Origin of the sequence: Sphingomonas sp. LH128, assembly GCF_000293195.2 — a bacterium.
GTDB classification, from domain to species: domain Bacteria; phylum Pseudomonadota; class Alphaproteobacteria; order Sphingomonadales; family Sphingomonadaceae; genus Novosphingobium; species Novosphingobium resinovorum_A.
Genome location: NZ_ALVC01000338.1, coordinates 57,324 through 102,362, shown reverse-complemented (window position 1 = coordinate 102,362; position 45,039 = coordinate 57,324). Strand labels below are relative to the sequence as shown.

Sequence of the window (45,039 nt, the reverse complement as noted above, 5' to 3'; positions counted from 1 at the left end):
GGGTGCTGCTGCCGATCCTGACGGCACAGAGCCCTATGGCGGGCGATGTAGGCGCCTGGGCGGGGGCGATCTTCTCGCGCGATGTGCGCTTCTTCGGTGCGGGCGTGATCGGCGTGGCGGCGGTGTGGACCTTGCTGCGGATCGCCGGGCCGGTGATCGGCGGCGTGCGTTCGGCGATGGCCGCGAGCCGCGCGCGCCATGCCGGCGAGGCGCTGGCGATCGAGGAACAGGACCTTCCCATCACCGCCGTAGCGCTCGGCGCGCTGGCGATGCTGGTGCCGATCGCGGTGCTGCTGTGGAGCGTCATCGCCGGTGGTCCGCTGGCCGGGAGCGAACTGGTGCTGATCGCGGGCGCGGTCGTCTTCGTCGTCGTCTTCGGCCTGCTGATCGCGGCGGTCTGCGGCTACATGGCGGGCCTGATCGGTGCGTCGAACTCGCCGGTGTCGGGTATCGGTATTCTCTCCGTCGTCGCTGCATCGCTGATGCTGGTCGGCTTGTTCGGGCGCGATTCCGGCGCAGAGACGTCGTCGGCGCTGGTCGCCTATGCGCTGATCGTGACCGGCATCGTCTTCGGCGTCGCGACGATCTCCAACGACAACCTGCAGGACCTCAAGACCGGCCAGCTGGTCGGTGCGACGCCGTGGAAGCAGCAGGTCGCGCTGGTGATCGGCGTGGTGTTCGGATCGCTGGTGATCCCGCCGGTGCTCGATCTGCTCAACACCGCGTTCGGGTTCGCCGGGATGCCGGGCGCGGGGGCGAACGCCTTGCCCGCACCGCAGGCGGCGCTGATCTCGGCGCTGGCCAAGGGCGTGCTGGGCGGCAACCTCAACTGGACGATGATCGGCTGGGGCGCCGCTGCGGGCGTGGCGTTCATCGTGCTCGACGAAGTGCTCGGCAAGGCCGGACGCCTGCGCCTGCCGCCGCTCGCGGTGGGCATCGGCATCTACCTGCCGATGAGCGCGATCCTGCCGGTCGTGATCGGATCGGTCATCGGCAAGGTCTACGACGGCTGGGCGGAGAAGCGCGCCGATCCCGAATTCGCGCTGCGCATGGGTGTGCTGACCGCCACGGGCATGATCGTGGGCGAGAGCCTGTGGGGCGTCGCCTTCGCTGGCATCGTCGCCGCATCGGGCAGCGATGCGCCGCTTGCGCTTGTTGGCGACGGCTTCGAGGTTCCCGCTTTGGTTGGCGGCACCGCGCTGTTCTTCGCGCTGGTGGCGTTCCTCTACGGTCGCACGCGCAAGCTGGTGGGGTGATCGTCGTCCCGGGCTTGACCCGGGACCGCTGGGTGTCTTTAGCTATGCCCTCTGGCGCAGGGGGCTTCGACAAGCTCAGCCTGAGCGGGATTGAGAGCAGGTCTTCAAATCCCGCTCAGGCTGAGCTTGTCGAAGCCCCATCGGTTCAAACCGCCAGCGGTCGAACGGAGAGGCAGACTTGAAGCACATCCCCTGGATCATCCTCGCGATTGTCGGCGCGATCTGCCTTTCGGTGCTGGCCGTGTCGCGCGGGGAGGCGGTCAATGCGCTGTGGATCGTGGTCGCGGCGGTGAGCTGCTTCCTCGTCGCCTATCGCTACTATGCGCTGTATATTGCGCAGCATGTGATGCGGCTGGATCCGAACCGCGCGACCCCGGCGCTCACCCGCGCCGACGGGCTGGACTACGTCGCCACCGACCGGCGCGTGCTGTTCGGACACCACTTCGCGGCGATCGCGGGGGCGGGGCCGCTGGTAGGGCCGGTGCTTGCGGCGCAGATGGGCTATCTGCCGGGCACCTTGTGGATCATCTTCGGCGTCGTGCTGGCAGGCGCGGTGCAGGACTTCATGGTCCTGTTCATCTCGATGCGGCGGGACGGCAAGTCGCTGGGCGAACTCGTGCGCATGGAAATGGGCGCGGTTGCGGGGACCATCGCGCTGGCAGGCGCCTTCCTCATCATGGTCATCATCCTGGCAGTGCTCGCGCTGATCGTCGTGCGCGCGCTGGCGGAGAGCCCCTGGGGCATGTTCACCGTCGCCGCGACGATCCCGCTGGCGCTGGCGATGGGCATCTACACCCGCTGGATCAGGCCGGGGCGCATCGGCGAAGTCTCCGTGCTGGGCTTCGTCGGCCTGATCGCGGCGATCGTGTTCGGCCAGAACGTCGCGGCTTCCGAGATCTGGGGGCCGCTGTTCACCTTCACCCCGCAGACCTTGTGCTGGATTCTGATCGGCTACGGCGCGCTGGCCTCGCTGCTGCCGGTGTGGCTGCTGCTGGCGCCGCGTGATTATCTTTCGACCTTCCTCAAGATCGGGGCGATCACCGCGCTGGCCGTGGGCATCGTCGTCATGGCGCCGCCGCTGCGCATGCCCGCGCTGACGCAGTTCGTCGGTGGCGGCGGTCCGGCGTGGTCGGGCGCGCTGTTCCCGTTCTTGTTCATCACCATCGCCTGCGGAGCGGTGTCCGGCTTCCACGCGCTCATCGCCAGCGGCACCACGCCCAAGCTCATCGGCAGCGAGACCGACGCGCCGTTCATCGGTTACGGCGCGATGCTGATGGAGGCGTTCGTGGCGATCATGGCCCTCGTCGGCGCCTCGATCCTCGATCCGGGCATCTACTTCGCGATGAACAGCCCCGCCGCCGTGCTGGGCACCGACCCTGTGAGCGCCGCCCATGCGGTGACCGCGATGGGCTTCCCGGTCTCGGCCGACCTTCTGGTCCAGACCGCGCGCGACGTGGGCGAGCACACCATCGTATCACGCACCGGCGGCGCGCCGACGCTGGCGGTGGCGATGGCGGAGATCTTCAGCCATGTCGCGGGCGGCACGGCGATGAAGGCGTTCTGGTATCACTTCGCGATCCTGTTCGAGGCGCTGTTCATCCTCACCGCCGTCGATGCGGGCACGCGCGCCGGGCGCTTCATGCTGCAGGACCTGATCGGCCTTGCGCTGCCCTCGTTCCGGGCGGGGACTTCGTGGCTGCCGGGCGTGGTGGCGACGGCGCTGTGCGTGCTGAGCTGGGGGTTCTTCCTGTATCAAGGCGTCACCGATCCGCTGGGCGGGGTGAACACGCTGTGGCCGGTGTTCGGCATCTCCAACCAGATGCTCGCCGCCGTGGCGCTGATGCTGGCGACGACCGTGCTGTTCCGCATGAAGCAGCAGCGCTATGCCTGGGTGACGGTGATCCCGACCGTGTGGCTGCTGATCTGCACGCTCAGCGCCGGTTCGCTCAAGCTGCTGTCGAGCGATCCGACAGTCGGTTTCCTCGCCCACGCGGCGAAGTTCGGCGCGGCTGTAGAGGCTGGCACGGTGCTGGCTCCGGCCAAGTCGATGGAGCAGATGCAGGCCATCGTCTTCAACGACCGCGTCGATGCGGGGCTTTGCGCGGTGTTCCTCGCGGTGGTGGTGTCGCTGCTGTTCTTCACCGTGCGGACGTGCATGGCGGCCCTGCGTGAGGATCGGCCGACGGTGAACGAGAGCCCCGTGCAGATGGTCCCAGCGGAATGAGAATGCTGCGCCAGATGCTGCGCCTCATGGTAGGGCAGCCGCCTTACGAGGCTTACCTCGCTCACATGGTACGCGCGCATCCTGACGCTACGCCGATGACCCGCGTGGAGTTCTTCCGCAACCGGGAGCAGGCGCGCTTTGGCGGCGCGGGCGGGGGCAAGTGCTGCTAGCCAGCTTCGTCATTGCGAGCGAAGCGAAGCAATCCAGGGCAGCGTAAACCGCCCTGGATTGCTTCGCTTCGCTCGCAATGACGGAAATGGTGAGTCTAAGGCCGCATCACCCAGCCGCCGTCGATGTGGATCGTCTGCCCGGTGATCCACCGCCCGGCGTCCGAGCACAGCAGCAGCGCGGTGCCGACCAGTTCGTCCGGCTCCCCGCGCGAACGCAGCGCGCAGGTCATGTCGAGGAACTGGATGAACGGGGAATCGTCCGGCACCAGCAGCTTGCCCGCGTCCGACTTGACGTTGCCCGGCGCGATGGCGTTGCAAGTGATGCCGTCCTTGCCGAGTTGCTTGGCCAGTGTCGTCGTCAGCCCCACCAGCGCCAGCTTGGAGATGCCGTAGAGCCCGATCGCCGGAAACGCCCCGCCGCTGGTCTGGTTGACGATCCGCCCGCCGCCGCGCGCCCGCATCGAGGGGATCACCGCCCGCGCGCAGAGCAACGCGCCGTTGAGGTTCACCGCGAAGGCGCGGTTCCACGCCTCCAGGCTGACCGTCTCGCAATTGTCGTAGCTGATATCGACCATCAGCGCGGCATTGTTGACGAGGATGTCGATCCCGCCGAACGCCGCGCTCGCCGCCGCGCCCATCGCCAGTGTGGAGGCTTCGTCCGCCACGTCCACGCGCACGCCGATCGCCCGGCCGCCCGCCGCGACGATCTCCTGCGCGACGGCTTCGGCACCTTCGCCGTTAAGGTCGGCCACGACCACTGCCGCACCCGCTTCGGCCAGCCCGAGCGCATAGGCGCGCCCGATGGAATTGCCGCGTCCGCCCGCGCCGGTGACCACCGCCACTTTGCTGTCCAGGCGGAACTGATCGAGGGAAAATTTCATCGTATGGTCCTTCAGCCTGCGGTGATGCCCGCGTCGATGGAGAGGCACGCGCCATGGAAACCGCGCCCGGCGTCCGAGGCGAGGAGGACGATCATGTCCGCCACGTCCTCCACTTCGACGAGCCCGCGCATCCCCGAGAAGCGCTTGAGCAGTTCGAAGTCGCAGCCTTCCGGCGGCACGTAGTTCGCCGCGATGCCGGTCATCATGCCGCCGGGGGCGACGGCGTTGATGCGGATCGGTTGCTTCTGGAACTCCATCGCCAGCGCCTTGGTCATGCCGACGAGGCCCCACTTGCTCGCGCAATAAGCCGCGGCATAAGCCTCGCCGATGTAGGAGGCGCAGGAGGCGACGTTGACGATCGCACCCTTCGTTTCCAGCAAGTGCGGGATCGCCGCCTGCGAGAGGAAGAACGGCGCGTTGAGGTTGACGTCGATGGTCCGCTCGTACCGCTCGCGCGGCATCTCGGGCGTGTTGGCGAGGTATATCAGCCCGGCGACATTGCACAGCGCGTCGAGCCGCCCGAAGGCCGCGACCGCGTTCGCGACGGCGGCGTGGCAGGCGGCGGGGTCGGAAAGATCGGCGACTTCGCTGCGCGCCTCGGCCCCGCACAATGCGGCCGTTTCGGCGAGGCCCACAGCATCGACGTCGACCAGCCACAGCTTCGCACCTTCCGCGCTCAGTTTCAGCGCGGTCGCGCGGCCGAGGCCGGAAGCGGCGCCGGTCACCAGCGCGACTTTGCCGGTCAGATTGAGGTTCTCGAAAATCATGGTGACTCTCCGGTGGCGCCCGCGGCGTCGAGGAACGGCATCGCCGCCAGCGCGAGCGGGTTGCCCGGATGGGCAATCGCGCCGAGCAGGCTTACGTCCTTGAACAGCAGGCTCCCGCCGTGCGCGAAGGCGGGCGGGGCGGGCAGGCGGGCGTAGACCTCGAAGCCGAAGCTGCGCCCGCTCGACGCCTGGATGAGGTCGGCGAGCGCCGCGCGGTCCACGCCCAGCCCCTCGGCGATGGCGAGCGCGCTATGGGCGAGGCCCATGTTGGCAGCGAGCAGGGCGTTGTTGACGATCTTGGCCCGCTGCCCGGCGCCGGCCGGGCCGAGCAGCACGATCTTCGCGCCGAACGTCCGCAGCAAGGGGAGCGCCCTGGCGAAAGCTTCTTCGCTGCCGCCACACATCACGGTGAGGGTGCCTGCCTCGGCCGCCGGGCTGCCGCCGCTGACGGGGGCGTCGAGCAGCAGTACCCCGCGCTTCGCGGCCTGCGCGGCGAGCGCTTCGCAAGTCTGCGGCAGGATCGTCGAGTGGATCGCCAGCACGCTGCCGGAGCGCATGGCTGGCAGCAGCTGGTCGCAGACTTGCACCACGTCCGCGTCGTTGACCACGCAGATGCCGACATGATCGCAGGCCGCGCCGAGGTCCGCCACCGATGCCGCAGCCTTCGCGCCCTTTGCGGCGAACGGGGCGAGCGCCTCGGGCCGCCGGGCCCAGACGATCAGGGCATTGCCCGTCATCATCCGCATGGCGATCGGCGCGCCTTGCGAGCCGAGGCCGATGAAACCCACGTCAGCCATTCCAGGGGAGTCCTTTCTCCACTTTGGCGATCATCTCGATCACCACGGCGTTGATGCGCGAGGCCTTGGGCCAGCCCGCGTGGGTGCCGTACTGGAGGACGAACTCCAGCATTTCCTCGGGCTGGCAGTTGCCGCTCGCCATCGCGGCGTGGATGTGGCTGCGGATCGGGATATCGGCGCCGGATTCGCAGACGCCGACGAGGGTGATCCACCGCCGCGAGGGTTCGTCGAGGCCGCGCCGCCGCCACATCTCGCCGAAGACGAAGTTGTTGATGCCGACCAGATAGGGCGAGTTCGGCGGGCCGGGCGGGAAGGTCATGACCTTCGCGAATTCGGCATGGCCCTGGTCGTTGCGCTCCTGCGCGTCCCAGGGTTCGGCGCGGATCGGCGGCACTTCGGCGGGCGGCAGACCCAGCGCTTCGGCCACGCGGGTGACGGCCCGGTCGAGCCTGCCGCCGTTGCCCCAGCCCGAATAGACCGCGAGGTGGAGCGCCGCCTCGCGCAGTTCGGCGAGGGTCAGCGCGCCGGTGGCGAGCGCACCGCGCACGAAATCCTCGACCTGCCCGTCGGCCAGCCCGCAAGTCGCGGCCGAGGTCATGGCGACGAGGAAGCGGGCGCGGCGGGGCAGGCCGGGCCGGGTCCAGACCTCGGCGAAGACGAAGTCGCGCCAAGATTCCTCCAGCAGCGTGGTCGGGGCGGGGGCTTCGCGTCCGGTGACTTCGGCCTGGGCGGCGAGGCCGGCGGTGCTGCGCGCGGCGGGATCGAGCAGGGTCACTGGAGGTTGATCCACACGTTGCGCACCTGCTGGAATTCGCGCAGGCCCTCGATCCCGCCGAGGCGGCCGTGGCCGGAATGCTTCATGCCGCCGAACGGCACGCAGGGCGTCATCGCCTCGCCCGAGCCGTTGACCTGCACCTGTCCGGCCATCATCTGCCCGGCGACACGGTGCGCGCGGGCGAGGTCGGTGGTGTGGACATAGGCGCCGAGGCCGTAGTCGGTGTCGTTGGCCAGCGCGATCGCCTCCTCCTCGCTGTCGAACGGCGTGACGACGATGACCGGGCCGAACACTTCTGTGCGGGCGATCTCGCTGCCGTGTGCCACGTCGGCAAGCACGGTGACCGGGTAGAATGCGCCGCCCGCGTGATCACCGCCCATGCGCGCACCGCCGCAGACCACGCGCGCGCCCTCTGCGGTGCCGCGCGTCACCATGCCATGGATACGGTCCAGCGCGGCCTCGGAGATCACCGGGCCCATGATCGTGTCCATGGCGAAGGGATCGCCGACTTTCACATGGGCGGCCATGGCCTTGAGCATCTCGACGTAGGGTTCGTAGATCGCGCGCTCGACCAGCAGGCGGGTGCCGTTGACGCAGCCCTGTCCATTGGCGCTGACGGCGCCGGAAAGTCCGCGCTTGGCGGCGGCTTGCAGGTTCGTGTCGGCGAAGACCAGCACCGCCGACTTGCCGCCCAGTTCCAGCCCTACCGGCTTGAGCGATCGCGCGGCGCTGGCGAGGATTGTCTTCGCTGTCGCGCCGCTGCCGATGAACTCGATCTTGTCGATGCCGGGGTGCTCGACCATCGCCGCGCCGACGTCCGTGCCGCCGGTCACGAGGTTGACGACGCCCGGCGGAAAGCCCGCCTGCCGGATCAGTTCGACCAGTTTCATGATCGACCACGGCGCGGTTTCGGGCGCCTTCAGCACAATGCAGTTCCCGGCGGCCAGCGCCGGAGCCATCACCATCGTCGCCGCGAACAGAGGGCCGTTCCAGGGGACGATCACGCCGATGGTGCCGTAAGGTTCATAGGCTACGTAGTCATGCGCCGGGCCGCCCCATGTCGGCACGGTGCGGCCTTCCAGCTTGTCCGCCCAGCCGCCGAAGTAGCGGAACTTCTGCGCCGCATCCGCGCTCATGTGCGGGCCTGCGAGGAGGATCGAGCCGTTTTCCGCGCTCAGCAGCGGGGACATTTCCGCCGCGCGCTCCTCGATCACCGAAGCGAGGCGCAGCATCAGGTCGCGGCGCTTGTCGCCCGGCATCGCGCGCCATGCGGGCTGCGCGGCGCGGGCGGCGGCGACGGCGCGGTCGACGTCGTCGGCGCTCGCCAGGCGGATCTCGCGGGTGACTTCGCCGCTGGCGGGATAGACGTGGGCGAACGTCTCGCCGGTGCCGGCGGCCTCGGCGCTGTCGCCGATCAGGTGCGCGAATTCGGGCAGGGATACGTCAGGCAGGCGGAAGCCCATGGCTTTGCTCTCCTCTCCATCGGCGACTACGCACCGTTTGATGGAGAGGAGGCTATCGGGGTAAAAATAAGCGGTCAATTGACTTGAATTGTGCGATTATCCCAAGATAAGCAGCGTAAATTCCATATTATATGCCTATTATCTAGAAGGCCATGTCGGGGAAGAAAGCCAGCCTGATCGTCCGTACCACCGCGATCCTGCGGGAGAAGATCTACGCCGTGCCCGAGGGGGAGCGGATCGGTTCGCTGCATGAACTGGCGCGCTCGCTGGAGGTGGGGATCGTCACCCTGCAGCAGGTCGCGCGGGTGCTGGAGCATGAAGGGCTGCTCGAAGTTCGGCGCGGTCCGGGCGGCGGCTATTACGGCGCGCGGCCCGATGCGGCGGCGCTGGAGCGGGGGCTGCATGCTTACATGCGGATGAACCCGGCGTCCTACGAGGAGGCGCTGGACATGACCTCGCTGCTGTTCAACGAGCTGGCGAATGCCGCCGCGCGCTGCACCGACGCGGGCTTGCGGGCCCGGCTGGCGACGCTGGCGGAGACGCTTCCCGGCTGCACGACGATGGCGGACAGCGGGCGCTTCGAGATGGAGTTCCAGGAACTGCTGTTTCGCATGGTCCGCCGCCCGCTGTTCGAGATGCTGACGCGGGTGACGCTGCATTATTCCACCGCGCATACGGCCCCGGACCTCAAGGTCTTCGACGACGACGGCGCGGCATGGCGCGAGGGGCGCGGGCGGATCATCGCCGCGATCCTCGCCAACGATGCGGACCTCACGCGGTTCGAGGCCAACCGGCAGAACCGCGCGGTGGTGCGGGCCTATCTGGAGGCGAAGCCGCCGGTCAGAACCGGAAGCTGAGCCAGCCCGCGAGGAAATCCGAACTCTTGTACCCCGCGTCGGTCAGTGCCGCGCCGGCCTTCAGGTGCTCGTAGCGGCCGGTGAACGACAGGCGCGGCGTGATCGTCCACACCGCCTGCAGCCGCGCCAGTTCCGCGATCTTGCGCGCGGTGCCGTTCTGGGTGCCCGCGAAGGGCTGGCCGTTGGCGCGGTACACCGCGTCGTGGACATTGTCGCGTCAGGCGAACTCGTACTCCGCCAGCACGCGCACGTCCTTGACCGGCGAGAAGCTGACGTTCGGCGTCACCGCGCGCAAGTTCGAGGGCGTCAGGTAGAGCTGGTAGCTGTAGTAGATGTTGTTGCCGAAGGGCGAATAGGCGTTGCGCAGCTTGCCGTTCCCATATCCGCCGCCGCCGCTGGCATAGTCGAAGTGGACGCCGACGCGCGGTGCCGTCTTGCTCTTGCCCAGCCTGTAGGTCTGCGCGATGAACGCCTGCCAGGCGGAGATGTCCTGCGTCATGTAGTATCCCCACTGGCGGTTCACCGACCAGTCGAGGTTCACGCGGCCCACGTCTCCGCGCAACCACCCGCCCAGATACCAGCGCGTCGCCGGGCCGATCCGCCCGCCCCAGGCGCCGACGTCGTTGTGGCGCCGCCACGGGAAGGTGTCGAAGGCGAGGTTCGAATTGCCGAGGAACGTCCTGGGCAGCATCACCCCGACGGTGGCGCCGGAGAAGCGGCGCGCCGGATCGTCGACGTCGTCGCCGGTGCCGAGGTCGCCATAGGCCGTCGGGCGGAAGTCGAAGGCGCCGAAGCGCAGCTTCGATCCGCGCGCGTAGAAGCGCCAGCCGTTCATGGTGTAGCGGATCGTGTTGTTGTCACGCTGCGAGGCGAGCAGGTTGGGGCCGTCGGTGAATTCCTGGCGGCCGTAGCGCACGCCGACGTCGAATTCGCCGATGTCGGTGCGGGCTTCGACGAAGGACTGCTGGATCACCACGTCGTTGCGCAGCGTCGCGGCGGGCACGCCGAGGTTGCGGCCGGAGATGCCGCCGTGGGCGATCTCGCCGTAGAAGCGCAAGTGGGTGCCGATGTGGAGGTCGGCGCCGCCGACCACCCGGTTGATGTCCTGGCGCTGGGCCTCGGCCTCGCGCAAGTTGGGGTTGGTGGTCTGGTTGACACGGAGGCGCAGTTCGCCGGACAGGGTCAGGTAGATATCGCCGTCGTCGTCGAGCGGGATGTACTTGAGCCGGTCGAGCGGGTCGTCGCGCTTGGCGGGATCGGCCTTCTCGGTCCAGTCCTCGGCCCAGCGGGAGAGGGCGTAGCCATTGGTGACCGCGCCGTCGCCGTTGTGGGCCTGGGGGTAGGCGGCGTCCTGCGCGCGCGCCATTCCGGCAGGCGTGAGCAGGGCGAGCGAAAGGGTGGCGGCGCGCAGCCGCGAAACAACAGTGCCCATGGGGCGACCTCTCCGTAATTCTTGTTTTTGTGTGCTTGCTTATTCGGCCGGGGCGAGTGCCGGCCCGGTGGTCGATTCAGGCAGGGCATGCCCGGAGAGCGCCGCGTTGAGGCGGGCGTAGTCGAGCTTGCCCTCCCAGCGCGACACCACCACGGTCGCCACCGCATTGCCGACGAAGTTGGTCAGGCTGCGGCATTCCGACATGAAGCGGTCCACGCCCAGGATCAGCGCCATGCCCGCGACCGGCACGTCCGGCACGATCGAAAGCGTGGCGGCCAGCGTGATGAAGCCCGCCCCGGTGACGCCCGCAGCGCCCTTGGACGAGAGCATGGCTACGCCCAGCAGCAGCAGTTGCTGGCCCAGCGTCAGATCGACGTTGCAGGCCTGCGCGATGAACAGCGCCGCCAGCGTCATGTAGATATTGGTGCCGTCGAGGTTGAACGAGTAGCCAGTGGGAACGACGAGGCTGACGACGGCCTTGGGGCAGCCGGCGCGCTCCATCTTCTCGATAAGGGCGGGCAGGGCGCTTTCCGAGGATGAGGTGCCCAGCACCAGCAGCAGTTCGGCCTTGAGGTAGGCGATCAGCTTGAGGATCGAGAAGCCGCACAGCTTCGCCACCGCGCCGAGCACGACGACCACGAACAGGATCGAGGTGAGGTAGAACGTCGCCACCAGCTGCGCGAGGTTGGCAAGACTGCCGACGCCGTACTTGCCGATGGTGAAGGCCATGGCGCCGAACGCACCGATCGGGGCGAGCTTCATCACGATGGCGACGAGCTTGAACACCACCATCGAGATGTCGTCGAGGAGCGAAAGCACCTTGTCGCCGCGTTCCCCGATGGCGGCCAGCGAGCAGCCGAACAGGATCGCGACGACCAGCACCTGCAGGATGTTCTCCTGCGCCAGTGCGGAGACCAGCGTGTCCGGGATCATCGCATTGAGGAAGCCGAGCAGCGAGGTCTCGTGCGCCTTTTCGGCGTACTGGGCGACCTTGCCGGCGTCGAGCGTGGCGGGATCGATGTTGAAGCCCGCGCCCGGCCGCACGACGTTGGCGACGGTCATGCCGACGATCAGCGCTAACGTGGAAAAGAACAGGAAGTAGGCGAAGGCTTTCGCCGCCACGCGCCCGACTGAGCCGAGATCGCGCATCCCGGCAATGCCGGTGACGATGGTGAGGAAGATGACCGGAGCGATCACCATCTTCACCAGCTTGATGAACATGTCGCCCACCGGCTTCAGCGATTCGCCGACCGCCGGGTAGAAATGGCCCACCAGTACGCCCGCAGTGATCGCGGCTAGAACCTGGACGTAAAGGTGCGTGTACCAGCGCTTCGCAGCGACGGGCTGAATGTGCGACGGATCATACTGCATATGTCAAAAGCCTTCGTCATCCTCGGGACGCCGACGACACCCCGGGGGTGACGCTCGTGCCTAGGGTCAAAATGCCGCCCGTTTCATTGCGCGCAAAGACAAATTGCATTTTTGTAAATATCTTTAATATCAATGATATGAGGGTTATGTTGTTCACACCATGTCTGAAAATCTGCCCTCCTCATAACTGGATAGTGCAGAAACTTGCACATGAGGCCCTGTTGGCTTAGGCGGATTCGTGTGGTTCGATCGCGTTATCTCTGGTGGCTGGCGGCGGCGCTGGCTTGCGCTGCTGCGGTGGCATTCCTGACCGGACTTGCGGTGAGGCAGGCCGCGACCGCCCGTTTCGCGGCGCAGGCAGCCATCGACGCCCGGCTGCGGCAGGCACTGCTGGCAAGTGAGATCGCCCGGTTCCGGCTTCTTCCGCTTGCGCTGGCAGACGACCGCGATCTTGTCGCACTCGTCGCGGGCAGGCCGGGCGCCGAAGCGGTGATGAACGCCAAGCTGGAGAGACTGTCGCGCGATCTTGGCTCGCCCATCATCTACATCATTCGCAAGGACGGCCTGACCCTGGCCGCGAGCAACTGGCGCGATCCGCGCAGTTTCCTGGGCAAGGACTACAGTTTTCGTCCGTATTTCCGGGCGGCATTGCGCAGCGGGCTCGGTGAGCAGTTCGCGCTCGGTACGGTCAGTCATCGGCCCGGTCTGTTCTTTGCACGGCGGGCGGCGGGGGGCAGCGTCGTCGTGATGAAGATGGAGTTCGACCGCGTCGAGGCACAATGGCGCGAGGCGAACGGGGTTACTTTCGTCACCGATCCCAATGGAGTGATTTTGGTCACCAGTCGTCGTAACTGGCGTTACGCCGCGACGCGGCCGCTCCCGTCCGAACGCAGCCTGCGCGAACGCAAGCTCATCGGCGTCGGGAACCTTGGCCCAGTGCCTTTTCGCGAACATGACGGTGGACGCATTACCCTTCTGAGGGAGAAGGGCGACCATCTGCTCACTACCACGGCGGCGGATGCGCTGGGTTGGCGTGTCAATCTGGCGTTGCCGCTGCAAGGCGCGGTGGATGCCGTCGTGCGCGCCGCGCAGATCGGCGCGGCGCTGCTGACGTTGGCATTGTTCGCCTTCGCGGCCTTTGTGCGGGAGCGAAGCCGTCGCCGACGCGAGCACACCGCCCAGCTCGAAGCTGCAGTCGCCGAGCGCACCATCGACCTGCGCCGGGAGATCGAGGATCGCGCCGCCGCCGAGGCTCACGCGGCGCAACTGCGCGAAGGGTTGCGGCAGGCCAACCGCCTTGCCACGCTCGGGCAGGTGACGGCGAGCGTCGCGCACGAGACGGCGCAACCCGTCGCCGCGATCCGCAACTATGCGTCCACCTCGCGGCAATTGCTGGACATGGGTGCCGAGGATGCCGTCCGCGATAATCTCTCGGCAATCGACCGTCTGGCCGAGCGTATCGGAGCAGTCACTGCCGAACTGCGCGGCTTTGCGCGCAAAGGTAGCCGTGCTGGAGGCCCGATCCCGCTGGCTGAGGTGGTCGAAGGCGCCTGCCTGCTCCTCAAGGAGCGTCTGTCGCGCGTCGTTTTCGTGGTTCCCGAGGTGCCGCCCGGCCTGTTCGTGTTCGGCGGGCACGTCCGGCTGGAGCAAGTGCTCGTCAACATCCTGCAGAACGCGCTTGAGGCTCTGGAAGGACGCGCCGACGCCCGGATCGAGCTTGCACTGGATGCAGGAGCGGAAAAGGTGCGGATGACCATACGCGACAACGGCCCGGGCATCGCAGCGGAGGTCGCCGACCGCCTGTTCACGCCCTTCGCCACCAGTCGGCCGACCGGATTGGGGCTTGGCCTCGTCATCTCGAAGGACATCGTCGAGGACTTCGGCGGCACCCTGCAACTGGAGCCCTCCGACTACGGGGCATGTTTCGCGATCGTGCTCAGGCGCGCGCCATGAACGACCGCGCACCGGGACAGGCGAGGCGCGTGGCGCTTGTCGAGGACGATGCGGATCTGCGTATCTCGACGGCGCAGGTGTTGTCGCTGGCGGGCTTCGTCGTCGAGAGCTTTGCCGCTGCGCCACCCGCGCTGGAGGCCATCGACACCGATTGGCCGGGGATCGTCGTGTCGGACGTCCGTATGCCCCATATGTCGGGGACCGAACTGTTTCGAGCGCTGCACGAGCGTGATCCGGACCTGCCGGTCATCCTCTTCACCGGGCATGGCGACGTGGCGATGGCGGTGGATGCGCTCAAGGCGGGGGCATGGGACTTCCTGACCAAGCCTTTCGATCCGCAGGCGCTGGTCGCGGCGGCCGATCGGGCGGCGACTGCGCGGGGATTGGCGCTTGATAACCGGCGGTTGCGCGCGGCGGCGCAGGGGGATGCTGCTTCGGGGCTGATCGGCGAGTCCGCTGCCATACGCCGCCTGCGCGAAATGATCCCGACCCTCGCCAATGCCGATATCGACCTGTTCATCGAGGGGGAGACGGGAACCGGCAAGGAACTGCTGGCGCGCCTCATCCACCGCGCAGGCAAGCGTTCGCGCCAGCGCTTCATGGCTGTCGCCTGCGGCGCGCTGCCCGAGGCGCTGGAGGATGAACTCTTCGCGCCGATGGGGGAGGCAAGCATCGCCTCGGTCGTGCGGGGCACGCTGTTCCTCGACGATATCGACCAGGCTTCGCGGCGCCTGCAGGCGCGACTGACCCCGCTTGTCGAGGAGCGGGTGCTGCGCAGTCCCGGCGCGCGCGAGCCGCTGCCGCTGGACTTGCGGGTGATCGCGACGGGCGGGACGGACGAAGGCGACTTGTCCGAGAAGATCACGCCGGGCCTGTTCTATCGCCTTGCCGCGTTGCGCCTGCGGATGCCGCCCTTGCGTGAGAGGCGGGAGGACGTACCGGCGTTGTTCGCCCACCTCGCAGGAGCCGCCGCGACCCGGCTGCGGCTGCCCTTGCCGATGATGACCGGCGCCGTGCGGCACCATCTTTCTAGCCATGACTGGCCCGGCAACGTCCGCGAACTGGCCCATTTCGCCGAGCGCTTCGTGCTGGGGTTGGAGGATGCCGCGCCCGAGCCTGCAAGCGTTCCTGCCGGTGACACGCTGCCGCAGCGCCTAGATGCGTTCGAGCGCGATACCATCGTCGCGGCCGTGCTGGGTACGAAGGGAGAGATCGGCGCGGCGATCAAGCGGCTCGGCATCCCGCGCAAGACCTTCTACTACAAGGTTCACAAGCACGGGATCGACCTGGCGACGCTGCGCAAGGGCGGGCGCTGACGGGTTCGTCCGGACCGGCAGGCCGGTTCACGGGGCACTCCACCGCGCAATTGTTGCAGGGTGACAGGGACGCTGCGACCTTCTGAAATGCGTGGGCAAACCGATGGGGCCAAGGATCGGGTAGCCGAAGCCTGCAATGGAGGACGCCATGCTCCAAGGAGCGATCGAGCGGCTTGCCGACCCCGCGGTGCCGCAAAAACTTTGCTTTTTCTTCAACGCGCAGTTGCACCACGTCCTGCACGCGATGCCGCTTGCTATAGAACTTGCCCGTGATCCGCGCTTTGCGGTGGACGTCGTTGCGATGACGCACGATCATATCGCGATGGCGCGCGACATAGCGCGGCGGCATGGGGCTTCGACGATCCGCTTCGTGCAGGTCGAAGGGCCGATGCTCTCTGCCTTCACGCGACTGGCGGGTTCCGCTACGCCGCCCAAGCTGGTCGCGCTCGCCGCCGCGCGGGGGCGGCTTGCCGAATATGATGCGATCGTGGTGCCCGAGCGCACTTCGCTGCTGCTGCGGCATGCCGGATTGAAGCGCACCTGCTTCATCCACACCTGCCACGGAGCCGGTGACAGGGCGGTGGGCTACGACCGCCGCATCCGCCAGTTCGACTTCGTTCTTCTGGCCGGTGACAAGCAGCGTCGCCGCATGCTGGACAAGGGCCTCATTCGAGAGGGCCACTATGCCGTCGTCGGCTACGGCAAGTTCGACCTGACCCGGGATCGCGCGCCTGCGCGGCTGTTTCCGCAGGATCGGCCGGTGGTGCTGTACAACCCGCATTTTTCCCCGAAGCTGTCGTCATGGCCGGGCATGGGTCTCGACGTCGTGCGCCAGTTCGCCGAGGACGGGCGCTTCAACCTGATCGTGGCGCCGCATATCCGGATGTATGACGGTCGCCGTCGCCGCGAACGGATGGAACGCCGGTTGGAGGAATTCTCCCGTCTGCCGCACGTCCATATCGATCTCGGCAGTGCGGCGAGCGTCGATATGAGTTATACCCGGATGGCCGCGGTTTATCTGGGTGACGTCAGCAGCCAGATCTACGAATTCGTCGTGCGGCCGCGTCCCTGTCTGTTTCTCAACGCGCATGGTGCCAATTGGCAGGGCAATCCGAGCTATCGGCACTGGCATTACGGCCCCGTTCACGAAGACGCGGATCATATCGTTGAAAAAGTCGCCCATGCCATCGCCTCGCACGGCGCTTATGCCGCAGTCCAGCAGAAGGGGATCGAGGATACTTTCGACCGCGAGGGGCGCAGTGCATCGGAGCGGGCGGGACGGGCGGTCGCGGATTACCTGACCTCACGTCTCAGACACGGGACCATGCCGCGGACGACGTCGTTCGGCTTTGGTCGCGGGAGTGCGCTCGCCCATGAATGATGCTGCTGCCATATGGCTCGTCGCGCGGGTGCACGCGCCGGACGAAGGCGGGGTGCAGACGTACGTTGCACAGGTTGCGCGCGCCTATGCGCGCGGTGGGCGACGGGTCACCGTTTTCGCCAAGTCTTCGGCAGGGCCGCGCCGGATAACGGAGGATGACATCACTCTTGTCGATGTCGGCCCGGGTGCGCAAATGATGGTCTATCTACGGCTCGCAATAGCCATGATACGCGCATGGATGGCCGGGGGGCGCCCTTGTGTGATCCATGCCTGCACATGGCGCGCGGCGATACCGGCCCTCCTGTTTCCGCGCCCGCTTATCGTCACCGTGCACGGGCGAGAAGTCGGCCGCCCCTCGAAAGGAGCATTCCGGTTGATGCGTGCAGTGCTGGCGCGCACGACGCGGATCATTGCGGTCAGCGACGCCACGCGCCGCCTGTTGCTCGCTCGTGCGCCGGACCTTGCCGCTCGATGCGCTATTGCCTGGAATGGCGTGGTCCTGCCGGTAGATGAGAGGCAGGAGCCCGCCAATGCCCGGCCGCGCGTCATGACGGTGTGCCGTCTGGTCTCTCGCAAGAATGTGCCCGCCGCCGTGCATGCGGTTGCCAACTGCCGGAACGAAGGCGTGGCGCTCGATTACGCGGTGATCGGTCGCGGTCCTGACGAGGATGCCATTCGCGCGGCGTTGGAAGCCGCTGGGGCCGCAGCCGGGAGCGAACTGGGCATTACGGTGATGACCGGATATGTCGAGGATGCGGAACTGGCGGAGCATCACCGGACCGCCGACATATTCCTTCATCCACAGATCGCGCTGGAGGACGGCGCGGAGATGGAAGGCTTCGGTATCAGTGTCGCCGATGCGATGGCGCACGGCATCGCCTGCATCGTCGGCCAGGACGGAGGGCCGGGCGAACTCGTGCGTGACGGCGTGACCGGGCTGGTCGTCGATGGTCGCGATCCCGGAGCGGTCCGCGCTGCGCTGGCGCTGCTCGCGCGCGATGCCGTCTACCGGCGCCGCCTTGCCGAAAATGGGCGCCTGTTTGCGCGCGAGAATTTCAGTTGGTATCGCCACTGCCGCCTCGCCCTCGAAGGTCTCGTCGCCGATGCGGTCGAAGAGGATGGTCGCCAGCAGGAACAACTCACGCCTTCGTTGAATTAGCATCGACGGGCGCGATTGCGGCTCGTTTCGGACCGGGCGGGGTTGAACCGCTCCATCCGAACCGGCTAAGGCCAGCCACGGGGGCGCTTTGGTCTGAAACAACGACAGGATTCCGGCTTTTTGCGCAAGAGATCGCCAACGCGCCGCATTTCGCGCATTTCCTGCAGCATCGGGCTGTTCGTTTCACCATTCATGCTGGCTGCCCCTGCGCTGGGTGATCCTGCGCCGTTCGAACTGTCCGGACCGGACCTGAGTATCGAGGTCACACGCGGCGAGCAAACCTTGCCGATTTCGCGCGTGCCCAGCCTTGCAGTGGGTGACAAGGTGGTGGTCCATGGCGCCTTCCCGGAAAGCCAGGGCGCCAATTTCGTGCTCATGTCGGCCTTCCTGCGCGGTGCGACGAACCCTCCGCCCAAGGACTGGATCGACCTTGCCCGCACCTGGAAGGAGAAGGAAAAGGACAAGGCTCTGACGCTCACCGTCCCGCGCGATGCGCGGCAGATGGTGCTGCTCATGGTGCCCGAGACGGGCGGAGCCGAAGGCGTCCTGATGGATGCTGTTCGCGGCAAGCCGGGCGAATTCGTGCGCGCCAGCCAGGACCTGAACCAGGCCTCGCTCGACCATTCGCGCCTCAATGCCTTCATGGCCGCGATCCGCGCGCAGGACGATAGCGGGCCGGAGTATCTGCGCACCGTCGCGCCGGTTCTTGCCAGCAGCCTGTCGATCAAGTTGCAGGAGGATTGCCTGAACAAGGTGATCCAGTCTCAGGCTTCCTGTCTCGTGGAGAACCGCGATTCTCTGGTGCTCACCGACGTGCATACCAGTTCACTGGCGGAAACGATCACCGGCACGCCGACCGACCTCGCGCTCCAGCTTGCCAACACGCGTGAGGGCGGGGCGGGGTATTACAGCGCCTACATTGCGGTCGCGCGCGATGTGGCGAAGATCTTCGGCGCGTTCAACAATCCGCAGTTCAACTATCTGCCGACACTGACGGTGCGCAATGCGGATCGCATGTCGCTTCTGCTCAACGCGGCGCCTTCGTTCAAGAAGCCAAAGTCGGTGATGATCGCGGCCATGCCTGCGGTCGAGGCGGATATCCCTCCGCAGCTGCGCAGCACGGCGAAAGGGCCGATCTGCATGGCGCAAGGCGCTGTACTGCCGGTGGAGGGCGCCCCGCTGGTGTTTTCGACCGACTTTGCCCACGACATGAAAGTGCGCTTGACGTCCGCCTCGGGGCAGACCCTCGAACTGCCGGTCAGGGCGCGCGCGGACAAGGGCGGCTACGTGCTTGCCGTCGATACGTTGCCCGCCGCTTTCGCCGGAGACGTTCGCGGTCATCTCCACGGCATCTGGGGTTTTGCGCCTTTCGACGGGCCGGATTACCTGCTCCAGCGCGCGGGAGGAGATGCCTGGAAGGCGGCCGGCGATGCCGACGGCCTGATCGTGGGGCGCGACAACGATGTCGCGCTGGAGGGGATGGCTCCGGGCTGCGTCGAGGACGTGACGCTGCGGCAGGGCAACGGCGCTGGAAGGCCGCTCAAGTTCAAGGCGCAGGAAGGGCGGCGCCTGAATGTCACCGTCCCGCTGGCGGATGCCGCGGCAGGAGACGTGCGGCTGGAAATCCGCGAGCGCGGGGTGGCGGAGGCTCAGACGGTCACCTTGCGTGCCCGCGTTCAGGCCAGCCGGCTCGATGCGCTCGAGCTGCATGCCGGGGACGCGCAGGGCTTCCTGACCGGACAGCGGCTGGATCAGGTGCGCTCGGTCATGCTGGGCGACGTTGAATTTCGCCCCGATGAGCTGACGCGTGAGGGCGGCGGCGATCGCCTGCACCTGATCGCGCAAGGGACAGGCAAGGTTCCGAACGCGGCCGCGGTGCCCGACAAGGCTACGGTAAAGCTGGAGGACGGGCGCAACCTGACGCTGCCGGTGCGTATCGCAGCGCCGCGCCCTCAGGTGGCGCTGCTGCAGCGCTCGGTCTACCCCGGCCCGGCGGTGCAGGGGACGAAAACGCTGGATATCGGATCGGGCGATCTGCTGCCCGACAATGGCGAGATGGTTTTCTCGCTCAAGGCCGCCGGCGGGGCGCGGTTCGGGGCGGGTTCCGCCATCGAGATCGCCCCGGCGCAAGGCGAGTCCATTGCCCGGCTCGAAATCGGCAAGGGCCTCAGTCTGGAGAGCCCGGAAGTCGTGGTGGCGACGCTAACGGCAGCCGACCTGCCCCCCGCGACGTTCGGTGCGATCCGCCTGCGCCTCGTGAGCAAGGCGGCTGACGGCCGCGAGGAACGCGGAGACTGGATGCCGCTCACCACCGTCGTGCGCTTGCCGCGTATCGAGAGCGTCACGTGCGAGGGGCAGGATGGACCATGCACGGTTGCCGGGCGCAACTTGTTCCTGATCGATGCCGTGGCTGTGGAGGACGGCTTTGCCCAGCCCGCGACCGTGCAACCCGGCTATACGGGGCGGACGCTCCAGGTCAGCGGTCGTCCCGCTGACGGCGCGCTGCGCCTGCGCCTGCGCGATGCTCCCGCCAGCGTGGTAAAGCTCGCGCTCGACAAGTAGGGCTCAGCGTCCGAGCGCGACCAGCCGGTCGGGGCCGAGCAGGGCGCGGTTCGGACAGCCGAGTTGCGCCATCGCCGCTTCCAGCTCCGTGCGCAGCAGGTGGATCATGTGCGCGATGCCGGGCATCCCGGCCACCGCGAGAGCATGCATCTGCGGCCTGCCGATGAGCACGGCGCTCGCACCCAGAGCCAGTGCCTTGACCACGTCGGTCCCCATGCGCACGCCGCCGTCGAGCAGCAGCGGCACGCGGCCTTGCGTGGCTTCGGCGACGGTCTGGATAAGATCGACAGGGCTCGGCAGGCCGTCGAGAACACGGCCGCCGTGGTTGGAGACGATGAGGGCGTCGGCGCCTTCGTCGACGGCGCGGGCGGCATCCTCGCCCAGCAGCAGGCCCTTGACGAGGATCGGCAGACGGGTCGCTTCGCGCAGCCACGCGAGGTCTTTCCACCCTGGCGCCGCATCGGTGAGCGGGGTGCCGAGCAGGATCCGGCCACCGGGCACGGAAGTCTGGGTCGGGCGCGGCATTCCGGCCAGATTGACCGCATCGACGCCCGGGGGAAGCCTGATCCCGGCGGGTTTCAGCGCCGCATCGACGGTCAGGACGATGGCCTCGTAGCTCGCCGTTTCCGCGCGGCGGACGAGTTGCAGGCTGTGCTCGCGCTCCGGCTGGAGGTAGAGCTGGAACCACAGCGGTGCAGGTGCCTTGCCGAGATCGCGGGCGATGGCATGGGCGGCCGCGGCGATGTCCTCCAGCGGCACGCTCGACAGCGTGCTGACGACCATGCCGGTATCGAGCGCGGTGGCGGCGCGGATGCAGGCAAGTTCGCCATCGGGGTGAGCGAGACGCTGATAGGCCAGCGGGGCCAGCAGGATCGGCGCGGCGTGGCGGCGGCCGAGCAGGTCGATCCCGGTGCTGCCGTCGAGACTCGCCATGGCGCGGGGGAGCAGGCCGATGCGGTCGAAGGCGGCGCGGTTCTCGGCCAGCGTGATCTCGCGGCCCGCGCCTTCCTGGATGTGCCGCCAGACCTCGGGCGGCAGATGGGCTTCGGCGCGCCGCTCGTAATCGGCGAGGGTACGCAAGTCCGCCGGAATGGCGGAAAGCGGCGGCTGCGGGGTCACGTCGCCGACCATTGGCGCAGCAGATTATGGTAGACTTGGGTGAGAGTATCGACCGAGGGGTGCTCGGGATGGTCCGTGGCGACAGACTGGATCGCGCCGTCCAGTTCGAACATCAGCCGCCGCCGCTCGGGCGAGGCGACGAAGCTCTGGGTCCAGAAGAACGAGACGAAGCGCACGCCGCGCGTCACCGGCATGACCCGGTGGAGGCTGGAGCCGGGATATACGATCAGGCTTCCGGCGGGCAGTTTGGCTGTGTGCGTGCCGAACATGTCCTCGATGACGAGTTCGCCGCCGTCGTATTCCTTGGGGTCGGAGAGGAACAGGGTGCTCGATACGTCGGAGCGGAGGTGCTCGCCGGTTCCGGGGATCGGGAAGATCGCGTTGTCGACGTGATTGCCGTAGTGGCCGCGCCCGTCGTAGCGGCTGAAACGGGGCTGCAGGACGCGGGCGGGCAGGGCGGCGGCGATGAACAGCGGGGTCTGCGCCAGCCGGGCGAGGACGCGCTCGGCCAGTTGCTTGGCGAGGGGATGGTCGAGCGGTAACTGCTCGTTTTCCTTGACTTTTGCGGCGCGGTGACCGGCAGTGGCGCGGCCGTCCGCCCAGTCGGCGGCTTCCAGTGCACTGCGGATTTCGCGCACTTCGGCGGCGTCGAACAGATCGGGGATTTCGATGACCATGGTGTCTCTATTCGCGCAGTCAGGTGATGCTGACAATGACCTGCATCAAGCCGGAATTTCGTCCTCGGCGTCGATCATGGCGGCAAGGGCGGGGCTGATCCATTCGGTTGAGCCGGTGCCATAACGGCACGTAGAGCGTACATAAAGGCACTCACGGGTCGCCAAGGCGTGCACGGCGGCAGGCGAGAGCACGCTGAACGCGGTAGCCCAGGCGTCTGCGAGCATAGCGCTGGAGTGGATCACGCTGACCGCCATGGCATGCTCGACCGGCATTCCACTGCGAGGATCGATCGTGTGGAAACCGCGTACGTAATCACCCGAGGTCGCCACTGCCAATTGGTGCAGCGCGACCCGCAGCGGGGCGACGTCCTGCGTCGGCGTTTCGAGGTCCACCCACCACGGGTCGCCATCGGGACGCAGGCCGCGTCCGACCAGTTCGCCGCCGATCTCGACAAGCGCATGGTGACAGTCCATCCCGGCGAGCAACGCGGCCAGCGCATCGACGGCGTAGCCCTTGGCGATGCCCGACAAGTCGAGCCGCAGGCCGCCGGGCTGGCGAAGCCGCCGCGTATCCGGTTCGTAGGCGAGGCGCATGAAGCCGGAGATCGCACGGGCCTGCTCGATCTCTTCGGTGGTGGGTGGTCGGTCGATCGTTACCGGACCATGGCCCCAGGCATCGACGAGCGCGCCGATCGCGGGATCGAAGGCCCCGGCCGACTGCTCGGCCACGGCAAGGGCGGTTTCGATCACCGTGGCGAAATCCGCAGGTAGGGTGAACCATTCGCCCGCACCTGCCCGGTTGAACCGGCCCAGCACCGAATCCGCACGCCAGTGGCTCATCTGCGCGAGGATGTCCTCGAGCCGCGCCTCGATCGCGCGGCTCGCCGCGTCCCGGTCGAAGCCGGGGGGCGGGGCGAGCCGGATGCGCCATGTCGTGCCCATGGTCTCGCCGCCCAGTTCGATCACCCGCACGCCCTGCCGCCATGTGGCGAGCGAGGCTGCGTCGATTTCAAGAGGAACGGCGAGGCGCATGGGTGGCAGGCTCAGGACGTCGTCAGGGCGCGACGACTTCGAGCGTGGTAGTGAAGGACATGCGGCGGGCGCTGGCCTTCTTGTCGGCGGGCTTGGTGTCTTCTACGCTGGCGTTCAGCCAGTACCAGCCAGCGACCGGCCACTTGACCTTGACGACGCCGTCGGGGCCGGTGGTCAGTTCCTGCGCATCTTCGGCCGCGCGGTACTTCTTGCCGCCGGGGACGACTTCGACCTTGATGCCGGCGGCGGGCTTGCCGTCGATCAGGAAGCGGAAGCTGCCTTCCTCGTCCGAGACGAGTTCGTCGGGGTGCGTGACCGGATCGAATTCCAGTCCCTTGCCGGTGAGGGCGACCTTGCTCGGCTCGCCCGCAGTGACGTAGACAAAGTTGCGCGAGGTCACTTCGGTCAGCTTGATGTCGGTGGCGTTGGCGGGGATGTCGGCTACGGTCGGCACCATGCGCGGCGGCTGGCCACCCGGACCTCCGGGGCCGCCGGGACCACCGGCCGGAGGGGCTCCGGCAGGTGCGCCCGCGCCCGGAGCACCCGGACCACCCGGTGCGCCCTGCGGACGGCCACGACCGCCCACGCGCCATTCCTCGGTACCGACCTTGAAGGTGCCCATCACCGAGGCGCGCTCCATGCCGATCTTCCAGGTGCCCGCCTTGTTCAGCGCGACGTCGAAAGTGCCGCGATGGCGGCCCTTGGACGCGTTCTCGACTTTGCCGTCGGTGCCGTCGGGCGCCCAGACCGAGACTTGCGCCGGGTCCATGGCGACGTGATCGGGGTAGAACAGGTCGTTCGACACGGCGGCGTCGACGGTGACATATTCGTTGGTGCTGGCGAGCGTGCTGGTCGAGGGCAGCAGCCACATGCGGTGCGCAAGGGCAGGCGTCGCCAGCATGGAAGATGCCGCGGCGGCGATCAGGATCGAGCGGAAGCGCATTCGTATTCCCCTGTTATATAAAGTGAAAGTAGTCGGATCAGCGGATGGTGACGGTGCCCAGCTCGGTCTTGCCCGAGACGGAACCACCCTTGCCGCCGACAGTGAACGGCACGGACACCAGTTCGCGCCCGCCGGTCTCGCGCGCGGCCTCGACCTTCAGGACGTAGTCGCCCTTGGGGAGGTTCGCGGGAATGGCGACGGTGTAGCTGCCGGGCGCGCGGGTCGCGCCGCTGATGCCGTCGGCGGGCAGCTTCAGCGAGCGGCCGCCCTTGCGCCACCAGGTGCGCAAGTCCGCCAGCCACTTGGTGCCCGGTTCCGCGCCGCGCTTCTTGCCGTCGAACCACACGAAGAGGGTGCGGGCATCGCCGCCGGCGACGGGCTCGACCCAGCCTGCGACGTAGGGGCGGTGGTATTCGGCCACCTTGATCTGCGGGACGGTGACGGTGACCGACGCGGCGAGCGCGGGCGTGGCGGCAAGAGCGGTTGCGGTGCCGGCGGCCAGCAACGGCAGCGCGGGCAGGATCTTGGATCGGGTCATCACGGGCTTTCTCGTCAGTGGATGAAAAGGAGGGCCAGCAGCAGCGGGATCAGCAGGCTCAGGCCCACCATCGGCCAGGTCATCGGCCGGTGCTTCGCGTGAAGCTGGAGCAGGAACAGGCCGGTGATCGTGAACACGAGACAGGCCACGGCGAACAGGTCGATGAACAGGGACCACGCCGCGCCGCTGTTGCGGCCCTTGTGCAGGTCGTTGAGGTAGGAGATCCAGCCCCGGTCGGTGACTTCGGCCTGCACTTCGCCGGACGCGCGGTCGATGCTGACCCAGGCGTCGCGGCCGGGGCCGGGCATGGCGACGTAGACTTCGTCCTCGGCGGTCCAGTCCGCCGCGCGGCCCGAAGGATCGAGCGGAACCGCCGCCGCGACCGCCTTCGCCACTTCGGCGGGCAGTGGATCGGTGCGGTCTCCGCGGGCAGGCAGTTTCGCCAGCAGTGCCACCGGCAGCTTGCCCTGGCTCTGCGTCACCGAAGGCTCCGCGCCGATCGAGGCGGCGTGGTTGAGCGTGATACCGGTCGCCGCGAACAGCAGCATGCCCACCAGCGAAATCGCCGCGCTCACCCAGTGCCAGGTGTGCAGCTGCTTGAGCCAGAAGGCGCGGGCCTTCTTGTTCTTCTTCTTTTTCACCGCGGGTTTCGGTTTCGCGAGATGCGAAGATACCGTGGTCGCGCGATTGGCGGTATTCGACGCTGCGTCACGCATATCGTCGGCGTGGCGGTCTCGGGCGTCGGCAACTTCCAAAATGTCGCATCCTTACAAATGTCGGACTTCAAATATCGGTAAAGGGCGCTCTTCGGCGGAAACGTGCCGCCGCACGTTGCTGTGATATCGAGTGCCCTCTGGACGACGAGCTGCTTAGTGTATATGCAAATCACTCGCAATAGTGGTTGGCAGGAGATTACAATTGGCGACAGTTGCCGCGATCGCACCGGACGAACTCGCGTTCGCACCGGTTTCGGCCGTTGCGCATGAGCCGTTGCCCCATTCGGCTTCGACTGGCGAATCACTTTCCGCGACTGGCGCGGACCGCTCGGTCTATCGTCCGGCAAGGGCGAACCCGGTCGCTCTGCTGGCGTCGGCGGGAATGATCCTGGGCATGGCTGCGTGTCTGGCGACGCTCAATATGGTGGCGTCGCACAAGGAAAGGGCGCATCTCACCACCGTCGACGTGCAGGAGCTGGACGTCACGCCTCCACCGCCGCCCGAGCCGACGAAGCTGGAGACGCCGCAGGCCGCCGTCACCCAGACGGTCGTACCCAAGCCGATGATCGAACTGCCGAGCCCCGGGCCGCAGCAGGTCATGGTGGACGCGCCGCCGCCGCCCGCTCCGCCCAGCATGACCAGCGAAGGCGTTAAGGTAAGCGCGCCGCCCTCGGTGGCGCCGCCAGCCGCGACGACGCTGGAAGGCGGCGACCTTTCGAGCAAGGTGCTGTTCGCCAAGCCGCCGACTTACCCGGTCGATGCGCGGCGTGCGCATGAGCAAGGCACGGTGAAGCTACTGCTGCTGGTCGGCAGTGACGGGACCGTGAAGGATATCCAGGTCGTATCCAGCAGCGGCAGTTCCCGGCTCGACGGAGCGGCGCTGCGCGCAGTGAAGCACTGGCGCTGGTCGCCGATGATGAGCAACGGTGCGGCGACTGCGGTGCGGGGCTACGTCACGATCCCGTTCGTGCTCACCAACGTCTGAGAGGCGTCAGTCGCTTCCCTGCAGCGCGGCGTGCAGGGTCGCCATCGCCTGCTCCAGCTGGGTAGCGCTGTAGGGTTTGTCCAGCCGCACCGTGGGGCGATGCTCAAGGTCGGGCTCGAAACCGCCGCTGGCGATGGCGACCGGCACCTCGCGGGATGCGAGTTCGGCGATGATCGGGTCTGCTTTCTCGCCCGCAAGATTGAGGTCGATCACGGCAACATCGTATTCGCCAGCGCAGGCGGTTTCGAGCGCGGCGGAGAGGGTCGCGAAAGGTCCGACGACCTCGCAGCCGAGGTCCGTCAGCATTTCCTCGAGCAGCATCGATACGAGAAACTCGTCCTCGGCAACCAAAACCCGCATTCCGTCGAATCGAGGCGTCTCGTCAGGCATGGTGCCACTCTGGAAATTGCGTTCGCGACAACGCCTTGCGCGGCAAAGCTATTGCCAGCCGATTGCGGCGTGATCAAGCGGCCATTCAGCTCTCGATGATTTCGCGTATCCGTCCGGCGAGCATGGCCATCGCGAACGGCTTGGTAATCATCGCCATGCCTGGTTCGAGGAAGCCCGAAGCCAGTGCCGCGTTCTCAGCATAGCCGGTCATGAACAGCACTTTCAGACCCGGCCGACAGGCGCGCCCCGCGTCGGCGACCTGACGGCCGTTGAGCCCCGGCAGGCCGATGTCGGTGACGAGCAGGTCGAGGCGCTCGTCCGACTCCAGGATGGCAAGTCCGGCGGGACCGTCGGCAGCCTCGATCGCCCGGTAGCCGAGGCCGTCGAGCACTTCGAGGATCAGTGCGCGTACGACCGGTTCGTCCTCCACCACCAGCACCACTTCGCCATCGCGTGCGGTAGGCAGCGCCAGCGGTTCGCGGGCGTCCGTGGCCGCGGCGTCGGTGCCGAGATGGCGGGGGAGGAACAACTTGATGGTGGTGCCGACGCCTTCCTCGGAATAGATCCGCGCATAACCTTCGGACTGGCGCGCGAAGCCGTAGATCATCGACAGGCCAAGGCCGGTGCCTTGGCCCATAGGCTTGGTGGTGAAGAACGGCTCGAAGGCGCGCGCGGCGGTGTCGCGGCTCATGCCGACGCCGGTGTCGCTGATGGCGATGCACACGTATTCGCCTGGCTCCACGTCGCGCTCGCGCGCGGCGTAGCGGTCGTCGAGGTGGGCGTTGCAGGTCTCGATGGTCAGTTTGCCGCCCTGCGGCATGGCATCGCGCGCGTTGATGACGAGGTTGAGAATGGCGCTTTCCAGCTGGTTGGGATCGCAGCGCGTCAGCCATAGCCCGCCCGCCAGCACGAAGCCGAGCTCGATATGCTCGCCGAGCGTACGGCGCAGCATGTCCTCCATCGAGGCGATCAGCGGATTGCTGCGCACCGGGCGCGGGTCGAGCGGCTGGCGGCGGGAGAAGGCGAGCAGGCGATGGGTCAGTGCCGCCGCCCGCTCCGCCGAGGTCCGTGCACCGCCCAGCCAGCGCTCGAGGTCCTGCGTACGGCCCTGCGCGAGCCGGGCGTGCATCATGTCGAGGCTGCCGGTGATGCCCTGCAGCAGGTTGTTGAAGTCGTGCGCGATGCCGCCGGTCAGCTGGCCGACGGCCTCCATCTTCTGGCTCTGGCGAAGGGCCTCCTCGATGGCGCGCTGCTCGGTGATGTCGCGCCCGATCGCGTGGATGCGGCGGTCGTCGGGCACCGCGGTCCAGGCGATCAGGCGGAAGTCGCCGTCCCTGGTGCGATAGCGGTTCTCGAACGCGATCGTGCGGCGTCCGCTGGCGAGCTTGGCGACTTCGGCGGCGGTCGCCTCGAGGTCGTCGGGGTGGACGAAGGAGGCGATGCGCTGCCCGAGCATTTCCCCTTCATGCCAGCCCAGCAGCCGCTCGCCGGAGGGGTTCACCGCGGTGATCACGCCCTCGAAGTCGCAGACCAGCATGAGGTCGCGGCTGATCGTCCAGAGGCGGTCGCGGTCCTGCGCGAAGGCGGCCTCGGCCTGCTTCTGCGCCTCGATCTCGGTATTAGTGCCGATCCACGCCGAGATCGCGCCATGCGCGTCTTTGAGCGGCATGGCGCGCGAGAGGTGCCAGCGATAGAGCCCTTCGCAGTCGCGCAGGCGCAGTTCGGTGTCGTAGACCTGGCCCGTCGCGACGGCCTGCGCCCAGCGCGCTATGGCGGTCTCGCGGTCTTCCGGGTGCACCAGCCGAGTCCAGCCATCGCCGTCGAGGCTGCCCCGGGGCTCCCCGGAATAGGCGTAGGCGCGTTCGTTGAACCATTCCATCTTACCGTCGGCCCGCGCGGTCCAGACTTGCGTGGGCAGGTTCTGGGCGAGGGCGCTGAACTGAGCTTCGCTCTTTTCCAGCGCCAGCTGGGTGCGCTTGCGCTCGGTCACGTCGCGCACGGCGCCGATCATCCGCACCGGCTTACCGGCGGTGTCGAATTCGAACTCGGACTTGCGCGCGATCACGCGCTCTTCGCCGGTATCGGGGCGACGGATGCGATATTCGACGTCGAGCGCCGCATCCGCCGAATTGCGCCGGGCATGGTTGGACGAAAGGTGGCGGTCCTCGGGAATGATGATGCTTTCGAGCACCCCGGCGCTTACCGCACCGGTCTGCGGTGCCCCGAACAGGCGGTAGAACTCGTCGGTCCCGGTTATCGTGTTGGCGACGATGTCGACGGAGAACAGGCCTACACCGCCTGCGACCTGTGCGCGGCTCAACTGCTCGGCGCTGAGGCGCAGGGCTTCCTGCGCATCGTGCTCGAAGGTGCGGTCCCGCATGAGCTTGACGAAGCCTGTCGGCCGACCATCGCCGTCGCGCAGCGGGGTCATCTCGCTCAGCCCCCAGAAACGCCCGCCGGTCTTGCGCAGATGCCAGCGGGCATCGTGAGCGCGGCCGGTGTCGAGCGCTTCCCGGCGCTTGGCGGCAGGTCGCCCGGTCGCCCGGTCCTCGGGGGTGAAGAACATGTCGATCGGCTGGCCGAGCATTTCCGCCTCGCTCCAGCCGAGCATCGCCGCCGCGCCGGCGTTCCAGAGCGTGATGCGTCCGTCGAGATCGGTGGCGACGATGCCATAGTCGATCGCGCCGTCGAGAATCTGGCGATTGTAGGCCTCGCGCTCGCGCAGTTGCCCTTCCGCACCGACGCGCTGGACATGCGCCCAGGACCGCTCCGTTACCTCGCGGATGATGCCCAGTTCGTAAGGGGTCCAGTGGTGGGGCCGGCTGTCGTGGATGGCCATCAGCGCGGTGAGGCGACCTTCCTTGATCAGCGGCATGCAGATGGTCGCCGCGATACCGATGCCCTGGAAGGTCCTGGCCTCCTCGGGCGCGATTTCCCTGGCGTTGTCGTTGATGATCAGCGGCCGCCCGGCATGCAGCTCGCGCACGGCGAGCGCGCCGAAATCCGCCAGTCGATAATGCCCGACGATCGAGCGCGCACCGTCGGCATGCCAGTTGCCGCGAATGGTGAAGCCGTCCTCGTCGGCGTCCATGTCGGCATAGGCGCAGTTGGCCAGGCCGAGATGCTGCGCCGTCATGCGGGTGGTGATCGCCAGGATTTCGCCTGCCCCGCGGCAATCCGTGATCGCCTGCGCAAGATCGTCGAGGAAGCGCAGCTTGGTCTCGCTTTCCTCCAGAGCTTCGCGGGCATGGTGCGCTTCGGTGATCTCAAATACGACGGCCATGACGCCTGCGGGCGTGCCGTCGTCGCCGGGGACCGGTGAATAATCCAGATTCAGCCAGATCTGCTCGGGCTTGCCGTGGCGATGCAGCGTCAGCATGTGGTCGCGGTAACTCAGCGTCCCGCCCGCCAGGCCGATTTTCATGACGTTGGCGTTGAATTCGGCGACTTCCTCCCAACCGTCCAGGACGTTGGACCCGAGCAGGCGGCTATCGCGCCCGCCCGCGAACTCCGCATAGGCGTCGTTGTAGAGCATGACGCCCTTGGGGCCCCACAGCAGCACCAGCGGCACGCGCGATGGCAGCATCATCGCGACGGTATGGCGCAGGCTTACCGGCCAGCTTTCGATCGGCCCGATCGGGGTGGAGGACCAGTCGTGCGCGGCGATGCGGCGCGCGAGATCGCCTTCGAGTCCCATGAACCCGTCGCCGTTCGCTTCGCTACGCGTCATGCCCCTAACCGATCCCTTCGCGCCGGGCCGACCACCCCTTCCGTGCGCACGACAACACATCGCGCGCAGGACGGTTCCCGGTCAATGGAAGGCGAGCACTTATCCTGAAGCGGCGATGGGATAAGGGAGAATCCCGGCCCGTGCCTCCGAACCGGAGAAACGGGGGGCGAGGCAGGCGCGGTTGCGCCCCTTGCTTTTCGCTTCGTAAAGGCCCCGGTCGGCCTGCCGCATCGCCGGAGACAAGTCCTGCACGCCCGGAAGGACAGGCGCGCAGCCTATGCTCAGGGTGCCGCAGTTGTCCGCCCCCTGCCGAATTGCGAATCCGGTGCAGAGATCCTCGGCCAGCCTCAGGCTGCGCCCTTCGTCGATGCGGGGCAGCAGCACCACGAATTCGTCACCGCCGAGGCGTGCGGTCACCGCCGATGCGGGCAGGCGCACCGCCAGGAAAGCCGAGAGATCGACGAGCAGGCGATCGCCGTCCTGATGGCCGAAGCAGTCGTTGATCGTCTTGAAATTGTCGATGTCGATAAGCAGCAGCGAGCCGCCCTGCTGCTGCACGTCGCGGGTGCGGGCCTCGAAGCCGCGGCGATTGAGCAGGCCGGTGAGGGGGTCGCTTTCGGCAAGGCGTGTGGCGCGTTCCTCGCGGCGGCGGCGCAGCGCGCCTGCGATCGACATCGCGAGGGCGACTTCGACGAGGATCCCCTCGAACAGCGAGATCGGAATCAGCACGCCGGAGTAGGAGGACAAATCGACGAAGGCGCCGGGCACGAACGCGCAGCCCGCCTTCACCGCGTAGAAGGAGCCGTGGACAACGAAGGTTGCAACCAAAGTACGGGTTTCCGAACCCGTAGTGCGGCGCGCCTCCAGCAGCACGCCGGCGGCTCTGAGGCAGAACACCGCCACGAATGCGGCGTTGAACAGCGACATGACCTGATCGCGGTCGCCGAGCCCGGGGATGGCCATCAGTGCCGAGCAGAGCAGCGGGGCGGCGAACCAGGCAGGGCTCAGCCTGCGCTGGGCGAAAGATGCAGCGCCGAGCAGGAACATGAAGTGGGCCAGCGGGACCATCGAGTTCGACAGCCAGACGCCGAGGAGGAAATCCCCGCTCTGGCGCAGGGGCGCAAGGGTGCAGCCCACGACGATGCAGAGGAACCCGAGCGCGAAGCTCAGGAGGAACCGCTCGCGCAGGGACCGCCATTCGATAAGAAGAAACGTCGCGGCCACGAACGCGATCGCGTTCGAAAGCAGCAACATGGTTTGCGCATCGACCGACATGAAGAACCCGGAACCCCCTTGCGCGAGGAAGTTACGCCAATCTCCTAAACAAAAGGTGGATGGGCCGTAAACCATGCTTGCCGCTGCTGCTTTTTCGGCAAGGTCGGGTGAGGATCGAGGCGCGGCGCTGCCATGGATTTGCAACCAAGACGGCCCAATGCCATTCTGTGACCTGACACCCGGCCGAACGCACGCGCGAAGGCCATCTGCAACTTTCGCATTACCGCCAAAACCGGGGAGCATATCGCATTGCGCGGCTGGATTCTCTTTCAGCATCAACTCGACCCGTCGATTCCCGAGGTGCCAGAAGTCTTCCGTTTCCAGGAGGCTGCAGGCGCGCTCGGCATCGAACTGCACGTCCTCCAGCCCCACAGCTTCGAACTGGTCGTCGGCACCGTCGGCGACTGGGCGATCAAGTATCAGGGGCGCGAGATCGAGAAGCCCGACTTCGTCATCTGCCGCACCGGCGCGGAGACGGATTACTTCACGTTGGCCCTGCTGCGCCACTTCGAGCGGCGCGGGGTGCGGCTGGTCAACGGCCCGGCAACGATCGAGACGGTGTCCGACAAGCTGCACACCCTGCAGACGCTGAACCGTGCAGGGTTGCCGATCCCGCGCACGATGCTGGGCACGTTCCCCATCGACGTCGATCTCGTCGAGCGGGAACTGGGCTTTCCAGTCATCGTCAAGACGCTCAAGGGTACGCGCGGCGCGGGGGTCCTCAAGTGCGAAGATCGCAGCCAGTTCGAGGATCTGGCGGGCCTGCTCGAAAGCGCCGAGGCCAAGGCGGACTTCATCCTGCAGCACTACGTGCGCGCCAGCCACGGGCGCGACGTGCGCGTGCTGGTGGTCGGCGGGCGGGTGATCGCGGCGATGGAGCGCCGCTCGCTGACCGGCGGGTTCAAGTCCAACGTCTCGCTCGGCGGGGTGGGCGTCGCCTACAACCCGCCGCAGGAGATGGCGGAACTGGCAGTGCAGGCGGCCGACGTTCTGGAACTCGACATCACCGGCATCGACATCCTGTTCGACGAGGACGGCTACCGCATCTGCGAGGCCAACTCCGCCCCCGGCTTTCAGGGGCTGGAGCGAGCGACGGGGCTCGACGTGCCGACGGCGATCCTCGAATGGGTGATCTCCACGCAGGCCGCCGTGCAGGAAAGCAAGCCTGCCCCGGCCGAGAGCACTGCGCTGGCCGACATGATCTTCGGCGGCCGCACCGGCCTGCGCGCGCTCAGCGACCGCAACGCCGAGTTCCGGCCTTTCGCCAGCGCGGTGGGCCTGCGGATGGTGGCGGCGGGGATCGGCTGCCTCGTCCATGGCTCGTTCCCGCAGCCGCTGGTAGATCGCCGCAGTCCGACCGGGATCGGCCTTCGCTCCCTCTTCGAAGGGCGCGCCAAGGTGGACGTGACGGGACTCAATGACCGGGCGCACGAACGCACGCTGATGGTGGTGCTCGCGGTCGCGATCTGGGCGGCGGTCATGCCATGGCTCGCCGGGGCCGAGGCGGTGGTGAGCGGGGTGCTCTCCGTCCTCGCGCTCATCTTCCCGGTGCTGTTCCTGCTGACTTCCCCGGCCGGACGGTTCGGAGCCGGCTCCGCGCGCCGACGCAGGAGCAACGGATGATCGACTTTTCCGCGATTCCCTGGGCGGCGCTGGCGCCGTTCATCGTCGCCGGGTTCCTGGCGCAGCTGGTGGACAGCGCGGTCGGCATGGGCTTCGGGGTGATCGGCAACTCGCTGCTGATCCTGCTCGGCCTGCCGCCCGCCGCCGCGTCATCGGTGACGCATGCGGTCGAGAGCTTCACCAGCGGCGTCTCCGGCGCGGCCCATGCCCTGCAGCGCAACGTCGACTGGATGCTCTTCGCGCGCCTCGTCATTCCGGGCATCGCCGGGGGGCTGGCGGGCGTGTGGGCGCTGTCGCACCTCAGCCTCTCGATCCTGCGGCCGGTCCTGCTGGTCTATCTGGCGGCGGTCGGCATTTACCTGATCTGGCGCGGAGCGCGGCGGGCGCAGGCCTATCGCCGGATGCGCGCGGTGGGGCCGCTGGGCTTCGTCGCCGGGTTCCTCGATTCCTTCGGCGGTGCCTGGGGGCCGGTGACGACGGGCAGCCTGATCGCGCAGGGGATGACCCCGCGCGTGGCGGTGGGCACCGTCAACGCCGCCGAGTTCTTCGTGACGGTGACGGTGCTGTCGGCCTTCATCGGCACGCTGGGCCTGCAGTCGTTCTCGATCGCGGCGTCGGGCCTGCTGATCGGCGGGATCGTAGCCGCGCCGATCGGGGCGCTGGTGACGCGGCGTGCCTCCTCGCGCGATCTGACGCAGTGGATCGGCGGGGTGATGATCGCGCTCAGCCTGTGGGGTCTGATCTCGCTCGTCTTCGCGCCGATCCCGCTGTTCTCGCGGATGTGAGGGTCAGGTGCGCTTCAGTCGCCCGCCGCTCAGCGTCCCCGCCAGACCCGGCGCCACCATGAGCAACCCCTTGGCGATGGCCACCACCGCGCCGAGGATCAGGAACGGCTGGCCGATCAGGTAGACCGGATAGAGCGGCGAGCCGAGCTTTCCGGTCAGCTTGCCGACGACCGGCCCCAGCAGCCAGATCAGGATCAGGTGCGCGCAGAAATAGAAGAACATGTACGGTTCGATCCGGCGCAGTAGCGGCGCGGCGCGAGTGGCGACGAGGCGCCATGCCAGCCACCACACCGCCAGCGATGCGGCAACGCGCGCGGCAAGGTCCACCGCCGCCGTCGAGGCATCGTCGAACGGCCGGGCATCGCCGATCGAGACGTAGAGATGCAGCGGCATCAGCACCACGAAGGGTGCTAGCGCGACGATGGCGGGCCATGCGGCCACGCGCTCGGCGAGGTTGGCACGGCGGGCGATGATGCCGATGGTGAAGAACATCAGGATCGAGGCGCGCAGGATCACCGGCGGGCCGATGCCCAGTACGTGGCAGGTTCCCGCCGCCAGCGCGAGCAGAGCCAGCGCCTTCGACGGCAACCGCACCAGCAGCGGGGCCAGCACCATGCACAGGAACAGGTCGCGCAGGAACGGCATCTGCACGTTGATGTCGGGCGGGCGGGTGACGATGAACAGTTCCTCGACCAGCCAGCGCACCGATTGCGGCATAGGCGCGGCGAGCCCGAACTGCCATGCCGCGCCCGATACCAGCAGCACCGCCAGCGCGTTCCACAGCACCATCGGCAGCAGGATCGTGCGCGCCTTGCGGGCGACGTGCGGTCCCCAGTGACGAGTGCGCGAGGATCCCGCGACCAGCCAGCCGGAGATCAGTCCCAGCAGCGGCACCGCGCTGCGGCCGAACCCTTCCATCAGGACCCAGCGCAAGGTCTCCTGCGGAGTCCCGCGCGCCAGATCGAGTTCGTAGCCGGAGAGTCCCGTCCAGGCGTGGACGTAGACGATGCCCGCGATGCAGATGACGCGCGCGATGCGGATCGCATCGGAGCGCCGGCTTTGCATGTCGCTATTCGGTTCAGCCAAGCCGTGTCCCGCCCATTATCATCCATGCTCCGTATGTGCTTTTGTCATCATAAAGCCTGCGAGGCGCAGTGGTTGCCTCGCGCAGACGATGCCAAGCCTATGCGTCACGCCGCGCGGGCGGCGGGACGAGCGGAGAGGGGCAGGGAAAAGGCTTTCAGAACAGCGCTTCGTCGAGCGCCATGACCGTGGCGGGACCGGCGGCGATGCGGGCCGCGTGCAGACCTGCGCGGGGCAGCACGTAGCTCGCGTAGTAGGCGGCGAGGGCGGCGTAGGTGTCGCGGCTGCGCGCATCCTCCAGCGCCGAGGCGGCGGCGAGGATGCGGACCCACATCCAGCCCAGCGACACCAGCGCGAAGAGGTTGAGGTACTCCGTGGCCGCCGCGCCGAGGGCATCGGCATCACCCGATGCGGCCGCGATGGTGGCGCTGGCTTCCTCCAGCATGGCGAGGGCGGCGCGCATCTGCACGGCGAGGTCGCTCGCGTCGCTTTTGTCGATGTCGGCCGCGATTCCGTCGAGGTAGGCGCGCAAGGGGGCGCCGCCGTTCAGCGTGACCTTGCGCGAGACGAGGTCCATGGCCTGTACGCCGTTGGTGCCCTCGTAGATCTGGGTGATGCGTGCGTCGCGGACGAACTGCTCCATCCCGGCTTCGTGGATGTAGCCGTGGCCGCCGAACACCTGCTGCGCCAGCACCGTCGTCTCGAAGCCGAAGTCGGTGAAGGCGGCCTTCACCACCGGAGTCAGCAGGGCGACGTCGGCGGAGGCCGCATCGCGCGTCGCGGCGTCCGGGTGGCGGTCGGCGATGTCCATGCGGATCGCGGTCCATGCGGCGAGGGCACGCGCGGGCTCCACGAAGGCGCGGCAGGCGAGCAGCATCTTTCGCACGTCGGCATGGGCGATGATCGGCACGGGGCCGGGGCGGCCGTCAGCGGCGCGGCCCTGCAGGCGCTCGCGGGCATAGGCGACCGCGTTCTGCGTCGCCGCATCGGCAAGGCCGAGCCCCTGGATGCCGACGAACAGGCGCTCGGCATTCATCATCGTGAACATCGCGTTGAGCCCGCGTCCGGCCTCGCCGACCAGCCAGCCGGTCGCGCCGTCGTAGTTCATGACGCAAGTGGGCTGGGCGTGGATGCCCATCTTGTGCTCGAGCGCGCCGACCGACATCGCGTTGCGCTCGTCGAAGGCGCCGCTGGGGCTGGGCAGGAACTTGGGGACGAGCAGCAGGCTGATGCCCTTCACTCCGGCCGGAGCATCGGGCAGGCGGGCGAGGACGAGGTGGACGATGTTGTTGCCGAAATCCTGGTCGCCCGAGGATATGAAGATCTTGGTTCCGGTCACCGCATAGCTGCCGTCGCCGCGTGGCTCGGCGCGGGTGCGCAGCAGGCCGAGGTCGGTGCCCGCCGAAGCCTCGGTCAGCGCCATCGCGCCGCACCACTCGCCGGTCACGAGCTTGCCGAGGTACGTGGCCTTGAGTTCTTCCGAGCCGTGTGCGGCAAGCGCTTCCGCCGCGCCCCGGGTAAGGCCGGGGAACAGGCCGAAGGACAAGTTGGCGGCGGACACCATCTCGTCGAGCATGATCTGCACGGTGCGCGGCAGGCCCTGTCCGCCGAACTCGGGATCGCCTGCGAGGCCGGGCCAGCCCGCCTCGACGAATTCCGCATAAGCCTCCGCGAAGCCCGGTGCGGTGACGACGTTACCGTCGACCAGCTTCGTGCCCGCCGCGTCGCCCGGCAGGTTCAGCGGGGCGAGGCGTTCGGTGCACATGCGACCGGCCATCGTCAGGACTTCGCCTGCAAGCTCGCTCGTCACTTCCTCCAGTCCCGGCAGCGCGGCCATCTGCGCGTCGAAATCGAGCACGTGCTCCAGCAGGAAACGCATCGTCGCGACGGGGGGCTGGTAGGTCGAGGGCATGATCATCTCCACAGGGGCTTGCGTGCTTGCGCGGCTTTCCATCTCATTGTACCAAACGATCGTTACAATCAAGGCGATGTTGCCATGACCCTTGAATTTCCTTGCCGATCGGTCGGCCGCGCTCCAACGCAGGCCCAATGAACGCACGCCATCCCGACAAGTCGAACCCGTCGCGCGAGGACGAGGTCGTGGCCGCCGCCGCCGCCCTCTTCGCCGAGCGGGGCTATGCCGCGACCAGCATTCGCGACATCGGCGAGCGGGTGGGCCTGCTGGGCGGCTCGCTCTACCACTACATCAAGAGCAAGGACGCGCTTTTCGTGCGCATCCACGATGCGGCGCTGCAGGCAGCGGAAGGCCGCATCCGCGCGGCGATCGAAGGGGTGGAGGAGCCCGCTGCGCGGCTGGCCAGGGCGTGCCGGGTGCTGCTGGCGATCCAGCTCGACCCGGCCTCGCTGACGATGCCGCTGATGAACGACTTTCGCGCGGTGCCAGACTCCGTGCGCGTGCAACTGGTCGCGCGGCGCGATGCATTCGAGCTACTGTTCGCGGACCTCGTCAATGCCCTGCCGCCGCAGCCGGGGCGCGACCCGGCGATCTATCGCATCCTGCTGCTCGCCACGCTCAATTCGGCGAGCGAGTGGTATCGGCCGGGGCGCCTCACCCTCGATGAAGTCGCCGACCAGATCCTCGGGGTCTACGCGGTCGGTTCCTGAGTAGGGACGGCGCGGCAGAGTCCTTCCTGCGCCACGCTGGCGACCAGCGTTCCCGCCCGGTCGTAAAGCGCGCCGCGCGCAAAGCCCCTCGCGTGACCGGCCCAGGGGCTGTCCATCGCGTAGAGCAGCCAGTCGTCCACCGGCGGAGTGGAATGGAACCACACCGTATGGTCGAGGCTGGCGACCTGCATGCCGGGCGAGAAAATGGCCTTCGAATGGGGCAGGATCGCCGTGGAAACGAGTGCGAAGTCGCTCGCATAAGTTAGCACGACGCGCCTGAGCATTTCGTCGCTGTCGATCGGCGCGGCCAGCCTGAACCACAGGAACTGGTGAGGGGTATCCGAGCCCTGCACAGCAGGCGGGCCGGGCCGGATCTCGAACGCGGCGAGGCGGTCGAGCATGGCCTGCGGGAATTTCTGGCCCGTCGCCGCGAGTGCTGTGACGAGGTCCGGGCACTGCTCGGGCGAGGGCACTTGCGGCATGGCGGCGGCGTGGGCGAAGCCGTCCTCGCGCCGATGGAACGAGGCCGCCAGGTTGAGGATCGGCTTGCCGCCCTGCATCGCCACGACGCGACGGTTGGCGAAGCTGCCGCCGTCGAAGTCGCGCAGCACGCGGTAGATGATCGGCCGCGTCGTATCCCCGGCGCGCAGGAAATAGGCGTGGAGCGAGTGCGCCTGCCGATCGCTGCCCGCCAGATCCCGTGCGGCGGCCGCCAGCGCCTGCGCCACCACGAGCCCGCCGAACACGCGGCCGGGCCGTTCCTCGGAGGCGCCGCCACGGAACAGGTCGGTGTCGATCTCCTCGACTTCGAGGAGAGCGCGCAGTTCGGCGACGGCAGCAGCAGGGTCAGTCATCGACGGGCCTTAGCGGGGAGCCTTCGAGCCACGCAAGGGCCTGCCGCTCGATCGAGAGCAGTTCCTCCAGTGTCTGGTCGATCGCCCGCTTCTGCTTGCGCAAGTCGGCGATACGCTCGCCGACCTTGGACTTGAGGGCGCGGACCTGTTCGTGATGCTCGGGATCGACGTCGTAGAGATCGAGGAACTCCTTGATCTCCCGGATCGAGAAACCGAGCCGCTTGCCGCGCAGGATCAGTTGCATCCGCCCGACCTCGCGCCGCGAATAGATGCGGGTGGTGCCGACCCTCTGCGGCGCGATCAGGCCCTTGTCCTCATAGAAGCGCAAGGTGCGCATCGTCACGCCGAGCAGGGTTGCGGCTTCCTGGATGCCCAGAAGTTGCGGCGGTTCGGGAGCGGGCGCGGCGCTCAAGCTGTGGTTCCGCCCGAGCCTTGGCCAGAGTTTTGGCCCTCACGCTTGGCAGCTTCTTCCGCGACGAGGTCTTTTTTGGACAGCTTGCCTACCATGGTCTTGGGGAGCGAATCCCGGAACTCGATCGAGGCGGGCATCTCGATCTTGTTCAGCCGTTCACGCAGGAAGTCCAGCAATGTCTCCTGATCCAGGATGTCCCCCCCGTGCAGCACTACGAATGCCTTGGGAGCCTGCCCGCGATAGGCATCGGGGATGCCGATCACGACCGCCTCGGCGACCATCGGATGCTCGTAAAGCGCTTCCTCGATGATGCGCGGATAGACATTATAGCCCCCGCAGAGGATCACGTCCTTGATCCGGTCGACGAGGAACAGATAGCCGTCCTCATCCAGATAGCCGATGTCGCCGGTGCGCAGGGCACCGTAGATGAAGGTCTTCTCGGTGTCCTCGGGACGGCCCCAGTAGCCCTGCATGATCTGCGGGCCGCGCGCGCAGACTTCGCCCTTTTCGCCGGGCGCGCAAAGGCGGGTGGGGTCGGAGGGATCGCGGATTTCCAGCGCGGTGCCGGGGAAGGCGGGGCCGCAGGCGTTGTCCTTGACCAGCCCTTCCAGCGGGTTGCAGGCGATGATCGGGCTGGCTTCGGAGAGGCCGTAGCCCTCGACGACGTTCACCCCGGTCTTCTCCTCGAACTCGCGGCGAACCTCCAGCGGCAGCGGCGCGCCGCCGGAGATGCAGACGCGCACGTTGTCGAACTCGCCGTGAAGCTGTTGGTGGTTGAGCGCGGTGTAGAGCGTGGGCACCCCGAAGAACTGCGTCGGCTTCGTGCGCTTGGCGGTGGCGAGGAAGGACTTCATCTCGAAGCGGGGCAGCAGGATCATCTCCGCCGCCGTGTCGACCGAGTAGTTCAGCACCGTCGTCAGCGCGAAGACGTGGAACAGGGGCAAGACACCCAGCGTGCGCTCCTGATGCTCGGGCATGTGGCCGACATGCGCGATCATCTGCGCCGAGTTGGCGGCCAGGTTCGCGTGGCTGAGCATCGCGCCCTTGGGCACACCGGTGGTGCCGCCGGTGTACTGCAGCACCGCGAGGTCGTTGGGATGGCGTTCGACCGGGTCCGGCTCTGCATCGCGGGCGATCAGGTTGGCCCAGCGCGCATAGCGCAAGTCGTGCGGCTCATGCGCGATGTCGTGGCGCTTGAAGAGCAGGAAGGCGCGGCGCTTGATCGCGGGCAGGGCGTCGGCGAAGGGGCAGACGACCACGCGCTTGAGGCAGGTCTTGCCGACCAGAGGCTCCAGCTTGGGCAGGCACAACGCGAGGTCGGTGGCGATCATCACCTCGCAGCCGGAATCGGTGACCTGATGCGCCATCTCGCGCTCGGTGTAGAGCGGGTTGAAGTTCACCACGACAGCGCCGATCCGCAGCACCGCGAAATAGGCGACCACGTAGTAGGGCGTATTGGGCAGGCACAGGCCGACACGGGTGCCCTTGGTGACACCAAGGTCCTGCAGGCCGCGGGCGGCTCGCTTCGCAAGCGCGCCGATTTCCGAATATGTCCACTTGCGGCCCATGAAGTCGACCGCCGGCCATGGCCCGTGGGCGTCCACGGCATGGTCGAGCAGGTCGGTCAGAAGACGCGGCGCGATCGGCGGCATCTCGTCCGTCGTTGAGGAGGCAGTGGCGGGAGCGACCCCGCCGATCGTCGCCGCGTCGATCATTAGAAGTGCATCCTTGCGCCGAGGGAGAAGACAAGAGCGGAAGCGTCCTTCAGCTCGCCGTTGGTGATCACCGGCGTCTGCACCGCCGTGCCCGCATAGGCAGCGGTGATGCGGTCGATCGGCGCATCCTTGAAGGTGATGTACGAGGCCGCCGCGTCGATGGTGAAGGCCGGGCTCGGCGAATAGCTGGTGCCTGCCGAGAAGTTCCAGCGGTTGCTGTCCGGCACGCGCGCGTCGCGGTTGCCGTCCTGCGTCGGGGTGATGCCGCGCTGGAAGCCGGTGCGCAGGACCCACTGCGGGTTGACCTGATAATCGGCGCCGATCGCCCAGGTCCAGCTGTTGCGGTAGTTCTCGGGGATCGACTGGTTGATCGGCGCGCCGATGTCGATGGTGTCGAACTCGCTCCAGCCCATGCGCACGACCTGCGCGTTGAGGGTCAGGCTCTTGCTCATCTGCGCGCGGGCGCTGCCGATGAACATCCACGGTGTGCTGAACGAAGCCTTGGCGTCGATCGTGCCGTTCTGCGCTGCGAGCGGACCGGCCAGCCCTTCGAGCGTCACCGTGCCATCCAGCTTGTGCTTGATCGAGGACTTGTAGGCAAAGCCCAGCGAGACCGGGCCGTCATGGTACTGCACACCGGCCGACCAGCCCACATCCCAGCCGTTGCCCTTGAGCGTCTGGTGCCCGTCCGCGAGCAGCGGCGACAGGTTGGGGAGGTAGTTGCCCAGCGTCGCATCGACGTACTCGATGTTCGCCGCGCCGCCGATGTAGAGGCCCTTGGCCAGTTCCACCGCGATCGAGGGCTGGATGTCGTAAGTGCGCAGCTTGGTCTTGTCGGCGCTGTAGCGCGCCCAGCTGTCGGCGTCGTAGTCGGTGGTGAACGAATAGGGTGCCGTCAGCGACAGGCCCACCGCCACGCGGCCGAACCCATAGGCGATCGCTCCCGAAGGCAGGTAGCCGTTATCGATCGGGTTCTTCGCCACCGGATTGCCGCCGACCGAGGCCGGGGCCTGCAGCGGGCGCACGATCACGGTGCCGTTGTCCACGACCTTGCCGCGCGGCAGGATCGCGCTGGCGCGCACGGATGCCTCGCCGCCCTGCATGCCCGCGATCGAAGCCGGGTTCCACCAGAGGGAATCGACGCCGGTATCAGCCGCCTCGCCCGAGAAGGCGCGGCCCTGTCCGCGGACGGACTGCTCCTGAAGGTAGAACGCCTGCGCGCTCGCCGATCCGCTCCACGCGAAGGCGACGACGCTGGCCGCGCTCGCAAGGAAGATGCGGTTGTACTTGGTATGCATTCGGTACTCTCCCTAGGTAATTGCTTTTTGGCAGCTACTTAACTGCCGCGCGGCCTACTTGATCCGCGTCCATGTCTGGGTTTTGCATAGCGGCCAGACGATGCAGCCCTTGAGCTTGAGGGTGTCCGCGCCCGCCGGGGTGATCGTGGCCTTGTAGGTGCCGCCGTCTTCCGGGTTGTAGATCGTCCCGCCCGACCAGGCGTTGCCGTCCTGCTTGAAGCCGCCGAGGATCTGCAGTCCCTTGAGGCGGCGATCGCGCTTGGATGCGTCCTTGTTGTTGATGTCCTTGAGTTCCGGGTTCTTCAGGATGTTCTCGGAAGACACCAGCTTGCCGCAGATCGAGCCGCCGCAGCGTTCGATCTCGACCACGCCGTGCTTGGCAGGCGTGCGCCACGAGCCTGCCAGCGCGCCCGCATCCGCCGCCAGCACCGGCGATGCGGTGACGATGGCGGCGCACAGGACAATCGGGGAACCCAACGCCAGCGCTGTAAGTTTAAGGAAGTGCATTTGCGACCTCTCCATCTCTCTCGCCCGGATTTCTAAGCTGGAACCGTGCCCCTGACTTCGCAGGTGACGACCGATCCCGACCGGATGGACTCGGCATATCCCAAAATTTGCTTGACGTATAGGGAAAGATTCGCACCTTAAGGGAAGACGTTCGGGAGAACGAGGATCGCTATGGATTCGGCACTCAAGCCGGCCGGGTCCGCCCATGGAGAGGAATGCATGCAAAGCGTCGTGATCGCGGGCTACGCCCGTTCGCCGTTTCACCTGGCCAACAAGGGCGCACTCGCCCGCGTCCGCCCCGACGACCTCGCCGCGCAGGTGATCCGGGGGCTGATTTCCAAGACCGGCGTGGAGCCCGCCGATATCGAGGACATCATCGTCGGCTGCGCTTTTCCCGAGGGAGAGCAGGGGCTTAACGTCGCGCGCCTGATCGGCCAGATTGCGGGACTGCCGCAGTCGGTCGGCGGGATGACGGTGAACCGTTTCTGCGGCTCCTCGATGAGCGCGATTCACATCGCCATGGGCCAGATCGCCGTAGGGGCTGGCGAGGTATTCATCTGCGCCGGTATCGAATCGATGAGCCGGGTGCCGATGAGCGGCTTCAACCCGCTGCCGAACCCGGCGCTGGCTAAGTCGACCGCCGCTTATATCGGCATGGGCGAGACGGCCGAAAACGTCGCTACCCAGTATCAGATTTCGCGCGGCGAACAGGAAGCGCTCGCCGTCGAGAGCCAGAAGAAGGCCGCCGCCGCGCGCGAAGCAGGCAAGCTGGCCGATGAGATCGTGCCCATCGAAACCAAGGGTGGCACCGTCAGCGAAGACGGTACGATCCGCCCCGAAACCACCGCCGAAGCCCTTGCTGGCCTGAAGCCCGCGTTCGATGCCAACGGTTCGGTGACGGCGGGCACCTCCTCCCCGCTGACCGACGGCGCCAGCGCGGTGCTGGTGACCACCGAGGAATACGCGCGTGCTCACGGACTGCCGATCCTCGCCCGCATCAAGTCGGTCGCGATCTCCGGCTGCGCGCCCGAGACTATGGGCCTCGGCCCGATCCTCTCGAGCCAGAAGGCGCTGGAGCGCGCGGGGATTTCCGCCAGCGACCTCGACGTCGTGGAACTCAACGAAGCCTTTGCGTCCCAGGCACTTGCCTGCATCAAGGACCTGAACCTCGACACCGCCAAGGTGAACATCGACGGCGGCGCGATCGCCATCGGCCACCCGCTTGGCGCGACCGGTGCGCGCATCGTCGGCAAGGCGGCATCGCTGCTCAAGCGCGAGGGCGGCAAGTACGCGCTCGCCAGCCAGTGCATCGGCGGCGGTCAGGGCATCGCCACCGTTCTGGAGGCCGTGGAATGAGCCAGCCGATCAAGAAAGTCTGTGTCATCGGCGCGGGCACCATGGGTGCCGGGATCGCCGCGCAGGTCGCCAATGCGGGCGTGCCGGTGCTGCTGCTCGACATCGTCCCGAAGGATGGCGCGAACCGCAATGCCGTGGCCGAAGGCGCGGTGGCGAAGATGCTCAAGACCGAGCCCGCGCCTTTCATGAGCAAGGCCGCCGCGAAGCTCGTCGAGACCGGCAACATCGAGGATCACCTTGAAAAGATTGCCGAATGCGACTGGGTGATCGAGGCCGTCATCGAACGCCTCGACATCAAGCAGGGCCTCTATGCCAAACTGGAGGCGGTGAAGCGCGAGGGGACGGCGGTGTCGTCCAACACCTCGACGATCCCGCTGGCGCAGCTGGTCGATGGCCGTTCCGAGGCGTTCAAGCGCGACTTCCTCATCACCCACTTCTTCAACCCGCCGCGCTACATGCGGCTGCTGGAGATCGTCACCGGGCCGGATACCGATGCCGGTGTCGCCGCGAAGGTCGAGCAGTTCGCCGACGTGGCGATGGGCAAGACGGTGGTGAAGGCCAAGGACACGCCGGGATTTATTGCCAATCGCATAGGTACTTACTGGATTCAGTTGGGCCTCAACGCGGCCTTCGACCAAGGCTTGAGCGTCGAACTGGCCGATGCCGTCGCGGGTAAGCCCATGGGCGTGCCCAAGACCGGGATTTTCGGCCTCGTCGATCTCGTCGGAATCGACCTGATGCCGCATCTGCAGGCCAGCCTGACCTCGACGCTGCCCAAGGACGACCCCTACCACGCCATCGCGCGCAGCCATCCGCTTATCGAAAAGATGATCGCCGACGGCTATACCGGACGCAAGGGAAAGGGCGGATTCTACCGCCTTAACAAGGAGATGGGCCGCCGCAAGGAGACCATCGACCTTGCGACCGGCGAATACCGCGAGACCATCCGCGCCGCAGGCCCCTCGGGCAAGGCGGGCCGCGGCGACCTTCGTGCGCTGGTCGAGACCAAGGG

The 45,039-nt window shown here is 67.3% G+C and carries 37 protein-coding genes and 1 pseudogene (1 of these 38 cut by a window edge); 15 read left to right on the top strand and 23 right to left on the bottom strand.

The window, feature by feature from the left end; all coding sequences use genetic code 11:
• From LH128_RS24075 to LH128_RS32475, 3 genes are all read left to right on the top strand, one after another.
• On the top strand, positions 1 to 1,256 hold a 1,256-nt coding region (locus LH128_RS24075), incomplete at its 5' end, for an OPT family oligopeptide transporter (protein ID WP_037521108.1).
• 178 nt (positions 1,257 to 1,434) lie between these two features.
• Positions 1,435 to 3,480, top strand: coding sequence for a carbon starvation CstA family protein (locus tag LH128_RS24070; protein ID WP_008832300.1), 2,046 nt, complete (start codon positions 1,435 to 1,437; stop codon positions 3,478 to 3,480).
• A gap of 2 nt (positions 3,481 to 3,482) precedes the next feature.
• Positions 3,483 to 3,650 carry a YbdD/YjiX family protein gene (locus LH128_RS32475; RefSeq protein WP_008832299.1) on the top strand — a complete coding sequence of 56 codons (168 nt, stop codon included), beginning with the start codon at positions 3,483 to 3,485 and terminating at the stop codon, positions 3,648 to 3,650.
• A 95-nt stretch (positions 3,651 to 3,745) separates the two neighbouring features.
• Here LH128_RS32475 and LH128_RS24065 read toward each other — a convergent pair whose 3' ends face one another.
• From LH128_RS24065 to LH128_RS24045, 5 genes are read right to left on the bottom strand one after another with little or no spacing between them, the layout of a single operon-like run.
• Complete coding sequence (locus LH128_RS24065) at positions 3,746 to 4,531, bottom strand: SDR family oxidoreductase (RefSeq protein ID WP_008832298.1); 786 nt, start codon at positions 4,529 to 4,531, stop codon at positions 3,746 to 3,748.
• Positions 4,532 to 4,542: 11 nt separating this feature from the next.
• The gene (locus LH128_RS24060) at positions 4,543 to 5,298 is read right to left on the bottom strand and encodes an SDR family NAD(P)-dependent oxidoreductase (RefSeq protein WP_008832297.1); all 756 of its coding nucleotides are present in this window, start codon (positions 5,296 to 5,298) and stop codon (positions 4,543 to 4,545) included.
• The gene (locus LH128_RS24055; RefSeq protein WP_008832296.1) at positions 5,295 to 6,095 is read right to left on the bottom strand and encodes an NAD(P)-dependent oxidoreductase; all 801 of its coding nucleotides are present in this window, start codon (positions 6,093 to 6,095) and stop codon (positions 5,295 to 5,297) included. Before LH128_RS24055 ends, LH128_RS24060 begins: the two co-directional genes overlap by 4 nt.
• Entirely contained in the window at positions 6,088 to 6,870 is a 783-nt protein-coding gene (locus LH128_RS24050; RefSeq protein WP_008832295.1) for a carboxymuconolactone decarboxylase family protein, read from the bottom strand. The genes LH128_RS24055 and LH128_RS24050 overlap by 8 nt, the downstream gene beginning before the upstream one ends.
• Positions 6,867 to 8,333, bottom strand: coding sequence for an aldehyde dehydrogenase family protein (locus LH128_RS24045; protein ID WP_008832294.1), 1,467 nt, complete (start codon positions 8,331 to 8,333; stop codon positions 6,867 to 6,869). Before LH128_RS24045 ends, LH128_RS24050 begins: the two co-directional genes overlap by 4 nt.
• A gap of 152 nt (positions 8,334 to 8,485) precedes the next feature.
• On the opposite strand from LH128_RS24045, the gene LH128_RS24040 reads away from it, so the two are divergent.
• Positions 8,486 to 9,190, top strand: a complete 705-nt coding sequence (locus LH128_RS24040) for an Rrf2 family transcriptional regulator (RefSeq protein ID WP_008832293.1) — start codon at positions 8,486 to 8,488, stop codon at positions 9,188 to 9,190.
• Here LH128_RS24040 and LH128_RS24035 read toward each other — a convergent pair.
• Both LH128_RS24035 and LH128_RS24030 read right to left on the bottom strand, forming a co-directional pair.
• Positions 9,174 to 10,622: pseudogene (locus tag LH128_RS24035) on the bottom strand (alginate export family protein). The gene LH128_RS24040 and the pseudogene LH128_RS24035 sit on opposite strands and share 17 nt — an antisense overlap.
• A gap of 39 nt (positions 10,623 to 10,661) precedes the next feature.
• A complete protein-coding gene (locus LH128_RS24030) occupies positions 10,662 to 11,993 on the bottom strand; it encodes a dicarboxylate/amino acid:cation symporter (RefSeq protein ID WP_008832292.1) in 1,332 nt (443 codons plus the stop codon).
• A 210-nt stretch (positions 11,994 to 12,203) separates the two neighbouring features.
• Between LH128_RS24030 and LH128_RS24025 the strand changes: the two genes are divergently transcribed.
• The 5 genes from LH128_RS24025 to LH128_RS24005 all read left to right on the top strand — a co-directional run bounded on the left by LH128_RS24025 (position 12,204) and on the right by LH128_RS24005 (position 20,364).
• Positions 12,204 to 13,946 carry a sensor histidine kinase gene (locus LH128_RS24025; RefSeq protein WP_036522379.1) on the top strand — a complete coding sequence of 581 codons (1,743 nt, stop codon included), beginning with the start codon at positions 12,204 to 12,206 and terminating at the stop codon, positions 13,944 to 13,946.
• Complete coding sequence (locus tag LH128_RS24020; protein ID WP_008832290.1) at positions 13,943 to 15,262, top strand: sigma-54-dependent transcriptional regulator; 1,320 nt, start codon at positions 13,943 to 13,945, stop codon at positions 15,260 to 15,262. Before LH128_RS24025 ends, LH128_RS24020 begins: the two co-directional genes overlap by 4 nt.
• Positions 15,263 to 15,410: 148 nt before the next feature.
• Positions 15,411 to 16,643: a glycosyl transferase gene (locus LH128_RS24015; RefSeq protein ID WP_197524410.1), complete on the top strand. Its 1,233-nt coding sequence runs from the start codon at positions 15,411 to 15,413 to the stop codon at positions 16,641 to 16,643.
• Positions 16,636 to 17,802: a glycosyltransferase family 4 protein gene (locus tag LH128_RS24010; protein ID WP_008832288.1), complete on the top strand. Its 1,167-nt coding sequence runs from the start codon at positions 16,636 to 16,638 to the stop codon at positions 17,800 to 17,802. Before LH128_RS24015 ends, LH128_RS24010 begins: the two co-directional genes overlap by 8 nt.
• A 192-nt stretch (positions 17,803 to 17,994) precedes the next feature.
• Complete coding sequence (locus tag LH128_RS24005) at positions 17,995 to 20,364, top strand: hypothetical protein (protein WP_327195249.1); 2,370 nt, start codon at positions 17,995 to 17,997, stop codon at positions 20,362 to 20,364.
• 3 nt (positions 20,365 to 20,367) lie between these two features.
• Here LH128_RS24005 and LH128_RS24000 read toward each other — a convergent pair whose 3' ends face one another.
• From LH128_RS24000 to LH128_RS23975, 6 genes are read right to left on the bottom strand one after another with little or no spacing between them, the layout of a single operon-like run.
• Positions 20,368 to 21,483 carry an alpha-hydroxy acid oxidase gene (locus LH128_RS24000; protein ID WP_327195248.1) on the bottom strand — a complete coding sequence of 372 codons (1,116 nt, stop codon included), beginning with the start codon at positions 21,481 to 21,483 and terminating at the stop codon, positions 20,368 to 20,370.
• Positions 21,480 to 22,160 (bottom strand): Fe2+-dependent dioxygenase, encoded by a 681-nt coding sequence (locus LH128_RS23995; protein WP_008832285.1) that lies wholly within the window; start codon positions 22,158 to 22,160, stop codon positions 21,480 to 21,482. The genes LH128_RS24000 and LH128_RS23995 overlap by 4 nt, the downstream gene beginning before the upstream one ends.
• Before the next feature lie 45 nt (positions 22,161 to 22,205).
• A complete protein-coding gene (locus LH128_RS23990) occupies positions 22,206 to 23,192 on the bottom strand; it encodes an FAD:protein FMN transferase (RefSeq protein ID WP_008832284.1) in 987 nt (328 codons plus the stop codon).
• 22 nt (positions 23,193 to 23,214) lie between these two features.
• Positions 23,215 to 24,135 (bottom strand): DUF4198 domain-containing protein, encoded by a 921-nt coding sequence (locus LH128_RS23985; protein ID WP_008832283.1) that lies wholly within the window; start codon positions 24,133 to 24,135, stop codon positions 23,215 to 23,217.
• 37 nt (positions 24,136 to 24,172) lie between these two features.
• Complete coding sequence (locus tag LH128_RS23980) at positions 24,173 to 24,673, bottom strand: DUF2271 domain-containing protein (protein ID WP_008832282.1); 501 nt, start codon at positions 24,671 to 24,673, stop codon at positions 24,173 to 24,175.
• Between the two features lie 14 nt (positions 24,674 to 24,687).
• Positions 24,688 to 25,428, bottom strand: coding sequence for a PepSY-associated TM helix domain-containing protein (locus LH128_RS23975; RefSeq protein ID WP_008832281.1), 741 nt, complete (start codon positions 25,426 to 25,428; stop codon positions 24,688 to 24,690).
• Positions 25,429 to 25,591: 163 nt separating this feature from the next.
• Here LH128_RS23975 and LH128_RS23970 point away from each other — a divergent pair, with 163 nt between their 5' ends.
• Positions 25,592 to 26,374 carry an energy transducer TonB gene (locus LH128_RS23970; protein ID WP_008832280.1) on the top strand — a complete coding sequence of 261 codons (783 nt, stop codon included), beginning with the start codon at positions 25,592 to 25,594 and terminating at the stop codon, positions 26,372 to 26,374.
• A gap of 6 nt (positions 26,375 to 26,380) precedes the next feature.
• Here LH128_RS23970 and LH128_RS23965 read toward each other — a convergent pair whose 3' ends face one another.
• The 3 genes from LH128_RS23965 to LH128_RS23955 form a co-directional block, all read right to left on the bottom strand.
• On the bottom strand, positions 26,381 to 26,764 hold the full coding sequence (locus LH128_RS23965) for a response regulator (protein ID WP_036522387.1): 384 nt from the start codon (positions 26,762 to 26,764) through the stop codon (positions 26,381 to 26,383).
• Positions 26,765 to 26,849: 85 nt separating this feature from the next.
• Positions 26,850 to 30,494: a PAS domain S-box protein gene (locus LH128_RS23960; RefSeq protein WP_008832278.1), complete on the bottom strand. Its 3,645-nt coding sequence runs from the start codon at positions 30,492 to 30,494 to the stop codon at positions 26,850 to 26,852.
• Between the two features lie 99 nt (positions 30,495 to 30,593).
• Positions 30,594 to 31,748, bottom strand: coding sequence for a GGDEF domain-containing protein (locus LH128_RS23955; RefSeq protein WP_248005802.1), 1,155 nt, complete (start codon positions 31,746 to 31,748; stop codon positions 30,594 to 30,596).
• Positions 31,749 to 32,018: 270 nt separating this feature from the next.
• Here LH128_RS23955 and LH128_RS23950 point away from each other — a divergent pair, with 270 nt between their 5' ends.
• Positions 32,019 to 33,392 (top strand): ATP-grasp domain-containing protein, encoded by a 1,374-nt coding sequence (locus LH128_RS23950; protein WP_008832276.1) that lies wholly within the window; start codon positions 32,019 to 32,021, stop codon positions 33,390 to 33,392.
• Positions 33,389 to 34,177, top strand: a complete 789-nt coding sequence (locus LH128_RS23945; protein ID WP_008832275.1) for a sulfite exporter TauE/SafE family protein — start codon at positions 33,389 to 33,391, stop codon at positions 34,175 to 34,177. Before LH128_RS23950 ends, LH128_RS23945 begins: the two co-directional genes overlap by 4 nt.
• Positions 34,178 to 34,180: 3 nt before the next feature.
• Here LH128_RS23945 and LH128_RS23940 read toward each other — a convergent pair whose 3' ends face one another.
• The gene (locus LH128_RS23940; RefSeq protein WP_008832274.1) at positions 34,181 to 35,242 is read right to left on the bottom strand and encodes an acyltransferase family protein; all 1,062 of its coding nucleotides are present in this window, start codon (positions 35,240 to 35,242) and stop codon (positions 34,181 to 34,183) included.
• Between the two features lie 175 nt (positions 35,243 to 35,417).
• On the bottom strand, positions 35,418 to 37,172 hold the full coding sequence (locus LH128_RS23935) for an acyl-CoA dehydrogenase (protein WP_037521124.1): 1,755 nt from the start codon (positions 37,170 to 37,172) through the stop codon (positions 35,418 to 35,420).
• A 137-nt stretch (positions 37,173 to 37,309) separates the two neighbouring features.
• On the opposite strand from LH128_RS23935, the gene LH128_RS23930 reads away from it, so the two are divergent.
• A complete protein-coding gene (locus LH128_RS23930) occupies positions 37,310 to 37,885 on the top strand; it encodes a TetR/AcrR family transcriptional regulator (protein WP_008832272.1) in 576 nt (191 codons plus the stop codon).
• On the opposite strand, the gene LH128_RS23925 is transcribed toward LH128_RS23930, so the two are convergent.
• Genes LH128_RS23925 through LH128_RS23905 form a run of 5 tightly spaced genes read right to left on the bottom strand, consistent with a single transcriptional unit; the run spans position 37,867 to position 42,671 of the window.
• Positions 37,867 to 38,739: an acyl-CoA thioesterase gene (locus LH128_RS23925; protein ID WP_008832271.1), complete on the bottom strand. Its 873-nt coding sequence runs from the start codon at positions 38,737 to 38,739 to the stop codon at positions 37,867 to 37,869. The two genes, LH128_RS23930 and LH128_RS23925, sit on opposite strands and share 19 nt — an antisense overlap.
• On the bottom strand, positions 38,732 to 39,151 hold the full coding sequence (locus tag LH128_RS23920) for a MerR family transcriptional regulator (protein ID WP_008832270.1): 420 nt from the start codon (positions 39,149 to 39,151) through the stop codon (positions 38,732 to 38,734). Before LH128_RS23920 ends, LH128_RS23925 begins: the two co-directional genes overlap by 8 nt.
• Entirely contained in the window at positions 39,148 to 40,866 is a 1,719-nt protein-coding gene (locus LH128_RS23915) for a long-chain-fatty-acid--CoA ligase (protein ID WP_008832269.1), read from the bottom strand. Before LH128_RS23915 ends, LH128_RS23920 begins: the two co-directional genes overlap by 4 nt.
• Positions 40,866 to 42,164, bottom strand: a complete 1,299-nt coding sequence (locus LH128_RS23910; RefSeq protein WP_008832268.1) for an OmpP1/FadL family transporter — start codon at positions 42,162 to 42,164, stop codon at positions 40,866 to 40,868. Before LH128_RS23910 ends, LH128_RS23915 begins: the two co-directional genes overlap by 1 nt.
• Before the next feature lie 54 nt (positions 42,165 to 42,218).
• A complete protein-coding gene (locus LH128_RS23905) occupies positions 42,219 to 42,671 on the bottom strand; it encodes a DUF2147 domain-containing protein (protein WP_008832267.1) in 453 nt (150 codons plus the stop codon).
• A gap of 219 nt (positions 42,672 to 42,890) precedes the next feature.
• Between LH128_RS23905 and LH128_RS23900 the strand changes: the two genes are divergently transcribed.
• Entirely contained in the window at positions 42,891 to 44,027 is a 1,137-nt protein-coding gene (locus LH128_RS23900; RefSeq protein ID WP_008832266.1) for a thiolase family protein, read from the top strand.
• Positions 44,024 to 45,039, top strand: partial view of a 3-hydroxyacyl-CoA dehydrogenase/enoyl-CoA hydratase family protein gene (locus LH128_RS23895; RefSeq protein ID WP_008832265.1) — the 5' end (the start) only. The gene runs 1,309 nt beyond the window's last position; the window shows 1,016 of its 2,325 coding nt (coding positions 1–1,016); its start codon is at positions 44,024 to 44,026; its stop codon lies off the right edge, out of view. The genes LH128_RS23900 and LH128_RS23895 overlap by 4 nt, the downstream gene beginning before the upstream one ends.

Coding starts and splice junctions, on each gene's coding strand:
- LH128_RS23985 (WP_008832283.1), bottom strand. CDS start 24,135: ATGCGCTTCCGCTCGATCCTGATCGCCGCCGCGGCATCTTCCATGCTG.
- LH128_RS24060 (WP_008832297.1), bottom strand. CDS start 5,298: ATGATTTTCGAGAACCTCAATCTGACCGGCAAAGTCGCGCTGGTGACC.
- LH128_RS24065 (WP_008832298.1), bottom strand. CDS start 4,531: ATGAAATTTTCCCTCGATCAGTTCCGCCTGGACAGCAAAGTGGCGGTG.
- LH128_RS23955 (WP_248005802.1), bottom strand. CDS start 31,748: ATGTTGCTGCTTTCGAACGCGATCGCGTTCGTGGCCGCGACGTTTCTT.
- LH128_RS23910 (WP_008832268.1), bottom strand. CDS start 42,164: ATGCATACCAAGTACAACCGCATCTTCCTTGCGAGCGCGGCCAGCGTC.
- LH128_RS23900 (WP_008832266.1), top strand. CDS start 42,891: ATGCAAAGCGTCGTGATCGCGGGCTACGCCCGTTCGCCGTTTCACCTG.
- LH128_RS23965 (WP_036522387.1), bottom strand. CDS start 26,764: ATGCCTGACGAGACGCCTCGATTCGACGGAATGCGGGTTTTGGTTGCC.
- LH128_RS24040 (WP_008832293.1), top strand. CDS start 8,486: ATGTCGGGGAAGAAAGCCAGCCTGATCGTCCGTACCACCGCGATCCTG.
- LH128_RS23930 (WP_008832272.1), top strand. CDS start 37,310: ATGAACGCACGCCATCCCGACAAGTCGAACCCGTCGCGCGAGGACGAG.
- LH128_RS24005 (WP_327195249.1), top strand. CDS start 17,995: ATGCTGGCTGCCCCTGCGCTGGGTGATCCTGCGCCGTTCGAACTGTCC.
- LH128_RS24045 (WP_008832294.1), bottom strand. CDS start 8,333: ATGGGCTTCCGCCTGCCTGACGTATCCCTGCCCGAATTCGCGCACCTG.
- LH128_RS23980 (WP_008832282.1), bottom strand. CDS start 24,673: ATGACCCGATCCAAGATCCTGCCCGCGCTGCCGTTGCTGGCCGCCGGC.
- LH128_RS23960 (WP_008832278.1), bottom strand. CDS start 30,494: ATGACGCGTAGCGAAGCGAACGGCGACGGGTTCATGGGACTCGAAGGC.
- LH128_RS24025 (WP_036522379.1), top strand. CDS start 12,204: ATGAGGCCCTGTTGGCTTAGGCGGATTCGTGTGGTTCGATCGCGTTAT.
- LH128_RS23940 (WP_008832274.1), bottom strand. CDS start 35,242: ATGCAAAGCCGGCGCTCCGATGCGATCCGCATCGCGCGCGTCATCTGC.
- LH128_RS23935 (WP_037521124.1), bottom strand. CDS start 37,172: ATGCCCTCGACCTACCAGCCCCCCGTCGCGACGATGCGTTTCCTGCTG.
- LH128_RS23990 (WP_008832284.1), bottom strand. CDS start 23,192: ATGCGCCTCGCCGTTCCTCTTGAAATCGACGCAGCCTCGCTCGCCACA.
- LH128_RS24030 (WP_008832292.1), bottom strand. CDS start 11,993: ATGCAGTATGATCCGTCGCACATTCAGCCCGTCGCTGCGAAGCGCTGG.
- LH128_RS24020 (WP_008832290.1), top strand. CDS start 13,943: ATGAACGACCGCGCACCGGGACAGGCGAGGCGCGTGGCGCTTGTCGAG.
- LH128_RS32475 (WP_008832299.1), top strand. CDS start 3,483: ATGCTGCGCCAGATGCTGCGCCTCATGGTAGGGCAGCCGCCTTACGAG.
- LH128_RS23945 (WP_008832275.1), top strand. CDS start 33,389: ATGATCGACTTTTCCGCGATTCCCTGGGCGGCGCTGGCGCCGTTCATC.
- LH128_RS23925 (WP_008832271.1), bottom strand. CDS start 38,739: ATGACTGACCCTGCTGCTGCCGTCGCCGAACTGCGCGCTCTCCTCGAA.
- LH128_RS24015 (WP_197524410.1), top strand. CDS start 15,411: ATGCTCCAAGGAGCGATCGAGCGGCTTGCCGACCCCGCGGTGCCGCAA.
- LH128_RS24010 (WP_008832288.1), top strand. CDS start 16,636: ATGAATGATGCTGCTGCCATATGGCTCGTCGCGCGGGTGCACGCGCCG.
- LH128_RS23905 (WP_008832267.1), bottom strand. CDS start 42,671: ATGCACTTCCTTAAACTTACAGCGCTGGCGTTGGGTTCCCCGATTGTC.
- LH128_RS23915 (WP_008832269.1), bottom strand. CDS start 40,866: ATGATCGACGCGGCGACGATCGGCGGGGTCGCTCCCGCCACTGCCTCC.
- LH128_RS23995 (WP_008832285.1), bottom strand. CDS start 22,160: ATGGTCATCGAAATCCCCGATCTGTTCGACGCCGCCGAAGTGCGCGAA.
- LH128_RS24055 (WP_008832296.1), bottom strand. CDS start 6,095: ATGGCTGACGTGGGTTTCATCGGCCTCGGCTCGCAAGGCGCGCCGATC.